Here is a 57671-nt window from a genome sequence, read left to right on the forward strand (position 1 = left end):
CGCCAGATTCGCAAAGTTCCTCCTCTGCCGGTGGATTCTGAACTGCCTAAGCCCCTTTCCCCGAAGCTGATGCACTCGCTTTTAGGGGAAAGCACGGATATCATTTTCCGGGAATTCAGCTTGCGCGGGCAAGAGGAGATCCCGTGCACTTTAGTTGCTGTAGACGGCCTGATTGATAAATTGATCTTGGACAGTTTTATCTTAAGGGTGTTAATGGTTGATTTCGCCGGGGAAAAAGAGCTTGAGCAAATGACTGTTGACAATGCCTTAAAAACGGTTTACAAGTTTCTCGCGCCTGCAATTGAACTTAAAATTATCAATAAAACCGGAGATGCTGTCGATGCCGTCCTATCCGGAGATGCGCTTCTTTTTCTAGGAGATACGGGCGAAGCCTTGATTATAGGCTCCCGGGGCTGGGCCAACCGCGGAGTCGCGGAGCCGGAAACCGAATCCGTGGTCCGCGGGCCCAGGGAAGGTTTTTCTGAGACCCTGCGTACGAGCACCTCCCTTTTGCGCCGGAAAATCAAACACCCTTCCCTAAGGATGAAGTCACTCAAAATCGGAGAATTGACTAAAACGGATATCGTGGTGACTTATATCGAAGGCTTAGCCAAGCCGGACATTGTGCAGGAGGTCATGCGGCGTCTGGGGCGCATTAAAATCGACGGCATTCTTGAGTCCGCCTATATCGAAGAAATGATCGAGGATGTACCCTATACCCCTTTTCCACAGGTGCGGCACACAGAGCGCCCGGATGTCCTGGCAGCGGCACTTTTGGAAGGAAAGGTGGGAATCATGGTAGACGGTACCCCGATCGCGCTCATTGTCCCTGCGGTTCTGGCCCAGTTTCTCCAGGTGTCTGAGGATTATTATGAGAAGGCGGTTATTGTCATCCTGGTGCGCTTTATCCGTTATGTGGGGGCGGCGGCGGCCCTGTTGGCACCAAGCATTTATATTGCAGTTGCAACCTACCATCAGGAGATCATTCCTACAACCCTGGCCCTGAGCATTGCGGCCGGGCGCTCCGGTGTGCCGGTGACTGCCTTATTGGAAGCAATACTAATGACCCTCGCGCTCGAGATTGTGCAAGAGGCGGGACTGAGGCTGCCGAAGCCGATCGGGCAGACAATTGGAATCGTAGGCGCGATTGTAATCGGGGATGCGGCGGTTAAAGCCAGCCTGGTCAGTCCTCAAATGGTCATTATTGTGGCGCTTACCGCAATTGCCACCTATTCCATAGCTTACTATGATTTGGCGATTGCCTTGCGGCTCATTCGCTTTCCGTTAATGCTTCTGGCCGGAACCCTGGGCTTCTTCGGGATTGGTCTTGGCTTATACGGGCTCCTCATTCATCTGTTAAGCTTGCGTTCCTTCGGACATCCGTATTTGAGCCCGGTTGCACCTTTGAGAATCCGCACCTTGCTTCAGGATACTTTTGTGCGCGCCCCCTGGTGGGCCTTAAAGAGACGGCCCCAAATTGCTGATGTTGATGAGCCGCGGGGAGGGGGACAGTAATGGAGAGGATTTCCGCCCACCAGTTCGTGATGCTGGGGGCCGCGGTCTTAATGGGTACCACCTTTTTTCCCGTTGCTCAAGTTGCATTGGGGGTGGGAGGCAGGGACGGCTGGATGGCCGTACTTCCGGCCTATGGATTGGCGCTGCCCCTGGGACTGATGATCCTGGCCCTGGCCCGGGAATACCCGGGTCAAAATCTGATCAAGATCTCAGAAACTGTTTTGGGGAAATGGACGGCTAAAGGAATCGGCCTGGTTTATCTTATAGTTAGCATTTATTTCGGTGCGTTGCTGCTAGCTCAGGTGGAGGATACTTTCAAACGTTCCGTATTACAGCTCACGCCCCACGTTGTGTTTATCGGCGCGATGCTGTTTTTGGTGGGGGCGCTCGCGTGGACTGGGATTGAGGTCTTCGGGCGTTTTGCGGAAGTGGTGTTTCCCTTAATTATTCTAGGACTTATAGCTAATATGGTTCTGACTTTGCCCCGCTTTGAATGGGAGGAGTTTTTCCCTGTATTCGGGGAGGGAATTAAGCCCATCTTATTTGCGGTGTTAAAATTGGCTCCCTATGCCTGTGAATATGCGTTGTTTGTGGCGGGGGTTATCGCTTATCTCCCGCAAGGGGGGCAAGATCAAACTCAGCTTAGAACAGGAGTGTGGCGTGCGGTGATCATCGTAGGGACGGTTAATGCCCTCCTTACTTTGACTGAGCTCTTAGTTTTCGGCCCGGCTGAAGCCAAGCGTTTGAATTACGGTTTGCTCTCCCTTGGAAAGCTGGTCGAGATTGAAAAAACCATTTCCGGAGTGGAATCTCTGTTTTTGCTCATCTGGATGGGAGGCATGATTATTAAGGTGGGCGCCTTCTATTTTATGGGCATGTGGGGATTGCAGGCCGTATTTGGAGTGCAGGATCATGTAAAATGGTACTTGCTGCTGGCGGGAGTGTTTTTCGTCATTGGTCTCTTTTTTCAAAACGGTGTGGAATTAGTGCAAGAGTTAAGCGTTACGGATGATTATTTGATTTTACCCTTGGCGATTCTCTGGATTCCTCTGGTATGGGGAATTGTTCGTTGGCGTCGGAGGGGCAAAGCAGGATGAGCAAAAAACTAATCGTATTGATGGCATCAAGTCTTTTACTCTTGTCCATTTCGGGCTGTTGGGATAAGCGGGAAATTGAAGAGCTGGCCTTTGTCGTGGCGATTGGACTTGATTATGACGCCCAGACCGAGAGCTACCAAGTGACCTTTCAAATGGCGGAGCCCAGCAAGGGAGGGGAAGGCGGCCCGAAGGTTGATACCAGGAACATAACGATTGAAGGTAAAAACATGATCGAGGCTACGAGCAAGAGTTTTGAATTTATCAATAAGCAAAACATTCCGGGAGCTGTTAAACTCATCATTGTCGGGAAAGACTTGGCCGAAAGAGGAATGAACGAAAGCCTTGATTTCTATCAACGCCTTTATCTTCTGCGGCGGACTGTGTTTTTGCTTCTGGCTGAGGATAAAGCTCAGGATGTGCTTAATGTCAAATTGCGCACCAAGGATGTGCCGGCGCTGACTCTAGTTGATATCATAAATAACAGTTCGGATTGGTCTATTTCTCCTTTAGTCCGTTTGGGGCATTATCTTACAATCTTGGGCCGGAAGAGCGAGGATCCGGTGATTCCGGTCGTGCGTCCGGTGAAGCCGGGGGAAAACGGAATGATTTACAAAGCCGACAAAGAAGGGGAAGCGGAAGAACTGCAGCTTAGCGGCGCCGGTATTTTCAAAAGAGACCGCTTAGCAGGATATTTGACGGAAGATGAAACCAAGGGGTATCTGTGGCTGCAAGATGAAATCAAGTTACGTCTATTGGATACCTCCAATGAGGCCCCTCCGGTCTATGGGGGCCGGGTGGTCACGACTAAAACCAAGGTGAAGCTTGAGACGGCGAAAGGGGTGAAAGGAGTGCGCTTTCTCATTTCGGCTAAGGCTACTATTGATGAATTTCAGTCCCGGGAACAAGCCGACAATCCTGCTGAGATGGCTCCCTTTACCTATGATGCGGAAGAGAAAATGGCCCGGGAGATTACCCGCGAGTGTGAAGCCGCGCTGGCCAAAAGCAAAGAGATGCAATTGGATTTTTTGGGCATTGGCAGGCAAGTTGAAATTAATGATGTAAATTATTGGAAGGAAATTGAAGCAAGCTGGCCGGAGATGCTTGCGGAAATACCAGTAAGCGTCGAGGCCAAGGTTCAGGTGATTAACACCGGAGCGACCTTCCAAGGCCCGGTTAATTCCGAATCAGAAGGGGAAGAATAAGAGCAGGATGCTGCTCTTTGGGGTTATAGTCAGGAGTCAGTATTCAGTATTCAGTATTCAGTATTCAGGAGTTAAGTGACGCTGAGAAACTAGATTAAACTGTATTTGGATAAAACTGGCCGAGAAAGGGCGAATGTTTTGAGTGAGTGCCAAGATCTTACCGGTGTGTCACGCATGTGGCTGTGTTCCGCGGTATGGCCTGTATGACGGGTTTAGACTGAAGGGAGCGTTTTTCTGCTCAGATTGTGAAGATAAGATGTTTACTGTGGAAATAGGCAGTGCCGAGTACGAGAAACTTGTTTGCGATGTGCGTACCCTGCTTTTTGGTGCAAGTTCTCCTAGAATATGATAAAATTAATTCAAAATTCCTGGGGGAATGGGTTTGTCAGATTTGAGGGACGGGCTTAGGAGTTATTTGGAAAAGGGATACTGTTCCTTTCATACTCCTGGGCATAAAGGCAGGCAGGAGTTTTTTTGCGGAGTGGATTTTCCTGGGTCTGACCTGACCGAACTTCCCGGGCTGGATATGCTCCATGCCCCAGCCGGTATTATTGCCGAGGCCCAAGCCAAGGCCGCCGGAATCTTCGGGGCGGAAGAGAGTTTTTTTCTGGTGAACGGAGCCACGGTGGGAAACCAAGCCTTACTGCTGGCGCTTCCGGATACCGGACCTGTGCTTGTGAGCAGAGCGGCCCACCGGTCCGTATTTTCGGGTTTAATTCTGTCCGGACATCGGGTGACATACGCCCGGCCGGTCATTCATCCTGAATTTAACCTGCCCTTGGGTCTTGAAACAGATGAGATTATAGGCGCTTGGGCCGGTGCGGCCGCCTGTTATGTGACGTATCCTACCTATTACGGCAGCTGCTGTGATCTTGAAGCCCTGCTAAAAGCAAGGGACGAGGATTTTCCCCGGCTTCCGGTATTGGTGGACCAGGCGCACGGCGCGCATTATCTGGGTGCGCTTTTTCCGCCCGGTGCCTTGGCTCTGGGAGCGGATGCAGCGGTACATAGCACCCATAAAACCTTAAGTGCTTTAACGCAAGGGGCGATGCTCCATGTCCAAGGGCAGAGATTGGATCGCGCCCGCCTGCGGCAAGGATTGGAACTATTACAAACGTCAAGTCCCAGTTATTTGCTTTTAGCGTCTTTGGAGCAGGGAGCAGATTCGGCCTTGGTTCAAGGACATTGGGAGGAGCTGCGCCTCGAAGTAGAGCAGATTCACCGGGGTCTGGAAGGAAGGCTGCGCCTGCTGGATGCAAAGGATGAGCAAACCCTCGGCATTGCCCAGGTGGACTGGTCGAAAATCCTGGTCAATACGCGGCCATTGGGAATTTCGGCTCCCGTGTGTGTTGAGTTTTTGCGCCGGCGCTTTGGCATTGAGCCAGAGCTGTGGGATCACGAAAATATTCTGTTTCTCCTTGGGATCGGAAGCACTCCTGCAGATGTCAGGCTCCTGCGCCGGGGTTTGGAAAGCCTGCTCGAGCCGGAGTTTAGACATGAAGCCGGAGTCCGGAGCGGGGTTGGGTTTGGGAAATCCAACCGCTTAAAGCCGGTCCTTCCCGCAATGCTGCTTCCACCGCTACCCCCTCAGCGCCTGACACCGCGCCAGGCTTTTTTTAGCAAGAAGCGCCTTGTGCCTTTAAGTGAAAGCTTGGGCCATACCTCGGGAGAAACGATCTCTCCTTATCCGCCCGGAATCCCGGTGGTGGTCATGGGAGAAATATTGACTGAAGAGGTGCTGGAGCTGCTAAGGTCCGAAGAAGAAAGGCTCTGGCAAGGATGGGAGCGTGCGGGAGAAAAACGGATTTGGATTGTGGAGGATGACTAGCGTGAAAATGGTCGTAGCCATTGTGCAGGACAAAGATGTGAGCAAGCTTCTGGAGAGGATTACCCAAGCGGGGTTTGGGGCCACCAAACTGGCAAGCTCGGGAGGATTTTTGCGCTCGGGCAATACAACCTTGCTCATCGGTGTGGAAGAGGAAAAGCTGGAAGCTTTGCTGGAGTTAATCCGGGATACATGCAAGCAGAGGACGGAGATGCTCACCCAAGTGCAGCCGATTATCGGGCCGATTGATGCCCATGTTCCGGTGCCCATCGAAGTTACGGTCGGCGGAGCGACGGTGTTTGTGCTGGATGTGGTGCAATTTTTGAAAGTGTGATTGAATGAACAAAGAAGTATTGGAAAGAGCAGCTCATTCCGGCCGGATGGGGCACTTTTATATTTTCCATGGAGGCAGTCCCCGGGACAGACGGGACTTCGCCTTACGCCTGGCTATGATTCTCAATTGCCAAGGGCTGGAGAAGCCGTGCCACGTCTGTCCTTCCTGCCGCAAGATCCAAAGCGGGAATCATCCGGATGTTTCCATTCTGGAACCGCTAAAGGCCAGCCTGGGCATCGAACAGGTTCTCAACTGGCAGGAAACGGTGTACCGCAAACACTATGAGGGAGAGTATAAGGTTTTTCTGGTGGAACAGGCAGATGCTTTGACGGCTGCGGCCGCAAACGCACTTCTGAAAATAGTGGAAGAACCGCCGGGGGAGACTGTGATTATTCTCAGCGCCCAAAATGCGGAGAAGCTTCTGGCGACCGTACGCAGCCGGGCCCAGCTTCTGTATTTCGCAGAGGGCGGGGAGGCCGGAGAAGAAGGGGAAGGAAGGCCTGAATGGACCGGTGCTTTACGGTTGAGCGGAGGCAGTTATGCCTTAGCTGAGCAGATGATGCACCATGGGCCGGAAACGATAGCGGATTGGGTCGGGCGCTTTAGGCGGGCAGTTGGAGCGCGGGATTTTGTCGGGCTATTTTCCTTGTTTCCGGTAGAAAGTGAGGAAGCTTCACTTTATTTACAGGCGTTGGCCGTTCAGTTTGAACAAGAGATGATTCAGGGAAAAAGCGCGGTTTCGGCATTATTGGCAGTGCGAGATGCTTTGAGTGCTTTGCAGCAGGCTAATTCCAGATTGGTGATTGAGGTCTTGGCCTTGCGACTATTCGAGCAGGGGGGATATGGCGCGTGATTGAAGTTGTAGGAGTGCGCTTCAGGTCTGCCGGGAAAATATATTATTTTGCTCCGGGGGATTTGCAGCTTGAAGCAGGGGACAAAGTGATTGTTGAGACGGCCAGAGGGGTTGAATTCGGGGAGATTGTGATTGCTCCCCGGTCAGTGAGTGAGGAAGAAATCGTGCTCCCCTTAAAGCAGGTATTGCGCAAAGCGGGGGCGGAGGATGAGCGGATGGTGGAACAAAATAAAGCCCGGGAAAAAGAAGCGTTCCAAATCTGCTTAAAGAAAATAAGTGATCATAAGCTGCCAATGAAATTAATCGATGTCGAATATACTTTCGATGGGAACAAGATCATTTTTTCCTTCACGGCGGAAGGAAGAGTGGATTTCCGGGAACTGGTGAAAGACCTGGCGGCGGTTTTCCGCACGCGCATTGAACTGAGGCAGATCGGAGTACGGGATGAGGCCAAGATGCTGGGAGGAATCGGTTCATGCGGCCGGGTGTTGTGCTGTTCCTCATTTCTGGGGGATTTCGAACCGGTCTCGATCCGGATGGCTAAAGATCAGAAGCTCTCCCTTAATCCGACGAAGATTTCCGGGATTTGCGGGCGTTTGATGTGCTGCTTAAAGTATGAGAACGGCTGTTATGGCTGTGATGATAAAGAAGAGGAATATATAGAGGATCTGTTAGAGCTGGTAGAAGAAGTGGTGCCGGATAGAGAGGCGGTGCCGGCTGCTGCCGCGTCCAGACAGCCGCGTCATCGGAAAGGGGATAAGCAGAAAGGAAAGAGTGAGAAGGCATGAGTCAGTTGACCCAGGCACTGGTGGAGATTGAGGAATTGTTGGCTTCTGTCCTGCGCGAGATTCAGAGTCTGCGGTCGTATATACAAGTGCTGGAAGAGGAAAATATACGGCTTAAACGGGATGCGGCCCTCCCCGCTCAGGAAACGGAGCGGGTGATTGCCAACGCGGAGCGGATTCAGAACGTAGCTCAGGAAAACTTGCTCCGCCTTTATAATGACGGCTTCCATGTCTGCCATTTGCACTTTGGCCAGCCGCTGGAAGGGGATTGTTTGTTTTGTATGGGGTTTTTGAGGAAGGATTAGATGAGCGTGTCTCAGCCCGCCCATGGAAATAGGGGTAATAAAGGAATGCTGGAAAAAGGTACGCTGTATGTGTGTGCGACTCCGATCGGGAATTTGAAAGATATTACGCTCAGAGTGCTTGAGACGTTGCGGGAAGCGGATGTGATTGCGGCCGAAGATACGCGGCATTCCGGGATGCTCTTAAAGCATTATGGGATTGATACTCCTCTGACCAGCTACCATGAGCATAATGAGAAGGGAAAAGCCAGGGAATTAGTGGACCGGCTTAAAGAAGGCCAGTCGGTGGCTTTGATCTCAGATGCGGGAATGCCCGGAATCTCCGACCCCGGCTATGAAGTCATCCGGCTTTGCCGTGAGCAAGGGGTTAAGGTCGATGTCCTGCCCGGGCCTAATGCTGCCCTGACGGCCTTGGTTCTGTCCGGGATGCCTGCATCCAATTTCCTGTTTTACGGATTTCTCCCGGCCCAGGCAGGGCCGCGGCGGCGAGCTCTGGAAGACCTGGCCGAGCTGTCCTTTACCTTGATTTTCTATGAAGCACCTCACCGTCTCCTGGCTGCCCTCACTGAGATGGAGAAGATTATGGGGACGAGAGAAGCCCGAGTGGTGCGCGAACTGACGAAATTGCACCAGAGCGTCCACGCAGGCACTCTTCCCGAACTAATCGCGGAGTTTGAACAGAATCCTCCCCGGGGGGAGTGTTGTATTATTCTTGCTCCTTATGTGGCGGCCGCTCCAACCGGAGGGCCGGAAATCTGGCGCCGTGAAGTGGAAGAGGCGGTAGCGGCCGGGTTTACCCGCCAGGAGGGCATGAAATCGGTGGCCAAGCGTTATGGGGTGAGCAAGCGGGAGGTTTACCGCAGCCTGATCGAGAAGCTCGAGTGAGCGGGCAAGGCAGCTCGCTGGTTTTTAAAGTAAAAAGGCCCGCTGCCCCCTTAGGGGCTTCAGACCTTTTCGGCGAGATGGATGCAAGCTCTGAATATCTATGTAACTTTCAGTATCTTGCTTTTGTTGGTAAAACCTTAGCTGCTGAATTGTCGATATAACTCAATTAAACAGCTTTGGTGTCGGCAGAGATTTCCGCGACGGCTTCGCCCATTGCAGCGGCGCACTCACGGCATACATTCTTGCCTCTGAAGATTTGAACATCGCTCGCATTGCCACAAAAAACACAAGCAGGCTCGTACTTTTTGAGGATGATTTTTTCCTGATCGACATAAATCTCTAAAGCGTCTTTCTCGTCGATTCCCAGGGTGCGGCGGAGTTCAATAGGCAATACGACTCGACCGAGTTCGTCTACCTTTCTCACGATTCCAGTTGACTTCATCACAAATGACCACTCCTTTTACAACATCTTTCGACAGGAAGCATCACCCTTATGATACCAACGGTTCCATTAAAAGTCAACCATTTTCTTTAATTTTTCATTTGCGCCTAAAAGTGATATTATTAAATGAAAATGGCGTCTCAGTCAGAAATACCAAATTTATAAGGGAGAGACTGACAGGTGAAATATTACATAACGACACCGATTTTTTACCCGAACTCATCACCCCATATCGGAACGGCCTATACGACCATTGCGGCCGATGCCTTGGCCCGCTTTCAGCGGTTGAAAGGCAATGATGTCTATTTCCTAACCGGTACGGACGAAAATGCCCAGAAGATTGTACGTACGGCAGAGAGCAAGGGCATAAACCCTAAGGAATATGTGGATGGGGTCGTGGAGCGCTTTCAGGAGCTGTGGAAGCTATTAAACATTTCTTATGATGATTTTATCCGCACGACGGAGGAACGCCACCATAAGGTGGTACAGGGGATTTTTACCCGCTTGTATGAACAAGGGGATATCTATAAATCAGAATATGAAGGTTGGTACTGCACTCCGTGTGAGACCTTTTGGACGGAGAATAAGCTGGTGGACGGGAAGTGCCCCAACCCGGACTGCGGCCGGGAAGTCGAACTGCTGAAAGAAGAAAGCTATTTCTTCCGGATGTCCAAGTACCAGGACCGCCTGCTTGATCATATCCGCAAGCATCCGGAGTTTATTCAACCGGTTTCCCGCCGCAACGAAATGATCCGTTTTGTCGAAAGCGGCCTGGAAGACCTGTGTGTCTCCCGCACCACGTTCCAGTGGGGGATTCAGGTACCTTTCGATCCGAAGCATGTGGTGTATGTTTGGCTTGATGCCCTCATCAATTATATCGCTGCCCTGGGATATCCGGAAGGGGAAAAATATGGACATTATTGGCCGGCGGAAGTGCACCTGATGGGTAAAGACATTGTGCGTTTCCACGCGGTCATCTGGCCGATTATCCTTCTGGCATTGGATGTGCCTTTGCCGAAAGTGGTGTATGGGCACGGCTGGTTTTTAAGCAAAGAAGGCGGGAAAATTTCCAAGTCACGCGGGAATGTGCAAGACTCTTTTGAATTAATCCGGCGCTATGGCTCAGATGCCATCCGCTATTTCCTCTTGCGCGAAATGCAGGTGGGTACGGACGGAACGTACTCGGAAGATGCCTTGGTGGAGCGCTTGAACAGTGATTTGGCCAATGACCTCGGGAATTTTGTGTCCCGCAGCTTGGCCATGCTGGTCAAATACCGCGGGGGAATTGTACCTGAACCCGGGCCGGACACCCCGCTGGAACAGGAACTGAGGGCGCTAAGCCTCGAGGTCAAAAACGAAGTGGAGGCCCGCATGGAAGCGTTCGACCCGGCAGGAGCTCTCGAACAAATCTGGCGCTTCGTGGCGCGCTGCAATAAGTATGTGGATGAAACCGCACCCTGGTCCTTGGCCAAGCAAGTGGGTCAGGAACAGAGATTAAATACCGTGCTCTATTATTTTGTGGAAGAGATCCGGATTCTCAATATTTTATGTGCGCCCTTTATGCCGGGCTTGTCGCCGAAAATCAGCCGGCTGATTGGGCGGAATACCGGGGCTTGGGAGGAAGCAGGCCGGTGGGGTCTGACCGCTCCCGGCACTAAAGTGGAGAAGGGGGAACCACTGTTCCCGCGGGTGGATATTTTACAGTTGATTGACGGAGAGGACAAGGCAATGGAGTTTGAGCCGATTAAAGAAGAAGTGAGTATTGAGGATTTTGCCAAGCTTGACTTTCGGGTGGCGAAAGTGGTAAAGGCTGAGAAAGTTGAGAAAACAGACAAGCTCTTGAAGCTCGAAATGGAAATTGCCGGGGAAGTGCGGACCGTGGTGTCCGGAATTGCCCAGCATTACGCTCCGGAGGATTTAATCGGGCGCAAAGTGGTGGTAGTTGCCAATCTTAAGCCTGCGAAATTAAGAGGGATTATGTCCCAGGGGATGATCCTGGCCGCTTCCCACGGAGATACTCTGGAGGTGTTGATGCTGGATAAGAATCTTCCGGGAGGCGCAAGGGTTAAATGATCTGGGATACACATGCGCATGTGGACGATACCCGCTACACGGACGATTTCCCGGAAATGCTCGGACGGGCGCAAGCAGCAGGGATTACCCGCATCCTGAATGTAGGATATGATCTGCCTTCCTCGGAACGGTCGCTGAAGCTGGCGCGGGAATGTGATTTCATTTATGCGGCAGTGGGAATTCACCCGCATGATGCCAAGGATGTCACGGATACGACCTGGGATGCGCTCCGGGAATTGGCCGCAGATCCTAAAGCGGTGGCCTGGGGAGAAATCGGACTTGACTATTATCGCGATCTCTCTCCCCGAGCTTTGCAGCAAGAGGTATTCATCCGGCAGATTGAACTGGCTGACGAGGCGGGCTTGCCCATCATCATTCATAACCGGGATGCACACGAGGATGTGTATCGAATCGTGAAAGAGCACACGCCCAAGCATGGCGGAGTATTTCACACCTATTCCGGTTCCTGGGAAATGGCCAAACAACTTTTGAATTTAGGTTTTTACCTTTCCTTTGCTGGGCCTTTAACGTACAAGAATGCCCGTCAGGTGTTGGAAGTTGCAGAGAAGGTGCCAAGCGACCGCTATTTGCTGGAGACGGATTCTCCCTATCTGACCCCGGAACCGTATCGCGGGAAACGCAATGAGCCGGCCTATGTCAGGGAGGTGGCTGTCCGCCTGGCTCAAGCGCGCAGCCTGCCGCTGGAGGAAGTGGCAGTCCAAGCCTGGCAGAATGCGGAAAGGCTGTTTAAAATATAGTCATTTTCCCCTCATTGTCTTCATAGATTTGAAGCAAGGGGGGATTTCATGTATTCGTTACCTATTATGCCTTTTGCCGATTATTGGCGTCAGACCCGGCTCTTAAGTTCATATCTGGGGGGAGCGGCTCTGCTGGTGGCAGGAACAAGTGTGTTGGCTAATTCATCATTAAGTGAGGCTCCTTTAAACATTCCGGCGAGTATTTCTAAGGTGCTGACACAGACGGAGTTCTTACCGAAGAGCGAGGCTGTGGCAGAACCTTATTTCATGTCTCCGCTCGAGCAGGAGAATGTCCAAACGGCACCGGTTCAGAATATTACAACAGATATCCATTTAGAGGATGTACCGGTCGATGCGCCGACGGAATTTAGAGAGTCGAACGAGGTTCCGCCGGGGATGAGCCGGATTCTGGAGGAAGGACAGAAGGGTATTGAACGCCGGGTTATTAAAACGACCTTCATCAATGGAGAAGTAAGCGAAGAAACCGTGATCAACCAATTTATGCTCAATGCTCCGAAGAAAAGAGTGGTCATCAGAAACACTAAGCCCGTGAGCGGGGAATCACTCGATCTCAGCAAGCTTGAAATCAGCCGTTCGTTTGTTATGGAAGCTACGGCTTATACATATACCGGGAATCGCACCGCAACCGGGGTTCCTCCGCGGGAAGGCTTAATCGCTGTCGATCCGAAAGTGATCCCTTTAGGCAGCAAGGTTTATGTTGAGGGCTATGGATATGCCGTTGCTGCCGATACCGGAGGAGCGATTAAAGGGCAAAAAGTCGACGTTTTTTTCTCTTCGCTGAATCGGGCCTTGCAATGGGGCAGACGCCCGGTTCAGGTCTATCTCCTCAAAAATAGTTAGTTGTTTCGACAAATGTTAACCTGATTGAATCAAAGCTAAGCTTTGACAAGAAACCACTTATCCGCTAAAATGAAGTTGCAGGATATAATTGGTAATAATTAGGATAACGAAATTGAGGGGCAACAAAAGAGAAAACAGTTTGAGGAGTGAAGAGATTAGATGTTGGGACAGACCCGGATTAGGGTGATGACCCTGGTCCGCCGCTTCGGCAAAGTCAAGCTTGCCCTCGCCGGTCTGGCGTTCTTGGCATTGCTCATTACCCCGTTTTTACTCCAATTAAAAAGTATTGAGGTAGAAATTGATGGTCAGGTCAAGTCAGTAAGAACAATCTTTAGTACGGTCGGGGGGGCTTTGGAACACACCCGCCTGGGAATCTACCCGGAAGATGCGGTGGTGCCGTCCCGGGAAACACGCCTTAGCCAGGGAATGGTGATTCATGTTACCCGCAGTGTTCCGGTTAAGCTCTCAGTGGATGGGAAGACTTATGAAGGACGCACTGTGGCAGCGACGGTCGGGGAAGCTCTAAAGGATTTATCCGAACGCTATCAATTAGACTTGAAAGAAGTGGACGAAGTCAATTACCCCCGCACGGACACGCTTCCGGCAGGGACTGAACTTGCGGTTCGCCGCTCAATTCCGGTTAAGGTGCAGGCTGACGGCAAGGAATATGATACATACATGGCGCCGCGTCCGGTGGCCGAAGCCTTAGCTAAACTGAATCTGACTCTGGGTGCGCTGGACAAGGTTTCCCTTCCGCTGGACCATATACTTGAGCCCAATGACCGGGTGCAGGTGGTCAGGGTAGTTGAGAAAATCGAACAAATTAAAACGGAAATACCTTACCAGACGGTAGCTCAGCCCGCTAATTTTCCGGTGGGACTTCCGGATAAGGTGGTTAAACGGGGGGCTAACGGGGTTCAGGAGCAGACGATTAAACTGGTCCTGGAAGACGGTAAGGAAGTGGACCGGCAAGTTTTAGCTCAACGGGTAGCTTTGGCTCCGGTAAACCAAGTGGTGTCAAGAGGAACCCAGACCTCCATCTCCCGGGGCGGTACGGTGGTTAATTTTAAGCGGGCTTACCAGATGAGAGCCACTGCTTATTGTGAACCGGGAGGACGCACGGCCACGGGTACACCGGTACGCTGGGGCATTGTGGCGGTTGACCCGCGGGTAATTCCGCTTGGGAGCAAGGTCTATGTTGAGGGATATGGCCAGGCAGAAGCCCTGGATGTCGGGGGGGCCATCAAAGGAAATAAAATCGATGTGTATATGGACTCGGAGGAAGCTGCCAGATCATGGGGAGTCCGTAGTGTGATTGTGTATGTACAATAGCATATCCTGATCATGAGCGTGAGGCTGTAGAGTTGAGCAAGCCTCACGTTGTTTTCTTATGAGAAGGTTTAAGTCAGGAGTAAATTTCCCCAGGGATTCCCGGTTTGCACCTTGGTATTATGGACTAAAACCCCACATATTTTTACTAAGGGAATAGTCTCAAGGCCAAGGGGGGATCAAGCATGCGCAGGCTGGTCGTCATACCGGGAGGCAGGCTTAAGTCAGCGGCTATCTTTTTTATCCTGGGGGTGATGGGTGCTCTCGTTCTCTCTGTATTCTGGCAGGGTTCGGCAGTTGTGCTCAGTTATGCCAAAGACCGGCATGTGGTGATGCTGGACCCCGGGCATGGCGGCTATGACCCAGGAGCCATTACCAAGCAAGGAGTGTATGAAAAGGACATTAACCTTAAGATGGCCAACAAAATCAGGGAATTTTTGAACCCCAGCGGAATTGAAGTCGTACAAAGCCGCGACGAGGATGAGGATTTTGCCCCCGACCGGGGTACCGGCAAAACAACGAAGAAACAAATAGACCTTAACCACCGGATAGCGCTCGCTGAACAGGCTAAGGCCGATATATTCGTAAGTATTCATGTCAATGCTGCGACCACAACCCAAAAGTCCGGTGCGGAAACGTTCTATCACTTTAACTCAGAATCCGGCAAGAGACTGGCTGAAAATATTCAAAGCGAGCTCATAAAAATACCTGGAATGAACCGCCGGGTGGCTAAACCGGCAGACTTTTACATCATTCGCAATACGGCTATGCCGGCCGTGGTCATAGAATTAGGCTATCTTTCAAATGCTAATGAACGCAGCAAACTCCAGCAGTCCTGGTATCAAGACCAGTTAGCCAAGGCCATTGCTAAGGGAATAGCGACGTATTTTGGCCTGCCATAGAGGGCAGTAGTCAGAATTCAGAATTCAGTAATCAGAATATATACCGCAAATATTGTGTCTCCGAATACTGACTCCTGCCCTGTAACATGCCGGCAAGCTACCTTGCCCGCTCACCACGCGCCGGAGCTGCTCGCTTGTCGACTCGCTACCGCGCCAAACCTTTGGGTAATACCTGGAGTGAACCGTGGCGCGGCTTCACGCTTCGTCGACTGCGCTCACGACGCTCCTCTGCTCTACGGTTCGCTCCGCAAGGTAGCTTGCCTGTTACATTCATCAGTGGTGCTGCGTAGCAGCATGGAAGTCTGACTACTGGCTCCTGAATTCTCACAAAAAGCGTTCTAAAAAAAATTGGTCAAAATACATAAGGAAAATTCAAGAGGGGAAAATAGAGTCAGTCAACCGAATCTCGACAAAAGGAGTTGAGCAAATTTATGAAGCGGTTTCTGACTTTTTTATTAATAAGTACCCTCTTGGTCGCTTTGGCCTTAACGGGTTGTACCAATGTCCCAGCTCCTACGCCGCCACAACCGCCTCAACAAACGTCTGAGGCCGGCCAGCCGCCGCAGGCTGAAGCGGAAACCCGCGAGGATGTGCTTGGCCCGGAAAAAAGAATCGTCATGGGATTTTACACAGACCCAGAGGGACCGATTCCCGGATCTAAAGAATCTTTGGTTAAGAATATTAAGCTGTTGGATGAAGTGGCGTTTTTCTGGTACACATTTGACAATTCCGGTAAGGTTATTCCAACCGGGAAACGTGATTTAAGCGTAAAAGATTTTGCTCAAAAAAACGGGGCTAAGGCCTATGCCTTGGTGCATAATATGCGCGGAGGTACCTTTGACGCCAACTTAGCTCATAAGGTTCTGGCAGATTCCGGGACGAGAGCAACGTTTGTCAATAACCTGGTCAATTTAACCATGAATGAGAAGTGGGACGGGATTTCAGTCGATATCGAGAAGGCTCCTCCCGGAGACCGCAATAACTTCTCCGCCTTCGTGGCTGAGCTGCAGAAAGCGTTAAAGGCCAAAGATAAAGTATTAAACATTTCGATACCGGCCAAGTATACCGATTATCCTTCCGACCTTTGGTCCGGTGCCTATGATTATGCCGCTATCGGCAAAGCCGCCGACCAAATCATCCTGATGACTTATGATGAACACGGGATGGGCACCACTCAAGGACCGATTGCTTCTCATGCTTGGGTGAACCGGGTAATCAATTTTGCCATCGGCAAGATTCCCCGGGAGAAGATCGTGATGGGCTTGCCGGTTTACGCGTTCGACTGGGGCTCCAATAAACCCGAACTTCCGGCTTATCTTTCCTATCCTCAAAGTGTGGCCCAGGCTAAGAAGCAGGGAGTGGAAGTCCTGTTTGATGAGGAGAACAAAGTTCCGCACTATTCCTACACAGCGAGCGGTGTTCGCCATGAGGTTTACCTTGAAAATGCTAAGAGCTTGCAGCCGAAAATGGAGTATGCCCGTCAGCATAAACTCCACGGGGTAGCCATCTGGCGTCTCGGCATGGAAGATCCCGATATTTGGGATAGCCTGATTAAGACCTACGGCACCAATCGCAACAAACAATAGCTAGAGTACTCAGGAGTCGGAATTCAGAAGTCAGTAGATTTCAGAAACAAATCCTGGGAATTGATTGGCAGGCTTGCAAGGCTTCCTTTGCGGGCCTGTCTCTTTTTCACCGTGAAAGATTAATTTATGTTTTGTATATTGCTCGGGTTTTGGTTAAGATAGAAAAGAACAAAACACAGAACAAAGAATATTTAAGTGTGCAAAGAATATTTTAGTGAGCTTAGGTGTGAATTGAGATGTTCAAAGAATTGATTGTGGTTGAGGGGAAAAACGATGCTCAGGCGGTGAGACGGGCTCTGGGCGATGTGGATGTGATCTGGACGGAGGGCTTTGGCCTGACGGCAGATAAACTCTCTTATATTGCTGCGATGGCCCAGCGCCAGGGAGTGATTGTTTTTACTGATCCGGACACAGTGGGTGAACAAATACGGGAAAAAATCAGACGCATGGTTCCTTCCGCTAAACATGTCTATCTGACCAAAGCAAAGGCCAGCAGGAACGGGGATATTGGGGTGGAAAATGCGGAGCCGGAAGAAATCAGGCGGGTGTTTGCCAATGTCCGGAATGAAAGGGATGAACGACAGAATCAGTGCCCGGTTGATCTAAAGGGGAATGAAGAGTTGTTTCGTTATGAGGATTTATATTCAGCGGGTCTGGCAGGGCAGTCCGATTCGCAAGCGAAAAGATCGGCCTTAGGGCGGATTTTAGGAATTGGGGAAGGGAATGCCAAACAGTTTCTCCACCGTTTGAACCGTTTTGGTATAAGCCGGGAAGAATTTTGGGATAAGCTTCAACTCCTAAAATAAAGGGAAGCAAAGGGACGGTTCCTCTGCTTCCTCAGGCATGAAATGCCTTTTACGAAACGGGAATAAGAAGTGAGAGCCGGTGTGGAAGCGGGATAGAGCGGAGGAATGGTTTCATGGAAAACGCAGCAGGGTATACTAAGCGGCTGCTCAATCAAGGAGTCCGGGCCCGCAAGAGCCTGGGACAGAACTTTTTAATTGATGACGGGGTTATACATAATATCATCCGCTTTAGCGGGCTTAAACCGGGTGAGCCTGTGGTTGAGATCGGGGCGGGACTCGGCGTACTGACCCGGGTGTTGGCCCCGCACGTGAAGCGTTTATGGGCGGTGGAGCTGGAAGAGGAAAAGGTTGAGCTTCTTAAACGCGAGTTAAGAGAGCTCCCTGTAACCATCGTTCAAGGAGACGCACTGGAGCTTGACTTGCACTCCCTTTGGAAGGGGGAGCGCGGGGTTCTTATCGGCAATTTGCCTTATTACATCACAAGTCCTTTATTGATGCATTTTCTCGGCCAAAGTGAAAGCCTCAGGCAAATGGTTGTGATGGTTCAGAAAGAGGTGGCAGACCGCCTTGGAGCGGCCCCGGGGAGTAAAGAGTACGGGGTTTTATCGGTGGCGGTTCAATTGGCAGCGGAGGTGGAAACGCTCTTTAATGTGCCTCCGCAAGCCTTCCGGCCTCAGCCCAAGGTAACTTCCGCGGTTGTCCGTTTGAGGCTCAGGCCTTATCCGGGTTTGACGGTTGACCAAGGTCAATTGATGCGCATCGTCAAGGCGGCTTTCAGCCAACGGCGCAAAACAGTGGGAAATTCTTTGAGCGCGGGCTTGGGTTTGGACAGAAACAAAGGACGGGAATTGTTGGAATTAGCCGGCATTAATGAACAAAGGCGGGCTGAGACTCTGAGTATTGGGGAATTTCAAGAGCTAACGAAGGCTTGGCAAACAAAGAACTAACTAAACAAATAAGAACTAACTAAATGCAACTAATTCATATTGACTAAATGAAAAAACAGGCTTAAAATGACATTAGCTTGTGCACAAGTGTGGAGGTAAAGATGAGCTCAAATCCTTCCCTCACGGTTGAAGAAGCAGCCGAGTTGTTAAAAATTTCTAAATACACACTTTATGAGTTAATCAAGAAAGGGGAAATCCCTGCTCAGCGGGTGGGCCGCCAGCTCCGGCTTGACCGGGAAGTGCTTGAACATTATCTGAGGGGCTCAAGGAGTAATTATCAAGCCTTAAGTATTGCCTCAGGTCAGAGAGACGTGCGCAGCAGCGGAGCAGCGCCAGGGGTTCGCTTTACCGGGAGTCATGACCCGGTGGTCGAACTTCTGCTGGAATTCGGTTCGCATGCAGCCTTAGACCTGTCTACTTCCTTTGTCGGCAGCATGGAAGGATTGATTGAACTTTATAAAGGACAGGCGGACATCGCAGGGGTTCACCTGTGGGATGACAATACGGAAACGTACAATCTTCCGTTTGTGAAGTATCTCTTGCCTGGGGAAGAGGTGACGGTTGTTAACCTGGTGCAGCGGGTACAAGGCTGGATTGTGCCTTCCGGGAATCCCCTGGGGCTTAAATCCTGGGAAGATCTCGGGCGTAAAGGAGTCCGCCTTGTCAACCGGCAAAGGGGTTCAGGCACCCGCCTGAGGCTGGATTCCTATGTGCACAAGGCCAAACTGAATCCGTCGGCAATCCTCGGCTACGGTCTGGAGGAGAGTACCCACTACGGAGTGGCCTACCGGGTGGCTGCGGGTGAAGCCGACGCCGGAATTGGAGTGCAGGCAGCAGCTGACAGATTGGGGCTTGAGTTTATACCCCTATTTAATGAACGGTATGACTTGGTGAGCTGCTCCCCGTTTACAGGCACTGAGGAATGGCGGCATATACTGGATATCTTAAACTCCGCTGTTTTTCAGAAAGCCGTCCAAAGGCTGGTCGGATATGATACTTCCCTTACGGGGAAAATTATGAATTTATAGAAGAGGGGATAAAGATGCGGAAAACTTTCCGTAAACATGGAATGTGGACCATTCTTATCATACTTATGACTGCGCTTGTGCTCAGTGGGTGCGGCACTGCCGGGAACCAGGGCGGGAGCCAGACAGGCAGCCAGAGTGAGCCTAGCGCCCAACCTCCGAAGCCGGCAAACCCGGACTTGATTCTCGCGACCACTACCAGTACCGTGGACAGCGGTCTCTTGGATGTGCTGGTTCCGGAATTTGAGAAAAAGACCGGGTATAAAGTAAAGACGATTCCGAACGGCACCGGGGCTGCACTGAAAATGGGTGAGGATGGTAATGCCGATGTACTCTTGGTGCATGCTCCGGCTTCAGAGAAGAAACTGGTGGATAATCAAACCGCAATTAATTATCAGCTTGTGATGCACAATGACTTTATTATTGTTGGTCCGGCGAATGACCCCGCCGGAGTAAAAGCTACGAAAACGTCAGCTGACGCGTTCAAAGCGATTGCAGCCAAACAAGCGATTTTCGTTTCCCGCGGGGATGATTCCGGAACGGACAAGAAAGAAAAAGACCTGTGGAAAGCTGCTAAAATAACTCCTTCCGGGGCTTGGTACCAGGAGAGCGGAAGCGGCATGGGTCAGACTTTGAATATAGCTTCCGAAAAGAACGGATACACTTTAACAGACCGGGCCACCTTTTTAGCGAATAAGAAAAACCTGAAACTTGAGATCGTGCTTGAAGGGGAAGCATCCCTGCTCAATATCTACCATGTGATGCAGGTAAATCCCGAAAAATTCCCGAAAGTAAACAAGGACGGGGCCAAAGCCTTTGTTGATTTTATGGTTAGTCCTGAGACCCAGAAACTAATCGGGGAATTCGGCAAGGATAAGTTCGGGCAGTCTTTGTTCTTCCCGGATGCCGGTAAGAAAGATTCTGATATAGGAAAAGCAGCCTAAATCGAAGTTCTAATGACGAGGGGAGTCGTTCGGGTTTGGATCTTATCTGGCAGGGAATTCTCGAAGCCGTTCGGCTCATTGTCACCGGCGACCGGGAAATTCTCGATGTAACCTTGCGCACCCTGCAGATTTCAGGAAGTGCTACACTGATCAGCCTAATTATAGGGGTTCCGCTTGGGACCCTTTTGGCTTTATCCGAGTTTCGGGGACGCCGGTTTATCTTAAGTATCTTGAATACGGCCATGGGTCTGCCTCCGGTGGTGGTAGGGCTGTGGGTCTCGATTTTCCTGTGGCGTTCCGGACCGTTTGGTTTTCTGAACTTAATCTATACTCCGGTGGCTTTAGTGATTGCGCAGGCTATCATTGCCAGCCCGGTGGTAATCGGCTTGACCAGCGCCGCCATCCAGCAGACGGATCCCAAATTGAGGCTGCTGATCAAGGCTTTGGGGACTACTAGGATACAATTCTTGTGGCTGCTCTTGAAAGAGGTGCGTTTTTCCCTCTTGGCTGCGGTCATCGCCGGGTTCGGGGCTGTGGTGTCCGAAGTCGGGGCTTCGATGATGGTGGGCGGAAATATTAAGGGGTCGACCCGGGTGCTTACGACTGCTACCGTGCTCGAAGTTTCTAAAGGAAACTTTGAAATTGCCATTGCGCTAACGATTATACTGTCTTTGCTTGCGTATGCCGTGACCCTTTGGCTCACTCTCTTGCAACAGCGACAGCATGAAGGGAAATAGCAGTCTCTGACTTGGGATTATTGTAAGCGGTTGATTTTAGCACTATGGAAATAATGGGATGACGAAATATTCGGAGGGCAAATAAGTTGTTGAGAGCGGAAAACATAACCTGGGAACAAGGCGGGAAAACCATCCTGAAGGGCATCTCGCTTCACTTGAAACAGGGGGAGTGGGCGGGACTGGCCGGGCCGAACGGGGCCGGAAAAAGCAGTTTGCTTAAAATCCTGGCTTTTTTGGAGCAGCCGACCGGCGGACGCCTCTTTTTTCAAGGGGAACTGATTGAAGGGAGGATGCCATTAGCTTTACGCCGCCACCTGGCAGTGGTCTTCCAGGATTCCCTCCTGCTCAATACCAGTGTTTATGAGAATGTGGCTGTTGGCTTGAAGATCCGCTCTTTACCCAAGGCGGTGATCAAGGAACGGGTGGAAACCTGGCTTGAGCGTTTTGGAGTGCTCCAGCTTCTGAAACAGCCGGCCCGGTCTCTTTCCGGTGGGGAGGCTCAGCGGGTGAACCTGGCCCGGGCTTTTGCGCTTGAGCCGGATGTACTCTTTCTGGATGAGCCGTTTTCCGCTCTGGATGCGCCCACCAAGGCCCACCTGTTGCAGGACCTGGCCGACGCTTCTAAGGAGAGCGGGGTTTCGGCCCTCATGGTCAGTCATGATTTCCGGGAGCTTGCCCGTTTAACCCAACGCACCTTAATTATTAAAGACGGAACGACTATTGCAGAGCTTCCCTCGGCTAAACTCCTTTCGGATTATTCCAGGGCTGCTGCCGCAGACAAGAATACTGTGAGACACAACGTCTTCGACATAGAAGGTTTCCAGAATTTACACGAAGTTTTCTCGCCGATATGGGAGGAATTTTAAACGAAACGTCGAAATAATCAAACTCAGGGTGCTTATGGCATACACTATGGGGTAGAGGTATCGTAGGCCGGTAGGAAGAAGCACTCTCAAATAACAGGAAAAGTAGAATGGGAGGACGGAAGCATGCGATTTGTATTACTGGGGATTTTTATTGCTGTTTTGGTCGTGAGCGGTCTCTTGACCATGCGGAAAAACAACACCGTTCAGAGTTTTTTCCTAGGAGACCGGGGCATCGGTCCATGGTTTTCCGCTTTCGCTTACGGAACCACGTATTTTTCAGCAGTCATCTTCATCGGTTACGCGGGTAAAGTCGGCTGGGGTTTCGGACTCTCTGCCTTGTGGATTGTCGCAGGCAATACCTTGGTGGGAAGTCTCCTGGCCTGGAAGATTTTAGCCCGGCGTACGAGAGAGATGACTGTTCGTTTAAATGCAATGACCATGCCGGAATTTTTAGGAGCACGCTATCAGGATCAGGGACTAAAAATATTCAGTGCCTTGGTTATCTTTATTTTCCTGGTTCCGTATTCCGCCTCGGTCTATATGGGCCTCAGCTACCTGTTTGAGCAAGTGTTCCAGATTCCTTATACGTATGCCCTAGTCTTCATGGCCTTACTGACAGCGGTTTATCTGGTTCTCGGGGGTTACCGGGCCGTAGCGCTCACGGATTTTATCCAGGGCATGGTCATGGTGGCCGGTGTCGGAATTCTTCTTTACTATATTATCGGCAATCCTCACGTTGGAGGGCTAACCAATGCTGTGAGCAAACTGACAGCGATTAATCCCGGCTTTGTAGCCCCGGTAGGCCCTCCGGGATGGCTTCCGCTCTTTTCCTTGGTAGCCTTAACCAGTATCGGACCCTGGGGCTTGCCGCAAATGGTGCAGAAGTACTATGCCTTGAAAGATGAACGGTCGATTCGCCCGGCGATGATTATTTCTACCTTATTTGCTTTGATTGTCACCTTCGGCGCCTATTTTACCGGCTCTCTATCCCGGCTTTTCTTTGACAAGCTGCCGGTTGATCCGGCCACCGGAGTAGGTACGCCTGACCTGTTAATGCCGCAGATCCTGTCCACGGCTTTGCCGGAATTGGGTGTGACCATGATTTTCCTGCTGGTGCTGTCGGCTTCCATGTCAACTCTGGCTTCCCTCGTCCTCGTTTCAAGCTCGACCCTGGCGGTTGACATGATTCAGGGCTGGCTCAAGCCGGATATGAGCGAACGCTCAGGGGTTAGGCTGATGCGCCTCTTGGTGGTTTTGTTTATCGCTTTATCCTTGGTAGTAGCCATGGTAAAACCGGCCTTTATTCTCACTTTAATGGCTTTGTCCTGGGGCACGGTTGCCGGCTTCTTTCTGGCCCCGTATCTTTACGGCCTCTTTTGGCAGGGTACGACCAAAGCCGGAGCCTGGGCCGGAGGGTTGTCAGGGCTTATCGTTTCCCTCGGTTTATCCGTTTATTATAAGATGGATGCAGGGCTCATTCCTCTGATTGGAGTTTTAGCCATGCTTATTCCATTAGCGGTTGTTCCTTTGGTCAGTTTGATGACCAGGCCTTTGCCTTCAGCTCACCTTGAGCCATTGTTTAATAAGAACTTCAGTACGGAACTCAGCTCAAAGGCATGGTCGTCGTCACAGGATCAGAAAGCATATGATGTGTGAGATAAAAGGCGGGCATGCCCGCCTTTTATGCTTAGTGTGCGCCACGAGTAGAAATCCTTGAGTAGAGAGTATCCCCATGGTATAATCTGGTTACTAAGAGCGAATCGGAGGTGCCAGCTGTGGGAGAACCGGCTCAAGAAAAAGATGATCAATACACCTATGGCGATTACTTGCAGTGGGATGACGGGAAACGCTGGGAACTGATTGACGGCAAAGCGGTGGCCATGACTCCCGCCCCGTCCCGGTTGCACCAGGAAATTGTTATGGAATTAGGGAGACAGTTTGCCAATTATCTCTTAGGCAGAACGTGCAAAGTGTATACATCCCCGTTCGATGTGCGCTTGCCTTTGGAGGGAGAAAGCGCAGAAGAAACGAAAAATGTCGTGCAGCCTGATCTGGTGCTTGTGTGTGATCCTAGGAAATTAGATGAGAAGGGTTGTCAGGGTGCCCCTGATTTAGTGATAGAAATTTTGTCCCCAGAGACTGCCAAATATGATTTAAGTGTTAAACTTAGACTATACGAGCAGGCTGGAATTGGGGAATATTGGATTATTCATCCGATGGAAGGAACCCTGCTGGCATTTCACTTAAAACAGGGGGAATATGGAAAGCCAAAAGTGTATGCTTACCCGGATAGGGTTCCCGTTAAGGCGCTGCCGGAGTTTACCCTGGATTTGAGCACAGTTTTCCTGGGAAACAAGTAGAGCGGTCAAAGACGGTGAACCCATTATTGCATAAAAACAAATTTGTATAAAAGAAGCCCTTGGCTTGCCGGTTTGTTTGGTAAGCCAAGGGCTTCTTCGACGTTAGTCTTTCTTTTTCTCCACTTTCGGGATGCCAAGGAGAGGAGCGGAGTGGTCGCGGCCGGTGTAGAAGTTGTACCAGGATGAAGTCTGGTACAGATCCCAGTTAGCCGGCGGGAGCCGGTAAGAGTCGAGTTGGGACTCTTCCCCGTATTTCTTCAGGCGGGCATAAGCTCTAACCCAAACACACTGCTTCTCGTTGGGGTAGACTTCACACCAGCCGTTATAACTGCCGCCGCAAGCTCCATTGCGCTGGTTTTTCGGGCACTGGGACATGGGGCAGAGATACCCTAGATCAAGCAGGGCGCAGTCACCACAGTCTTTACAGTCATAGAGCGCAACTTTCATGAGATGTTCAAAACCATGGTGTCGTGGATTAGATTTGCCGGAATAAATATTACGCATCATCGGGAAGAGATTTTTTCCCGGGGTAAAAATCATTGAATGCATAAAGCGGCTGAACGCTATGCCCGCACCTGCAGGAGCATCGAGCGGACGGCCTTTGCGGTTGGCCGGACGGTCACTGTTGAGGCCGGTTTTCTCGTCTTTCTCGAAATAGTAGAAGCCGTTCGGCTGCGGGTAGTCGAATTCAGGCACCAAATCCATCCAGTTCTTGCTCAGTTCTTCCCCTTTTTCGATGATATACTCCACTTGCTCGTACTTAATGTTGTGGCCGCCGATGTGGACGCCGGCAAAGCCCATGCCTTTCATGAAGGCATACATCTTGGCGGCGCGTAGCAGACGGGCCTCTACTCCTTTATCCGGAGCATTCTTCTCCTGCTCGAGTTCGGCCAGGAGTTTGTCCGTCACCACGCAGCCGGGAAGCAGATTTTGGTTCATGATCTTGGCTGCGCCGTACGGCAGGATATAAATGTTGCCTACGATCGGGACATTAATATTATTGGCTTTGGCAAACTGCAATACTTCATGGAACTTGCGGGCGTCATATCCCAGCTGGGTTACGATAAACTGGGCGCCGGCCTGCACTTTCTTCTTCATCTTAAAATATTGAACCATGAGTTCCGCTTCCGTGGCTTTGAACGGAGAAACGGCAGCTCCGGCGAAGAAGTCGCTCGGCTGATGGAAGGTGGAACCTTTCGGTCCCGGAATCTCCAGGCCTTTATTCATGTTCCCAATGAGTTCCAGTGCATGCGTGGGGTCAAGGTCGAATACCGGCTTGGGGCGTCCCTTGAAGCCGGATACGGTATAGTCACCGGTCATGACCAAGAGGTTGCGCACTCCTGCCCGGTCCAAAGCATAGAGCTGGCTTTCCATTTGGTTGCGGTTTTTGTCTTTGCAAGTGAAGTGGACCAATGGCTCGATGCCGAGCTTGAGAATTTCCATGCCCAGGTAATCTGCCAGCATCGCCGGGTTGCCTCCTGGGTTATCTGTAATTGTCAGCGCATGGACTTTCCCGCCCTTAGCAGCTTGTTCGGCAGCGGCCAGTGCGCTTTCCTGAGCTTTTTCCCGGGCTCCTCTGCCCGGAACCAGTTCCCAGGTTACGGATAAGGTATTCTTATCCAGTAGGGATTCTTTAAATCGGTTTTCCATACCCTTCTCCACCTGTCCTCTCTAGATAATAAATAGATTAATTAAGAATAAATGGAAAATAATATAAAAATTAAGGCCCAACTTGTCCATTCAAACTTCATTTTATCACATTTTTCTCTGAATTTGTTAAAGTGTTGAAATTTTTTCTTGAATAATATACTTAGCGTCATCAAAAAGCCATTCCTTGCATGAAAGAAGGAAATGGCTTTTTGAATTCGTTACTTTTTTAAAGGTGTGCTGGGAATAATCAGATGCTGCTCATAGAACCGGTTTTCCGCGGCTACGGCTTCTTCCCATTGTTCCAGAAGGTCAAAGCGCCGTTCCGGGTGGTAGCCCAGGAGTTCGTGCCTGCCGAGAGAACGGGTGACAGGTTTGTTCTGAGCCAGGGCCAGACCCATTACACAGTCCCCGATAATGGTCTCCGTGATCAGGCGGGCATGGCGGCGGTGCTTGCGCGGAGAGCGCAGCTCCTCATGGCGGATGGAGGTGCCTACTTTGATTTTTAAGTTGCTTTGTTTGGCTGAGACCAAACTCATGGGAGGGATGGCGAGCGCAATCGCGGGAATGGTGTGGAGGGCCTTGCCGGATAGGGCATGGGGGCCATGGGTTGGCATTGCCAAGCCTAGGGTTTTTAGGAGATCAAGTTCCCGGTTGAGGCGCAAGCGGAATTTAAGCACAAGATTGGTTAGTTTGGCGCGGTTGGTGATATAGGGGTAGCAGTTGGTTAAGGCCATATCCGCTCCGTCCTGGAGGGCCTGAAGCAGGTGTTCTAAATTGGTGTAAATATTACCGGACATATCCCCGTCAACGAAGACAACCCCTTCTGCCCCAAGATGACGGGCATAGACCGCACCGATTGCCCGCGGGATGTCGATACCCAGGGACTGGGCGAAGTAAATGATATGGATGCGGGGATCCGGAATGGAGCGGATCAGCTCCAAGGTTCGGTCACTGCATCCATTAAGAACGGGGATAATGCAACCTACCGGCAGGCGCAGGACATTGGCAAGGACGGCCAAGATGCTCTTTTCTTCATTCTGCGCAGGAATAACCGCGGTGAACATCAGTTGACCTCCTTGTTCAGATATTTAGTTAGGATTGAACACCGATTCAATAATAATATATGCCAATTCCGCTCAGACGACATAGATTAGAGCAAAGGGGGGAAATGGTATGTTTCAAGAAGGAGATATTGTGGCCCGCCGCTCCCACCGCCAGGATATATACTTCCGGATTATCCGGGTGGAGACGAGTCTGAACGGGGAGCGCTATGCGGTGCTGAAGGGGATTAACCTGCGTCTGCTGGCGGACGCGCCTTTAACCGACCTGGTAAGCAAAAGCATGCTTGATGTAGCCCATTACCAGCGCCGGGATTCACGCGAGATTTACCAGAAATTGAACCTGGTGGTACACCAACGCAAAGTAAACCAGCAAGAGCAGGGGGAGTATTTTGAGGTTCCGGGGCGGGTGGTGCATTTGGACGGAGATGAAGAATACTTAAGCCAGTGCTTAAAAACGTATAAACAGTTGGGACTTGAGGCCAAGGGAATATGTAAATCGGAAACGGAACAGCCTAACGTGATTTATCAGATTTTAAAGGAAAATCCCACGGATATTTTGGTGCTGACGGGACACGACGGGCTTTTAAGCGGAAAAAAGGATTTTAAGAGTCTCGACAGTTATCGCAGTTCCCGGAATTTTGTGGAATCAGTACAGGAGGCTCGTCGCTTTCAGCCTAATAAAGATGCCCTGGTTATCTTTGCCGGGGCTTGCCAGTCTAACTATGAGGCAATCCTGGAGGCCGGGGCCAACTTTGCTTCATCTCCCAAGCGGATGCTGATTCATGCCTTTGATCCGGTGTTTATTGTGGAGCGGATTGCGTTTACTCCGATTGACCGGATGGTGTCGCTCAAAGAAATTATTAACCACACCATCACGGGCACGGATGGTGTTGGCGGAATCGAGACCCGGGGACAGCTGCGGCGCGGGTACCCGCGAAGTCCGTACTGACCGGGAGTCAGGTGTCAGAAGGGGGGAGAGGAGTTAGGAGCGGGTAAATATTAGAAAAACTCGGCTGGCGCCTAGTCTTGACGAAGGCGGCTGCCCTAGTTTTTCTTATGCACCTTCGAAGTTAGCTTTCTGATATGAGAAAAAACCCGGGGGTGGGCTTTGGGCTCGGGGAAGGGCCGTTGCGTTCCACCTTCCGGGTTTTTATTTGAAAGAGTTCCGTTAGGGTTCAATGATGACCGGGGTGCCGACTTCGACATTGCGGAAGAGTTCTTCAACATGGTAGTTGTACATGCGGATGCACCCTTTGGAGATTGCTTTGCCGATGCTTGAGGGGTCGCTGGTGCCGTGGATGCCGTAGCCAGGCTTGGACAGGCCCAGCCAGCGGCTGCCGAATACTCCACCCGGATCCAGCCTTTTTTCAGCGATGGAAAAGCGTCCAACCGGGGTTGGAGTGCTTGCTTTGCCGACGGCAATCGGAAAGCGGCGTAAGAGTACATTTCCTTCGTAGAGCTCGAGCTGGCGGCGGTCTTTATGAATTCGAATCAGGCGGGAAGACATCTAAACCCCCTCCCCTGTATTTCATTTTCTATCTATGATATGACACGGAAATGAAATATGTAGGTTGTTTGCATAATCTCAGCCCTTTTGCGCTGAAACTAATGGCATTGGAGGGATCGATTTTGAGTGAACATATTGAAGGCAAGCTGATGATTATCGGGGGAGCTGAGGATAAAGAGGGAGAGTGCCGCATTCTCAGGCATTTTGTGGCGGAGGCCGGAGGGCGGGAGAGCCGGATCACAGTGCTGACTGCAGCAACGGAATACCCGCGACAGGTCGGGGCGCAATATGAACAGCTTTTTTCGCGCCTGGGAGCGAAAGAGGTTGATGTACTTGATGTCTGCGACCGCAGCCAGGCTAACTCCGAGGGGTTAGTGCAGCAGTTAAACAAGGCTACAGGCGTATTCTTTACCGGAGGAGACCAGTTAAGGATTACCGGTTTGCTCGGAGGCACCTTGGCCGGGAGAGCCCTGCACCGCCTCTATGAACGGGGAGTTATCATCGCCGGCACCAGTGCGGGTGCATCCGTGATGTCGGATACGATGATCGTGGGCGGGGAGGCCGGAACCCCGAAAAAAGACACCATTACCATGGCCCCGGGGCTAGGCCTGATCAGGGCTGTCGTGATTGACCAGCATTTCGCGCAGAGGGGGCGAATCGGCAGGCTTTTGGCTTCCGTGGCCCAGAATCCCTACGTGCTCGGAGTAGGGATTGATGAAGATACCGCAATCCTAGTGACTGAAAATGGGGAATTTACAGTTGTCGGGAGCCAGACGGTGACAGTCGTGGATGCTTCCCCTTCAGCATCAACCAATGTTTCCGAATCTTCTCCCGGGCAGCCGTTAGTGCTAAGTCCGGTATTTATGCATGTTTTGTCAGAAGGATACCGTTTTGATCTCAAACGCCGGGTGTCCTTGCTGAATACATAAAGCGAAAAAGGTTAAAATAATAGAGGTGTGGTTGAAAGGAGGACTTAAACTTCGATGGAGATAAAACAAGTCCAGGCGATCGAGGGGGCTAATGTCTATAGTTATCGTCCGGTCATACGGGCGGTGATAGACCTCCAGGAATGGACGGAGGTCATGACCAATACCCTCGGAGATTTTAATCAACGCCTGGTGAGTTGTTTACCGACCCTGGCAGAGCATTACTGTGCACGCGGACGAGTGGGCGGTTTTTTGGAGCGCCTTCAGGAAGGGACGTTACTGGGCCACACGCTCGAACATATGACGATTGAGTTGTTGACTCTGGCAGGACAGCATATTCGATATGGCAAGACAATGGCCTTGCCGGAGCAGCCAGGCCTCTATGAGATAATTTTTAACTATGAGTCACGGGAAGGAGCCATCGCGGCTTTTGAACAGGCCTTTAAGCTATTGCAGGAACTGCTTAAGGGCAAAAACATAGAACCGGAAGCAGTCGCGGAGATTGTAAGAGGGTTGAAGGAGATTATTGCTGATTATAGTTTAGGGGTTACGACCAAGTCTATTTTAGAAGCTTGTGAGGAGCGGGGGATACCGGTTCAGCGCCTTACAGGCGGAAGTTTACTGCAGCTTGGATATGGACGCTACCAACGGCGCCTGCAAGCGGCCATGACGGATCAGACCAGCTGCATCGGGGTCGATATCGCCTGCGATAAGGTTTTAACCAAGAAATTGCTAAGTGAAAGCGGTGTACCTGTCCCCTATGGAAGTGTCGTTTCCACTGAAGATGAAGCGGTTGAGGCGTTTCGCCTAATCGGAGATAAAGTTGTGGTAAAACCTTATGACGGCAACCAGGGCAAAGGGGTAAGCCTTCGATTGGAGAGTGAGTCCGAGGTCCGGGCCGCCTTTAAGCTGGCCCAAAATTTCGGACAAGATGTGATTGTGGAAAAATATATCCCCGGGCGTAATTACCGTTTGTTGGTGATCGGAGGAAAATTCATGGCGGCGGCAGAGCGTATCCCGGCCAGTGTTACCGGAGACGGTCACTCGACCATTGAAGAATTAGTCGAAAAAGCGAATCAGGATCCGGCGCGCGGGGATGACCATGAAAAGGCATTGACTAAAATCAAGCTGGACGCAGTCGTACACTTGACTTTGGCTCAGAAGAAGCTGACGCTGGCATCGATTCCGCGTAAGGGTGAGGCCGTAAGCTTACGGGACAGTGCCAATCTTAGCACAGGAGGCATTGCGGAGGATGTTACCTCAATGGTTCATCCGGATAATGCGGATTTGGCCGAATACGCGGCCAAGGTCATTGGGCTTGATATAGCCGGAGTAGACTTAGTGATTGAGGATATTGGGAAATCATACCGGGAACAATGCTGTAAAATCATCGAAGTCAATGCGGCTCCCGGAATCCGGATGCACCAGTTTCCCGCTTTGGGACAGCCGCGGAATATCGGAAAAAGGATTGTTGAGCAGGTTATGCCCACGGGTAATGGCCGGATTCCTATTGTCGCAATTACAGGGACCAATGGTAAAACGACTACCACCCGCCTTATTGGAAAGATGCTCTTAGATCAGGATATCGCCGTAGGGATGACTACTACGGATGGGATATATGTGAAAGGCAAGCTCCTAGTAGAAGGGGATACAACCGGACCGGAAAGTACTCGCATTATTTTAAGGCATCCGGAGGTTCAAGCGGCGGTCTTAGAAACGGCCCGCGGCGGTATCCTGCGTTCCGGCCTCGGGTATGACTATGCGGATGTGGCGGTCATTACGAACGTCTCTGCGGATCACTTAGGTCAGTATGGGGTGGAGACCATAGAAGATGTCGCCCATGTTAAAAGTTTAGTGGCAGAGGTTGTGAAACCGCACAGTTATGTGGTGCTCAATGCCGATGATCCGTATGTTGTCCAAATGGCACACCGCACCCGGGGGAAAGTGATTTATTTTAGCGTGGAGAAGGATAACCTCCATGTGCGCAAGCACCTGGCCCGGGGCGGGGTCGCTGTGTTTGTGCGGCGGGGGCATATCTTAATGTGTCAAGGTTCAGCAGAATATAAGATTTGTTCGGTCAGGCAAATTCCGATTACTTGGGAGGGGAGAGCCAGACACAATGTGGAGAATGCTTTGGCAGCTGTAGCCGCGGGCTGGGCCTTGGGTCTAAGCACGGACGCTTTGCGCGAATCTCTGATGGGCTTTTACTCTGACGAAAAACACAACCGGGGACGCTTAAATTTTTACCGTTTAGGCGGAGTTAAAGTCGTCATAGACTACGGCCACAACCCGAAAGGAATCGAGGAGGTAGCTCTAACCCTCAAGAAATTTAAAGGGCGTTCCTTGGTAGGATGTATTACCGTACCTGGAGACCGGCCTGAACAAACAGTGAGGGAGGTGGCCAGAGTGGCGGCCAAAGGCTTTAAGCGCCTGATTATCCGGGAAGATGAGGATTTGAGGGGCCGCCAGCCGGGGGAAATTGCTGGGATCCTCTTTGAGGAAGCAGTGGCCGCAGGGATGCCTCCTCAAAAAATCTCGGTCGTACTTAATGAGAGAGAGGCTTTTTGCTACGGTTTGGATAGTTGCCGTCCCGGGGATATCTTTGTGATGTTTTACGAACATCTTGACCCGATAGAAGAAGAGATTAGGCTGAGACAGGAGCGCGAGCAATCTGAATTCCTAACTCTGGACGAGGTGGTTGCCTCAGTGACCTAAGATTACGGCTTAGGTAAGCTAAACAGTACAAAACGGTATAGGGTAAGGGAAAAGGGGGAGAATCGGTAAACGATGAAATCGGGTCTTCCCCTTCGTCTTGTTAATGGGTATAATAGGAGGAAATATAAGCTTAATGTTCGGAAAGGGCCGGGTTTATGTCTGAGCTTTTTAAAGAAACGTTCGCGTATGCCAAGATTAATCTGGCCTTAGCGATAAACGGTTTGCGTGCGGACGGTTACCATGACGTCCAAAGTGTGATGCAATCCATCTCGCTTTATGATGTGGTAAGGGTTGGGCGTACGGGAAATGAACTTATTTGCCGCTGCGGTGCTTTGAGTGGGTCTCAGAATTTAGCTTACCGGGCGGCGGAGAAGTTTCAGCAGAGGATTGGAGAGCGAGATGGCATCAAGATTGAAATAGAGAAGAACATTCCGGTTGAAGCCGGTCTGGCCGGGGGAAGCAGTGATGCGGCCGCAGTTCTGCGCCTGCTAAATGAACTTTATAGGTTCCCTTTGGCTGATCAAGAATTGAGAGAGCTTGCAGGAAGCATCGGGGCAGATGTGGCATTCTGTCTGGATGGGGGGACGATGTGGGCGACAGGAAGAGGGAATATCTTAGAGGAACTTCCCCCTGCTCCCTTAATGGAGTTAGTCGTGGCCAAACCCTCAACCGGAGTGAATACCAAAGAAGCCTATCACTGTTTTGACCGGGAAGGTACGCCAAGCAGTCTTGAGCGGGAGGTTTGGGCAAAGGCTTTAAGCGGTAGCAATCCGGTGCAAATCGCCTCCCTCCTCACCAATGATCTTGAAGAGATCTCCATCCGGATGGTTCCGGAAATTGGAGAGATAAAAAGGATTATGCTTCATAACGGCTGTTATGGTGCTTTGATGTCCGGGAGCGGGTCGGCGGTTTTCGGCTTAGCGCACGGGAAGGAGTCTGCCCTGGCCATAGCCCGGGAATTAAAAGCCCAAGGATACAGCCAAGTTTGGACAGCCTCTACAGGGAGTATGAAATGATAATGTATTTTTCAACTATGATATGGAAGGGAGCCTTAAATGATGGAACGAAGATTGGTTCCGGTTACTCTTGACAGCTATAAACCCTTAAGGGAGATTGTATTCGAAGCCATGCGGGAGGCGATCATCAGCGGAGTTTTAAAACCGGGCGAAAGGCTGATGGAGATTCAATTAGCGGAAGAAATGGGAGTCAGCCGCACACCGGTGCGGGAAGCCATCCGCAAGCTTGAGCTGGAAGGCTTTGTGGTGATGATCCCGCGTAAAGGAGCCTACGTGGCCGGGGTCTCTCACAAAGATGTAGCAGATGTATTTGAGATCCGGGCAGCGCTTGAGGGTTTGGCCGCAGGCCTGGCGGCTGAACGGGTTACAGAAGATGAGATCGAGCAAATGGAGCGGGTGCTCTTTTATAAAGAAGGAGAAGAGCGGGATTTAGAGATGATTGTGAAATCTGATACGGATTTTCATGCCCTGGTGTATAAAGCCAGCCGCAATCAGAGACTGGTCCAGATCCTGGAGAATTTAAGAGAACAGATTCAGCGTTTCCGGGCCACCTCTCTGGCCGTTCCGGGCCGGGTCAGGGATGCGTTGGAAGAACACCGGGCCATAGTGGAGGCTTTAGCGAATCATGATGTGGAGAAGGCCCAGGAATTAGCGAACTCGCATATTGTCACAGCTGAGAATGTAATGTTTGAAGCCTTGCGTACCCAAGCCCTGGAAGGGAAAGAATAAGGGTATGACTGCGGAGAAAGTCAAACGGGCGGAGCGCATGGTTGCGATTACCCAGGTGTTGATGGCAAAACCAAATGTAATCGTCCCACTGAATACTCTGGCGGAACGCTTTGGGACGGCGAAGTCCACGATTAGTGAGGATTTGCTTTCGGTAAGGGAAAGTCTGCGCCTGTCCCAGCAAGGCCGGTTAGAGACGCTGCCTGGAGCAGCCGGGGGAGTACGGTATGTTCCGGAGATATCAAAGAATGAGGCAGAGCGTGTTCTGCAAGAGCTGGCTGAAGAACTTAGCCGGCCGGAACGAATCGTGGCCGGGGTCTTTTTATATATGACAGATTTACTCTTTAACCCGGCAGTACTTCGGCCCTTGGGGCTTATCTTTGCCGGGGCGTTCCGCAAGGATAAGCCGGATGTGGTTGTAACGGTGGAAACAAAAGGAATACCCTTGGCTTTAGTTACGTCCGAAGCTTTGGGGGTGCCGATGGTGGTAGCCCGTCACGGGAATAAAGTAACGGAAGGGTCTTCTGTCAGCATCAATTATCTGTCCGGTTCCTCAGGTAGAATACAGACCATGTCCCTTTCGCGCCGGGCGCTGGAACCTGGGACCAGAGCTCTTCTCATTGATGACTTCATGAAGGCGGGGAGTACTGCCCGCGGACTGATTAATCTGATGGCAGAGTTTGAAGCGACCGTGGTTGGAACCGGAGTTTTAATGGAGACGGCCTTTAGGCATGAACCTAAATTAGTCGAAAATTATTTAGCGTTGTTAAGATTGGAAGAATTTGATCCTTTAAGTGTGCGGCCCGCTTTTATTTGAATAAAGCCAATTTGATTAAATAAAGTCAATTTGAACGGTTTTAACAGAGCAAATATCTAAGAATTTCCGGCGCAATCCTGAAATCTTGCATGTTTGCTTTAATTTATTAAAAATTTTTCCGAAAGAGGCAGGATTTTTTTACCAAGCGGAGAATATAGTATCAATACCGTACACAAGACCGGCGTTAAAGCTCTGAGGCAAGGGGAAGGGTGGTGAGCATATGATGAATATTACCGATGTACGGGTCAGGAAAGTCAATGTGGAAGGCAAGATGAAAGCTGTGGTGTCGGTGACTTTTGACAATGCGTTTGTCGTGCATGATGTTAAGGTTGTCGAGGGTACCAATGGCCTCTTTGTTGCCATGCCCAGCCGCAAAACACCGGAAGGCGAATTTCGTGACATAGCCCACCCCATTTCCGCTGCTGCCCGTGAAGTCATCCAAACGGCAGTACTCAAAGCTTATCAGGAAGCAATTTAATGCTGGAAGACAAAGACTGAAAGGAGGCCCTGGTGGGTCTCCTTTTTCGGCTATGTAAAAAGAGGAAATTTGATATAAATTGACGAATAAATAAATTTCGGGTATAAAAATATCATTGAGGTTAAACTAAAATGGAGGGAAAGAAGATTATGCCTGTTTGGGCGTCGGTCGTCATGGCTGCAGGAAAAGGGTCCCGGATGAAATCCAAGCTTCCTAAAGTCCTGCATAAACTAGCGGGGAAACCTCTGATTGAGCATGTCTTAGATGCAATCACCGGCCTGGGTATTGAAAGGCCCTTAGTCATTCTAGGCCATGGCCGGGAATTAGTCGAAGAGAAGATTGGTTCCCGGGTGCAGGTTGTGATGCAAGCTGAGCAACTCGGAACCGGACATGCCTTAATGCAGGCCTTACCATATCTCAAAGGCGTGGACAATGTCCTGGTGTTAAGCGGGGATCAGCCCCTGCTGCAGGCAGAAACTCTGCAGGCTCTCTGGCGTCTGCATGAGGCGGAGGACTCAAGTGCCACGGTTTTGACCGCGATGCTTCACGATCCTTGTGGTTATGGCCGTGTTATTAAAGATAAGAACCAATTGCTTAAAATCGTTGAAGAAAAAGATGCGACCGTTGAGGAACGGCGCATTCAAGAAATTAACACAGGAACTTATTGCTTTAAAGTCAATGCTTTGAAAGAAGCTTTAGCTCAGATAAAACCACAGAATGCCCAAGGAGAATACTATTTAACTGATGTTTTCTCACATTTCTTAGAGAAGGGCAAAAAAGTTTTAACTTTTCGTACGGACGATCCGATTGAAGCCATTGGAATAAACTCCCGCAGGCAGCTGGCTGAGGCAGAAGCCATTTTGAAAGACCGTATTTTACGTTATTGGATGGATGAAGGGGTCACGATTACTGATCCGGCCTCTACTTTTATTGAAGCAGGGGTGAAGTTGACACAAGATGTAACCCTGCTTCCGTTTACCATGCTGCGAGGAGCTACCCGGATTGAGGAAGATGCGGTGATTGGGCCGCATGTACTTCTGGATTCATGCACATGTCACCAAGGATGTCAAATCAGCCACACCGTTGCCCGGGATGCGGTTATTGGCCCGGCTTCTAATGTAGGTCCGTTTGCTTATTTGCGTCCGGGAACCCATTTGGAAGAAAAGGTAAAGGTCGGAGATTTTGTCGAGATTAAAAATAGTTTTATCGGCAAGGGGTCTAAAATCCCTCATTTGAGTTATATAGGGGATGCCAGTGTGGGTAACTCTGTCAATATCGGGGCGGGAACCATAACCTGTAATTACGACGGGGTTTCCAAACATTCGACCCGGATTGGGGATCAGGCCTTTATTGGGAGCAATACCAATTTAGTGGCTCCACTGGAAATTGGCGCAGGGGCAATGACCGGAGCCGGTTCAACGGTTACAAGAAACGTTCCGGACCATGCCCTGGTAGTGGAGCGCAGCCAGCAGGTTGTAAAGGAGAACTGGCAGAACCGAAGGAAAAAGTAGGGGGAAAAACGACAAATGGCAGCAAAAGAATTAAAGATCTTCTGTGGGAATGCCAACCGCGAGTTAACGGAGGAAATTGGGGAGTATCTCGGGATTCCCCTCGGAGAAGCCAAGGTCGGTCACTTCCGGGACGGGGAAATCGCCATTCAGATTAATGAGAGTGTGCGTGGAGCGGACGTCTTTGTGATTCAGCCCACATGCAACCCGGCCAATGACAACATCATGGAATTATTAATCCTGATAGACGGTCTAAGACGGGCGTCCGCCCGCCGCATTACTGCGGTCATGCCCTATTACGGGTATGCCCGTCAAGAACGCAAAGCAAGGGCGCGCGATCCGATCACGGCCAAGTTAATGGCGAACCTGATCACCACCGCAGGTGCTGACCGGGTTGTGACCATGGATCTTCATGCCCCGGCAATTCAAGGTTTCTTCGACATTCCGGTCGATCATCTTTTGGGAGTACCGATTTTGGCGGAGTATTTCCGGCAAAAAGAACTTTCGGATGTATGTGTCGTATCCCCTGACCTAGGGGGAGTCACCCGGGCGCGTAACTTTGCCGAGCGCATCGGAGCGTCCATCGCCATTATTGATAAGAGACGCCCGGAACCCAATGTCTCCGAAATCATGCATGTCATCGGAGATTTAGAGGGAAAAACCGTGGTGATGATTGACGATATTATTGATACTGCCGGCACAATTACCCAAGGGGCGCAGGCTCTTCTTGACCGCGGGGCCAAAGAGGTGTATGCCTGCTGTACCCACCCGGTTTTGTCCGGCCCGGCGATCGAGCGCCTGGAGAATTCTGTGCTCAAAGAAGTGGTTGTAACCAATACAATTCCCCTGACTCCCGAAAAGAGAATTGAGCGCATCAAGGTGCTGTCCGTGGCCCCCCTGCTCGGGGAAGCCATGGTCAGGATTCACGAGGATTTGTCGGTGAGCAAGCTCTTCAGTTAGACTTCTTTGATGTCTTTTTCTGGGGCATCCGTTGCTGGCTCTGGATCAGGGGCAGCATCGTTTGCGGAGTTTTCAGCACTTATCTGTTCTGGGTCTATATTCCCGGCAAGCATGACTTCATCGCTGAACTCAGTGTCGGCGGCGGTCATTTCGCCGGGATCAACGCTGGCTACTTCTTTTTTGTCCTTCTTGAAGTACTGGCTGACGTTTTGCGTGGTTTCGGAGGCAAAATGGGAAGTGGAGTGAATGATGTTTTTGAAGGTATCGCTCAGCCCCTTGTCTGAGACGATCAGGCCGCTTTCGCTTCCTTTTTGGGCTACGATGACATCATGACCGATCGTCACAAGCTGGTCGGCTTGCAGGCGGGCTTTGCCGTTAAGCAAGCCTTCAAGTTTTCCGCCGGATATTTCAATTTCTTTAACCTTTCCTGTTTCCGGTTCGATGTAATATTCATCTGCGATGCCCAAAACTTTACCGCTTTCCGTAACGATTTTTGTGCCGATAATGCTTAGCTTTTCTTTAATGAGAGTGAGGATTTCCGGGAGATTAGCCGGTTTTTCCACCTGACTGCTCTTATCGATCGTGATCGCATCATCTCCGACACTAACTACTTTGCTGTAGGGAATGATGCGCTGGTCCTTGAAAAAGCCTTTAGGATCGATCACCAGGGCTGCCAGTGATTTGGACTTGGGATCAAGGATTAGGCTTTTCACATATCCGATGTGTTGCCCCTCGTGCAGAGTAATGATGGGCAGGGAAAGGAATTTGCGGCTAGGCTTCAAGATTTACGCCCCCTTTAGACTTGATTGGTATCTTATAAACATGTATACTCTGTCCTTTGAAACTTATGCTCACATCGGGAGGTTGAGATGAAGGTTATTGCGGGCCTGGGGAATCCGGGCGCTGAATATGCGGCGACGCGTCATAATGTGGGCTTTATGCTGGCGGATTTGCTGGCAGGGGAAGGGAATTTGAGTTTCCGGCCGAAGTTTCAGGCGTTTGCGGCTGAGGGGAGTATTGAAGGGGAGCGGGTGCTGGTGCTCAAACCCCAGACTTTTATGAACTTAAGCGGACGGGCAATAAGGGAAGCGACAGGGTTTTATAAGGTCCCTTCCCAGGATGTCCTGATTGTGCATGACGATATGGATCTGGCTCTGGGCAGGCTGCGGCTGCGGGCTCAGGGGAGTGCGGGCGGACACAATGGTATACGCTCGGTGATTGCGGAATTGGGAACGGAGGAATTCTGGCGCCTGAAGCTGGGAGTAGACCGCCCGCCGGCAGAATGGGACCCCGCCCGCTATGTGCTTTCTCCTTTTAGCAAAGAAGAAATGCCTGTACTGAAAGAGATGCTGGAACGTGCGCATCAGGCCGCGCTTCTCTGGCTTAAAGGGGACGGGGTTAAAGCCATGAATTTGTATAACCGTTGAATCAGCTGAATTGTTAAGTCTGGGTATAGCCTCTACAACCTGGGGTAAACCTAAGGTTATGGAGGTGTTTTCATTTGTTGATGCTAAAAGTATGCCATGCCTGCGACAGTATTTTAGGAGAGATCGAACTCGATGACTTGACCGGGGAAGTGCCGGATTCTATAATGGATATCGTTGGGAATGTGGCCTATGCCCTGTGTCCAGACTGTATGCGCCAACTGGACGTAGAACCCGACAGGGTTCTGCATTAAATTCTGAGTAGTCAGGAGACAGGAGACAGGAGACAGGAGACAGAAGACAGAAGACGAATAAAGCAGCTTTATTATTCTGAGTACTGACTTCTGAATTCTGAGTACTGATCAAGTACTGACTTCTGAATTCTGAGTACTGATCAAGTACTGACTCCTGAATTCTGAGTACTGATCAAGTACTGACTCCTGAATTCTGAATACTTCTATAGTATCCAATATCGAACCATGACCAGGGGGTCCTTGCGGACGTTCGCTTTTTTGGCTTTTCAGGAAGTATCACTTTGAGGGCGCATAAGTGCAACTAAACAAGTGCGTTAGTCCTTCACGGACTAACGGGCTTTCGCCTGCGCCCTAAGGCTTGGCGTAAGCCAAGTTTTCTTTATGTTGCATTGGAGGATGAATTTTTTTGAAGACGATTTATAACCACTTACGCCAAGGGCTGGAGGTCGGAGACGATGACTTGCGGGAACTTCTCCCCGAGTGGCCGCAAATGGTATACAATCTCACCGGAAGCCAGAAAGCTGCGTACGTGGCCCAGCTCCTGAGAGGACGCAAGCCCGGGCTTATTCTGACGTTTTCGGACGAGCAGGCCCAGAAATGGGTGAATGATCTTAGAACATGGCTTCCGCATGAGGATGTGCTTTTATTTCCGGCGACGGAGTGGCTCCCGTTTGAGCTGCTGGGACGAAGCCGGGAAACGACGGCGATGCGGATTGCGGTGCTCAAGCAGCTGGCCTATGACAACCATTGCACGGTGGTCAGTCCGATCCTGGCGGTGGAAAGGCGCTTATTTCCCCGGGAGCGCTGGCAGAAGTCGATCCTGGAATTTAAGAGCGGGGAGAGCTATCAGCTTTCGGAAGTTTTAAACAACTTAATTGCCGCAGGGTATGAACGCCTGGATGTGGTGGAAGGGAAAGGGCAGTTTGCTTTGCGCGGCGGGATTTTGGATATTGCTCCCCTGGACGGGGAACCGGTGCGTATAGAATTCTTTGATGATGAGATCGACTCGATCCGGACGTTTGATCTGGAAAGTCAGAAGTCTGTTGCAACCGTTACCCAGGCTGTGATTCCGCCGGTGCTCGAATATATTCTTACTGCGGAGGAACTTCGAAATTTAAGCTGGGAGGTCGCCGGGCAGGCGCGCAAAGCCCTGGGGCGGCTTGAGCGGGCCGACCGCAAGGAAGCGGCGGCAAATTTGAGCGAAAAGGTTGAACATGTCAGAGAACGTTTGGAACAAGGGATTCTGGATGAAAATGTCTACCCGTATCTGAGTTTGGTGCCGGAAGTGTTGGTCGATTTCTTTTCCTACTTGTCGGAGGACCGCCTGCTTATTCTCGATGAACCGTCCCGGCTTAAAGAACAGCTTGATTTTCAAACACGGGAAAGGCTCGAGGAATTCACGCAGCAGCTGGAGCAGGGGGAGGCTTTTGTCAGCCCCGAACCGCTGTTTATTTCCTATGAAGATGTTCTGACTTATGGGAAAAAGGCCAGCCTGCTTGGCATATCTACACTGCCGCGGGAAGTGCCTGGGTTTGTACCCCGGCGAATTGTGAATCCCAATTCCCGCTCTCTAACCGGGTTTATGGGAAAAACCGGGGTCCTGGCTGAGGAAATCGAACGCTGGCAAAAAAACGGGAATGTAGTTGCCCTTTTTGCCGGAGATAAGGAACATGCCGACCGCTTGATTCAGGGGCTTAAAGACCGGGGAATAACTTCCAGGCGGCGCACGATGGAAGACCCGGTCGAAGAAGGGGGAGTTTATGTCTATCCTTACTCCCTGGATCAGGGTTTTGAGCTCCCTCTGAGTAAACTGGTCGTTCTGTCAGAGGCGGAAATCTACCGCCGCGAGCGCAAAGCTCCTGTCAAACATCCGCCGGCACGGGAGAAAACCGGAGAACGGCTGCAGTTTTCTGATCTCAAGCCCGGTGATTTTGTGGTTCACGTTCAGCATGGGATTGGGCAGTTTGTGGGGATTGAACGGCTGCAAGTGGGGGGCGTGGAAAAAGATTATTTTGCCCTGCGGTATGCGGGGCAGGACCGGCTTTATGTCCCCCTGGACCAGCTGTATCTTTTGCAAAAATACCTGGGAGCGGATGCGGATGATGTCCCTAAACTCTATAAACTGGGCGGGAATGAGTGGCATAAGGTTAAGAGCAAGGCTCGCAGCGCGGTCAAAGAGATGGCGATCGACCTGGTAAAGCTTTATGCCCAAAGAGAGGCGAGCCGGGGATATGCTTTCTCTCCGGACAATGTCTGGCAAAAGGAGTTTGAAGAGAAGTTCCCGTACGAGGAGACTCCGGATCAACTCCAGTGTATCCAGGAAGTAAAAGAAGACATGATGCGTACCCGCCCCATGGACAGGCTTTTGTGCGGGGATGTCGGGTACGGCAAAACAGAAGTGGCCTTAAGGGCTGCTTTCAAAGCGGTAACTGACAGCAAGCAGGTGGCAATCTTAGTCCCCACTACGATTTTGGCCCAGCAGCATTTTAACACTTTCCGCGAGCGGTTTGCGGGCTATCCGGTGGTGATCGAGATGCTCAGCCGTTTCCGCTCTCCTAAGGAACAGAAAAGAATTTTGGCGGGGTTGAAGGACGGAAGCATTGATTTAGTTGTAGGAACTCACCGCCTGCTGGCGGAGGCGGTGAAGTTCAAAGACTTAGGTCTGCTCATTATTGATGAGGAACAGCGTTTTGGAGTGGCTCACAAAGAAAAATTAAAAACATTAAAGGCGAATGTAGACGTGCTTACCCTGACGGCGACTCCGATTCCCCGTACCCTGCATATGGCCATGGTCGGGGTAAGGGATATGAGTGTGATCGAGACTCCTCCGGAGGACCGCTACCCTGTACAGACCTATGTGGCGGAATACCGCCCCGACCTGGTGCGCGATGCCATCCGCAGGGAAATCCATCGGGGCGGTCAAGTGTTCTATGTGCACAACCGGGTGGAGGATATGGAGCAGGTCGCGCATTTTCTCAGCCAGTTGGTCCCGGAGGCACGGTATGGAATTGCCCATGGCCAGATGAGTGAGACGGAACTGGAACGGGAGATGCTGGCTTTCCTGGAGCAAGAACGGGATGTCCTGGTTTGCACCACGATCATTGAGACCGGGCTCGATATGCCTAATGTCAATACCTTGATTATTGATGAGGCAGACCGCCTGGGGCTGGCCCAGCTTTATCAGCTGCGGGGGCGGGTGGGACGCTCGAACCGCAAAGCGTTTGCTTATCTTCTATATAAACCGCAGAAAATTTTAACGGAGGTAGCGGAGAAACGCCTGAGCGCCATCCGGGAGTTTACGGAATTCGGTTCCGGCTTTAAAATTGCCATGCGGGATCTGGAAATCCGGGGGGCCGGAAACCTAATCGGAGCCCAGCAGCACGGGCACTTGGCGGCAGTAGGCTTTGACCTGTACGTGCAGATGCTTAAACAGGCCGTGCAGGAACTGCGGGGAGAACAGGTGGAAGAGGAAGTAGAACCTTCAATTGAACTGCAAGTGGATGCCTATTTGCCGGATGATTATATTTCGGATCGTCAGGTTAAAGCATCACTTTACCAGCGGATGGCTGTGCTTAAAAGCGAAGAGGGTCTAAGTGAGATGGTGGATGAACTGGTGGACCGCTTTGGAGCACCACCAAGGGTGGTTGACAACCTGCTTCAGATTATCCGGATTAAATGGCTGGCGGCGGAGCTTAAAATCGAACAGATTCAGCAGCTCAAACAATACGTGCATTTTCGTTTTGCCCGTGATCCCGGATTGAGCGGGGAAAAACTGATGGAAATCGCTGCAGGCAGCCCGTATCCGCTCTCGTTCGGAACCAGTGCCAACGGCAACCTGGAATGTAAGATCAGACTGCGTACGGTGGGCCAGGAGGAAATCCTGAAAGCGGTTCGCAGGGCTATTTCGACCTTTTCCGACATTGCTTCGCGGACAAGTCCCTGATATAATACGTACATTGAGTAGGAAAGGTCGTGAAGAGATGAAGAAACCCCTCGTGGGTATCCTGACAGGACTCTTGGCGTTTAGTTTTATATTAACCGGTTGTTCTTCACTGGTCGGAGGGAAATGGGTGGCAAAAGTAAACGGAGAACAGATTTCCCAGACCGACTATGATGCACGCGTCGCTTTGATGCAGAAAACGGTTGAGGATAACTCGGGATCCAAGCTGACTGCCGATCAGCAGAAACAGCTTAAGGATGCCGTACTTCAATCCATGATTGGAAGCAAAATCATTGAGCAGGAAATCAAGAAACTCAATGTAGATGTCAATAGTTCCAAGGTGACAGAACAGGTAGAAAAAGACAAGCAAGATGCAGGCGGGGAAGATAAACTGAAACAGCTTCTAGCCTTTCAGTATCTGGCAACGTTAGATGACTACCGGAATCAGATTGCCCTGGCGCAAAAACTCACGGACGATGTTCAGGTCAGTGATGCGGAAGTCAAGGCTTATTTTGAGGCCAATCCCCAAAATTACGGCGGACAGGCGGAGCAGGTTAAGGCTAAGAATATTGTTGTTGCCACCGAGGATGAAGCCAAACAGATTATTTCCCAGTTGAAAGCGGTAATGAACTCCGGCCAGTTAGCTACAACTTTTGAGCAGCTGGCCAAGGAAAAGTCCACGGATCCGACTGCCAAGGATAACGGGGGAGAGTTAGGCTACTTCAGCAAGGGGGATATGGTACCGGAGTTCTCGAATGCAGCCTTTGCCCAAAAGGTTGGGACTGTTTCTGAGGCGCCGGTGAAAAGCACATATGGGTATCATGTAATTTTGGTCGAAGATCATAAAAATGCGGTGCCGGGAGATTTTAACAAGTATAAAGACCAGATTAAGCAGGATGCCCTGACGGATGCGAAAGGGAAAAAGCTCCAAAGTTATTACGATCAAATTCACGGCAACGCCAAGATCGAGTATAGTTCTGCTTTTAAGCCGCAGGGATAAGAATTTTTCATTTGGTTAAATTAAACAAGAGAGGGCAGCTTTTGCATGAGTTGCCTTCTTTTTTGTTCTTTGGAAAATAATGAATAATCCGGGTTGCCGGGATATATACTATCATTGAATTGATGTACGTGAACACGATGATGCAGAACGAACATAAAGGAGGGATGAGCGTCCAATGAAAGCAACAGGAATTGTAAGAAGAATTGATGATCTTGGCCGTGTTGTTATTCCCAAAGAAATTCGTCGGACACTTCGTATACGTGAGGGAGATCCGTTAGAGATTTTTGTCGACCGGGAGGGGGAAGTTATCCTTAAAAAATACTCTCCGATTGGAGAGTTGGGTGATTTCGCCAAGGAGTATGCTGATTCATTGTATGAAGCGACCGGGCATATCGCATACATTGCAGACCGGGATACGATTATCGCGGTTTCAGGTGCTTCCAAGAAAGAGTATCTGAACAAACCGATTGGGCCTGCGGCCGAGCAGGCGATGTCTGAACGTAAAACCCTGCAAATTTCTAAACCGGGGGAACATGCCGCTTGTAAGACTTGTCCTGAAAATGAGGAAGACGATTGTAATCTTACGAATGAAGTAGTGGCTCCGATCATTTCTGAAGGAGACCCAATTGGAGTTGTGGTCTTAAGCTCTAAAGACCCTAATGTGAAAATGGGGGATCTCGAAGTCAAGTTGGTTGAAACGGCAGCCGGGTTCCTGGCTAAACAAATGGAACAATAAAATGGGGCGAACAGCCCCTTTTTGCATCCGGTGCGCACCTCTGGTACAATAGCCCTGGAGGTGGCGGTTTTGGGGAAAAAACTGCATATTCTCGGGTTGGGACCGGCGGGTCTGGAGCAGCTGACTTTAGGAAGCTACCGCCTGCTTCAGAAGGCTGACAAGGTGTTTATGCGCACTGCGCGCCATCCGTGCGCTGAAGAATTGCGGGAAGAGGGCATCCGGTTTGAATCGTTTGATGAGATGTATGAGAGCGGCAAGTCGTTTGAAGAGGTGTACGAAGGAATCATTTCCCGCTTGCGTCATGAATTAGTGCAAAATGAAGAAATCATCTACGCTGTTCCGGGGCATCCGAATGTCGCGGAGAGGACGGTTCGCTTACTTGTGGACAAGCTTTCCCCGGAATGCGAGCTTATCATACACCCGGGACTGAGTTTTTTAGATGAGATTTTTCGAGCCGTCTCTTTTGATCCGATTGAAGGGGTCAGCGTCCTTAGCCAGGAGGGCTTAAAAACTGCCGGGATTGACAGCCGTCAATGGCTGATCATTCCGCAGGTGTATGATAAACTGGTAGCTTCAGAGATAAAACTTGACTTGATGCGCGCTTACCCGGATGAGGCAGAGGTTATGGTGGTGAAAGCCCTGGGGTCAAAGGAACCCAATGTCTTAAAATGCCCTTTGTACGAGCTGGACCATCAAGAATTTGATCACTTGACAACTGTCGTCGTATCTCCTAATTCTGAAAGCTATACCTACGGACGCTTGGTTGAAATAATGGAAATTCTACGTTCCCCTGACGGTTGTCCTTGGGACCGGGAGCAGACCCATGTTTCCCTAAAACCATATGTGATTGAGGAAGCTTATGAGGTCATAGAAGCCATAGAAAACCAAGATGTGTATAATTTGTGTGAAGAATTGGGAGACTTACTATTACAAGTTATTTTTCATGCCCAAGTTGCGGCTGAAGCCGGGGAATTTGATATGACAGACGTCCTGCACGGGATTATTACCAAACTCGTGCGCCGTCATCCCCATGTATTCGGAGAAGGGAAGGCTGCAACGGCCCGTGAGGTGATCCGTACCTGGGAGCAAATAAAAGCTGAAGAAAAGGCACAAAATGATGACAAGACCCGTTTTTTCGAGGGCTCCAAGGGTTTGCCCGCCCTGATGTGGGCCCAGCGGACCCAGCGCCAGGCGGCCAAGGTAGGCTTTGACTGGCCGGATTGGAACGGAGCGTGGGTCAAAGTGCAAGAAGAGTGTCGGGAGCTGGAACAGGCTCTTCGGGAAGACCATGGAATAAGAGAAGAAATGGGTGATCTCCTCTTTGCAGTGGTCAATCTGGCGCGTTTAATGAATTTTGATGCTGAGGAGGTTTTACGGGAGACTGTCCGCAAATTCCAACATCGGTTCGACAAAATGATGGAATTTGCCTCCCAAGACGGGAATAATCTGGGAGAACTTTCCTTGGAACAGCTAGATGTTCTGTGGAAACGGGCAAAATTAGAAGAAAAAAATGCTAAACTTGCTTGAGTTTGAAGCTTTTTATGCAGGAGTTTGGTATTTTATCGCGAACTATAAAGATGTCAATCTACATATTTAGGAGGGAGCACTTTGAATAAAGCTGAGTTAGTTGCTGCTGTTGCCGAGAAAGCCGATATGTCGAAAAAGGATTCCGAAAAAGCGGTCAATGCTGTGTTATCCGCTATCGAGGATGCCCTGGCCGGAAATGACAAGGTGCAATTAGTTGGTTTTGGCACCTTTGAAGTCAAAGAGCGGGCTGAGAGGACCGGGAGAAATCCTCAAACCAAAGAGAAAATCACCATCCCAGCCTCCAGAGTTCCTGGATTTAAGGCGGGCAAAGCCCTGAAAGACGCAGTTCAAAAATAACATCAGCCTTAAAAAATCAGGTTCGTTTGCGAACCTGATATTTTTTTCACCGAGTGTTTTACCTAATATAAATTACGATCTTAATCTTAGGAGATATCGGGGGAATTGTCCGGTGCGCATTGATAAGTACCTGAAAGTATCGCGCTTAATCAAGAGAAGGACGGTAGCCAAAGAGATCTGTGAGGGGGAAAAGATCAATTTAAATGGCAAAACCGCCAAACCTTCGGCGGAAGTAAAAGCCGGAGATGTATTAACGCTTAACCTTGGGAAGCGGATCATGGAAGTCAAGGTGGTGGCCACTCCGAATTTAGCGCGCGCGGATGAGGCCCATCTTTTATATGAAGTATTGCGTGATGAAAAAAGATCAGAGTAAAACTTGGGCAAGGAAAGCTGTTACCCGCGTTAGGTGGCAGCTTTCTCTGTTTTCTTTACATTTCATGTCTAAAGGTTCGTTTAAGGGAATATCGTTTAAGAAGAAAAGCTATAGGGGGATGGGCGCAATGGAGAAAGTTAGCGGCAAAGGCCATCACTTGCACCTGGAAGACAGGCAAAAACTATCGGTTAACGGAGTGAAGAAAGTTCAGTCTTTCGATCCCAAGGATATTTTGCTTGAAACGGAGCAGGGAATCTTAGGCATTAAAGGGGAAGGGCTGGGGATTAAGCAGTTAGATCTTCAGGATGGGCTGGTAGAGGTCGAGGGGCATATTGATATGCTTCAGTATCCGCGCCGGTCTGGCCAAGGGGAAAGACACAGCCTATGGGGCCGGATTTTCCGTTAAGGTGAAAGGAGTGACGTTCAATCTCTGAGTTCGAAACATTTTTTTGGTTAGTGACGGCTGGCTTTGCCATAGGTCTTGGATTTGATATTTACCGTTCCGTGCGCCGTTGGATGAAATGGGGTCCGATTCTCACCTTCGGGGGGGATATCCTCTTTTCCTTCGGGGCTTTAGTGATATTTCTGTTTTTTTTAGAAAAGGCAAATAGCTTGGCTTTTCGCTTTTATATTTTTTGGGTAAGCCTTTTGGGGCTGCTCCTTTACCTAAGACTGTTCAGCAGACTTGTCACACATTTTCTTCTCAGCACGTTTGACCTGGTGAAAAAGACCTTGCTTGGGCTGATAAGCTTGTTTAGGTATCCGCTGCGGGCCTTGGTTTTGCTCATGAGGCCACTGTATGCCTTCTTGCGTTGGCTAAGCTTGCTCTTTTACCGGGCCGGTGAAGCGCTGCTCATGCCTCGGGCGGTACAAATTAAACGCGAAGCCGGTGAATGGTGGGACCAGCACTTTCCTCCTAGGACCAATGGGTAATTTTTCCTGAAGATGGATTGATTCTTCTCCTTAAGCCTTGTATAATAAGAATGTCGACGTATTGTCCACAATATGTAATGGATTTGTACACATTTTATTCACAGGCTGTGCATAATTAAGGATAGTAAGGATGAGGGAAGGTGCACCTCGAAATCCGGGGATTGGAGAAATTAAGTTTTCGTGAGCGTCAGGCCGTAATGCTCAAGGAATCCGGGCAATCTCTGGAACAGATCGGGAAAAGGCTGCGCCTGAGTCCCAGCTCCGTGGCCACTTTACTGGCAAGAGCCAAGAACAAAGGGTATGAAATTGTGTGCATTATCCCAGGAGGAGAGCTTGGGCTGGAAGGGGAGGACACGTTTGACGAAGAGACAGACTAAGAAGCAGAAAACCTCCGGCAAGCGGATTCGTCCCGGGTATGTGCTGGCCTGGACGTTTTTCCTGGTCTTAACCGCAAGTTCGGCCTGGAATGTATGGAACCTTTATGTGAATACGGAAGAGAAGATGGCCAAGCTTAACTCGGAGAAGGCTCAGCTGATTCAGGAGCAGAAGAAGTTGGAGGAAGAAATTGCTCTTTTGAATACGCCATCATATATTGAACAATTGGCGAGGGAACAGTTGGGATTAGTCAAGAAAGGAGAAATATTAATTGCCCCGCGCAGCCCGTAGATTTCGAGGCTTCCCAGGTAATATTCCCCGTTTTGCTTTTCTTGACAGCGCTTGTGTACTAGGAATATAATGACATTAATTATATTTATTTTTAATAACAAGGAGGAGTTTTCTTCGTATGGCCATCGCGGTTGGCAGCATAGTTGAAGGAGTGGTAACCGGGATCACGAACTTCGGCGCTTTTGTAGAATTACCGGATAAGGTTACCGGACTTGTCCACATTTCGGAAGTGGCAGATGCCTACGTCAAAGATGTCAGAGATTATCTTAAGGAACAGGACCGCGTCAAAGTAAAAGTGATTCATGTAGATGACAAGGGTAAAATCGGTTTATCAATTAAGCAGGCCAACCCTAACGCCCGTGCCGGTCGTGAAAGACGTCAGCCAACCGTATCTTTTGAGGATAAATTGGCCAAGTTTATTAAAGACAGTGACGAGCGTCAGCTTGAGTACCGCCGGGCAACCGAATCCAAGCGTGGTGGCAGAGGCTCCAGCCGTTATTAAATATTGAGAAATTGATTTTGGAAAGTAGAACCGTCTGAGGGCGGTTCTATTTTTGTTTATTGAAGAGAATTACAGTGTTTTTAAGTTCGTGAGCAAGGATTGGGTCGAAACTTGTTTGCCCGAAGCGACGTCTATAGACAAGCTTTGCCAAGCCCTTTGCGTTATAATGTTTCCATAAAGTGGTAAGAGGTGACGTTATGGCTGAATGGGCAACTCTTAAAGCCGGACACTCGCTGCGGCAAGAGAGGAATTTTTTTAACAATGCTTTAGTTCCATTAATTCTGGGAGTTATTTTAGCCCGTGGAAACGTACTTATGGTCCACCCATTCGGGATTGCCTTTGGTGCGGCCCTTATTCTAAGGGGGCGAAAGGGTTATCAGTTAGGTCTGTTGGGCGTAGCCGCCGGGCAGCTTACTCTGGGAGATCCGGTGGCTGCGTTTGAAGCAGTCCTGATTCTGGGGGCACTGGCAGTGATTTTTCCTAGAATCAGAGGGAGTAAACGCGAAGGACTTTATTTAGCCGCGCTCACGGCTCTTGCTGCAGCCGTCGTGGCCGGTGCGGCTTTAAGCTTCTCCGATCCTGACCCTTTGGCCTTGCTCATGGTGGGGCTTTTCAGCATTCTGTCCGGAGGGATCGCGGTTGTCTTTTGGTTTGCACTCACTCATCAGGAGGCTGTGTGGCGGGGAGAGTTCAAAGGGGAACAGGGTGTAGCCTGGCTTTTGATACTGATTGGTGTATTAAGTGGCCTGCATGGCTTGCAAGTGGCGGAGTTCGATTTCCCGGTGGTGGTTTTGAGCTTTTTTATCCTGTTTGTGGCTGAACGTTACGGGGCCGGGACGGCTGCAGGGGTGGGAGCCGTGCTCGGGTTCCTGCCTTCTCTGAGCCTAGAGGGACAAAACTTTATTAATGCTGGGATTTACGGACTGACCGGGTTTTTAAGCGGAGCCTTTCGCCGTTTTGGCAAGCTGGGTTTAGGCGCGGCCTTTTTGGCAGTGACGCTTATGTTCAGTTACTTTATGCATCCGGAAGAACTGTACTCCCAGCTCGTGTCCTCGGCCTTGGGTTTGGTGCTCTTCTTACTCTGGCCGTCTCCCGGAGTTAAGACGGACTTCCTGAAGGAAAAGCCGATGCCGGAGGTTGAAGCGACGGTTTCAAAGGTGAAAGCTTTGGCTGACATTATGGATCAAATTGCCTTAAGCTATCAGGCGGCAGAGGCGGAAGCGACCGAGGGCCGCCCGGAGATTCCGGATCTGATGAATGTTCTGGTGGAGAGGGTGTGCCACTCCTGTCCGACCATAAATGTCTGTTGGGAGCGCGAGTTTTATAAGACCTACCGCTACCTGTTTGGTTTGTTCGAGGAAGTTGAACGGCGCAAGAATCTGAAGGCTGCCGATCTCCCGGTGGAGTGGCGGCGTCATTGCGGTCGCACCAAGGAGATGCTGATAGGGGTTCAGTTTATCATTGAGAAAGAGCAGAATCATGAGGCCTGGCGCAAGCGCCTGGCCCTTAACCAGGAGGCTTTATCCAAACAGTTTAAAAATGTGTCCCAAGTCATCGGGCAGTTTGCCAAAGAACTTCATGTCCGCCATAATTGGGAGGAAGACAAGTCTTCCGGGTTAGCGCGCAGGCGCCGCAATTTCCTGGATGTCGGGGTTGCCAGCTTCTCAAAAAAAGGCAACGGTATCAGCGGAGATAATTATGCTTCATTGGCTTATGCTCCTAACGCCCACGCTTTTATTCTCTGTGATGGCATGGGTGTGGGTGAAGGGGCCGCCAAATTAAGTGCCACAGCCTTAACGCATCTGGAGCAGCTTCTTAGTACCGGGTTCGAACCGGAAGGCGCGATTCAGGCCTTGAACTCCATCTTGGTTCTGCGTTCTCCGGAAGAGAGTTTTGTGACGGTAGACATGGCGGTTCTGGATCTGGAATCCGACCTGGTAAAGCTGATTAAAGCAGGGGCGTCTCCAAGCTACTTAAAACAGGATGATCATATTGAGACCTTGAGTTCTTCCGGACTTCCGGTAGGAATCTTAAACCAAATTGAGCTGCGGGTGCTTGAGGTGAACATGGGGGTCGGGGATGTCCTGATTATGGTGACTGATGGGATTGATGATGCGCTTAAGGATGGGACGGAATGGCTGAAATACTTCCTGGAGGAGCTGACATTCAAGGAGTCGCAGGAGCTGGCCGATGAAATTGCCAAAGAGGCACGCCGCTTGAGCAATGACCAGATGTACGACGACGGAGTGGTACTGGTAATTAAAAAGAATCACTGGGATGAATAAGGGGCCAAAACGGCCCCTTTCAAGTGCCGTAGAAGTCTAGCTTATATCATGAATTGGATATGATATAATTGAGAGAAGCCAGAACTCAGAATTCAGAATTCAGAAGTGAAGATAAGTTGGGATGAAATAAAAAGGTTTGGGAGAACGGCTTGATGTATGAGAAACTGCGCGCACGGGTGCTGCCGAGACTGATCCCGCCTAAGGCTAAAGTCTTAGTGGCTGTCTCCGGCGGGCCGGATTCAGTGGCCTTGGCGCATGTCCTGTGGCGGTATGCCATGGATGAAAAAAAGAGGGAATTGGAGCTTGTGCTCAGCCATGTCAATCACGGAGTGCGCCCGGAGTCTGCAGAGGAAGAGGTGCTGGTGCGGCGATTGGCCGAAGATTGGGGTCTTCCCTGCGTGATTCACCGCTTTGACGCTAAAAAGTATGCACGCTCGAGCAGACAGTCCTTTCAGGAAGGGGCGCGTGCCTGGCGTTATGAACGCTGGGAACAGGACATGAAAGAATATGGGTGCACGCATTTGGCTACCGCTCATCATCTCGGGGATCAGGCGGAAACGGTGCTATACCGCCTGCTGCGCGGAAGCGGGACGGCTGGGCTGGCGGGAATCTTACCCAGTCATAACGGGGTCCTGCGGCCCTTGTTAACGGTAACGAAAGAAGAGATTCTGGTCTATTGCGCCATGGCAGGATTGCCATATGCGCTCGACCGTTCAAATGAGGAGCCCGTGTACGTGCGCAATAAGATCCGCCTCCAGCTGCTCCCGCAGTTGGCCCGGGAATATAATCCCCAGATCGTGCAGGCTCTCGGGCGCACAGCGGACTTAATGCGCTGGGATGAGGAGTATTTGCAGGGAAAAGCGGACGAACTTTGGCGGGATTATCTGATTCAGGATACGGCTGCGGAAATTCGCTTAAAGATTGGGGTTATCGAACAGCCTTTTGCACTAGTGAGCCGGGTTTTGCGGCGGGCTGCTACTAAGATCAGCGGCGAGCCGCGGGGATTGGGTTACGACTATATTGTCAGAATGATGGAGCAAGGGCTGGCTGCCCGTTCCCAAGAAAATTTTCACTGGAGGCAGGACTTACCTAGGTTTCAAGTCGAAATAAATCCAGAGAGTATTTGCTTTAAAACCAAAAAGTATGTTTATAGGCCAAAGAAAAAAGAAAAGGAATTAAAGCCTCAGATAGAAGTGCGGCTTCAAGAAGGAACTTGGGTGGATATCCCCGAATTAGGTATTAAAGTGGGGATTTTTACAGACGATAGACAGGAAACAGCCTTAGGCGGAGAGAATGTTGCGGTCTTTGATTTGCATAAGTTTTTTGGCTTAAGCAAACCTCCGGTTTGCCGTACGCGCCGGCCGGGGGACAAGATGTGGCTTAAGGGAGTGGGGCATAAAGACCTGAAAAAGGTATTTCAAGAAGAAAGAATTAAAGCACAGCGGCGCTCACGGCTGCCTTTAATTGCCGCAGGGAGCGAGGTTCTATGGATTCCCGGAGTCAAGAGAAGCGATCTGGCCTTGCCTGAGCAGGATTCTCCCCGAGCTTATTGTGTACTAAAAGTATCAGACGAAATTAGTTTATAGCTATAGCATACGAAATTAGTCATAATGATAAAAATAAAAACAGGAAAGATTTATTAGTTTTAGGATATATTAGATCGGACGAATGAATTATATACCTGGCAAGTCTAAGATGAGCGGAAGCCTCGTTGTAAAAGGCCTCCCTGCGTGGTATAATATGTAATATTGCGCCGGAGCTAGGCGGTTTTCCATCAGAGAGGAGGACCAATCGTTGAAGTTTTTTAAGAATGCGGCTGTTTATCTACTCATTATCCTTTTGGCGATAATGTTGATCAGATGGACAAATACCCCGGTCGCCAAGGACCAGGGGTTGGATTATAATGCGTTTAGCAGAGCCGTAGTCGAAAACAGGGTTGACAAAGTCAAGATTGTCCAGGATGAGAACGGGAAATTATATTCGGTGACGATGAAGGACGGGAAGCAGTTTGATGTTCTCGGACCGACAGATGACCCTCAGATGGTGTCTGATTTAAAGAACCATGTCAGTGTGGTAGATTATACGCCGCCGGCTAAAGCGCCGTGGTGGACCGGGCTATTGACTACCCTCCTGCTGCCTTTGATCATCGTCGGGATTTTCTTCTTTATGATGCAGCAGACGCAAGGCGGGGGCAACCGGGTCATGCAGTTCGGAAAAAGCCGGGCCCGTCTGGTCAGTGATGAGAAGAAAAAGGTAACTTTTAGTGACGTTGCCGGTTTGGATGAGGTCAAGGAAGAACTGCAGGAGGTTGTGGAATTCCTTAGATATCCGAAAAAATTCAACGAACTGGGTGCTAAAATTCCGAAGGGAGTCCTTCTCTTCGGCCCGCCCGGAACCGGAAAAACCCTGCTCGCGCGTGCGGTTGCCGGAGAGGCGGGAGTGCCCTTTTTCAGCATCAGCGGCTCGGATTTCGTGGAAATGTTTGTCGGTGTCGGAGCCTCCAGGGTCCGGGATTTGTTCGAACAGGCCAAGAAGAATGCTCCCTGTATCGTCTTTATCGATGAGATTGACGCAGTGGGACGACAGCGGGGAGCCGGTCTCGGCGGCGGCCATGATGAAAGGGAGCAAACCTTGAATCAGCTGCTGGTAGAGATGGATGGCTTCAATGGCAACGAAGGCATTATCATCATTGCCGCTACCAACCGTCCGGATATTTTAGACCCGGCGCTTTTGCGGCCCGGGCGCTTCGACCGTCAGGTGACGGTGGATGTGCCGGATGTCAAGGGACGGGAAGAAATCTTGCAGGTGCATGTGCACAATAAGCCTTTAAGCAAAGATGTGGACTTAAAGGTACTGGCCCGCAGGACTCCGGGCTTCACCGGAGCCGACCTGGCGAATCTGGTGAACGAGGCGGCGCTTCTTTCAGCCAGACGCAGTGAGAAAGAGATTAAGATGAACGCACTCGAGGATTCCATCGAGCGCGTGATCGCCGGTCCGGAGAAAAAGAGCCGGGTGATCAGTCCGTTTGAGAAGAAGCTGGTTTCCTATCATGAAGCCGGACACGCCTTGGTGGGCGAACTGTTAACCCATACCGACCCCTTGCACAAGGTGTCGATTATCCCGCGCGGCCGCGCCGGCGGGTATACCTTGCTCTTGCCTAAAGAAGACCGCAATTATATGACCAAATCCCAACTACTGGATCAAGTGACAATGCTCTTGGGGGGCAGGGTTGCGGAAGCGCTGGTCCTGCATGAAATCAGCACCGGAGCTTCTAACGACCTGGAGCGGGCCACCGGTTTGGTGCGCAAAATGATTACGGAATTAGGAATGTCCGAGGAATTAGGTCCTTTGACCTTCGGTCATAAAGAGGAACAAGTATTCTTAGGCAGGGATATTGCCCGCGACCGCAATTATAGTGAAGCGGTCGCCTATGCCATTGACAAAGAAGCCCGGCGGATTATCGATGAGTGCTATCAAAAGGCTCAGAATCTGATTAAGCAGAACATGCCCAAGCTGCATGCGATTGCTGAGGCTTTAATGGAAAAAGAAACTCTGGAGGCGAAGGAATTTGCCGCCTTAATGGCGAAGTTTGATAATCCGGAGCATAGGCCCGAACAAGATCTTCCGCTAGCAGAAGGAGAATCGGCGGAGGGCAGTCCAGATGAAGGGCACAACACAGATGAAGGGCTGGGTCAGGATCTGGAAGTGGAAAAGGCTAAAATTGAATAGGAGTGAAGAAGTTTATGGAAAGAACGTTTTTAATGCTTAAGCCTGACGCCGTTCAGCGCGGATTAGTGGGACAAGTCATTGCCCGCTTTGAAAGCAAAGGATTCAAACTCGTAGGAATGAAGTTGATGCAGGTTGACCGGGCTTTGGCCGAAGAGCACTATGCCGAGCACCGGGGAAAGGCTTTTTTTGAGCCAACTGTCAATTATATTATGTCCTCTCCGGTAGTGGCTATGGTATGGGAAGGCAAGAATGTGGTTGCTCTAGCCCGGGAAATGATGGGCGCCACGAATCCGGCCAATGCCAATCCCGGCTCAATCCGGGGGGCCTTTGGAATGGATATCAGCCGTAATGTCATCCACGGATCCGACTCCGTGACGAGTGCAGACAGAGAAATCTCACTCTACTTCAAGCCAAATGAATTGGTAGAATACCAAAAGGTTGGCCAAGAGTGGTTGAGTGAGTAAGTGAAGGGCACCCTAACGGGTGTCTTTCTGTTTGGCTAATGAGAAAGTAAAGTCTGAGGGGGTAATCCCGTCATGCCTAAACGTCCGGATATCAAACACCTGGTTACCGTGGCCTCGATCCTGATTGGGTTTTTATTTGTTTTGCTTTTGAAAACCCAGGGTGTACTCGGCGACCAAGGACCAAAACCTGAGGCGGCCATTTCCAGCTTGGTCCAGACTGAGCAGGAAAACCAGCAGTTAGCCAATGAAAATGATAAGCTGCGCCAGGAACTGGTTAAATATACGGAAGGGCTGAATGCTTCCTCCTTGGCGGAGCAGCAGCTGACAGAAGCCCGGATGAACGCGGGGCTTGTGCCTGTCAGCGGTCCGGGTATTCGCATAACCCTTGATGATTCAAGCCTGATTGAACCGAATGTTGAGGACCTGCGCAACTATTTCATTCACGAGGAATATATCCGTAATTTAGTGAATTATTTATGGAATGGCGGTGCTGAAGCGATTGCGGTCAATGGACAGCGCCTTACCAGTACCACGGAAATCTTTTGCAGCGGTTCTTATATTCAAATTAACGGTACGCGTCAGATGCCACCCTATACGATAGAAGCAATTGGGGACAGCCGCAAACTGCAATCGGCCTTAGATTTCTACATGTGGGAAATGTTGGGTAACTTCCAAACCCAGTATGGGATTACACGCCGCTTAGAGGTAGTCGATAACCTGAGACTTCCGGCAGGAAGTCTAAAACAGTTTCGCTTTGCCGAACCGGTCAAGGAGGGAACGTAAATGTGGAAGAGAAGCCTGGCTTTACCGGTGACCTTGGTCGCCATAGCTTTGGGATTTCTATTTTCCCTCCAAATTGAAACTCATAAGAGTGTATCTGATGCGGAGCTCATCAATCAGCAGAGAATGGCTTCTATGAAAAATATTCTGGCCAATGCCCAAAAAGAGAATACCCGCCTGAAAGAAGATAATAAGACCTTAGCCGCTCAACTGGATAAAGCCCGTAAAGAAGGAGGAATTAATCCCAAGGTCCTGGCCGAACTGGATCAGCTTAAAATGATGGACGGCACCATGGCAGTGCAAGGTCCGGGCGTCCAGATATCCATTGATGACCGGCAGCAAGACCATAAAGAAGTCGTGCCCCTTTCAACGGAGGATTTGGCCCGCATTGTCAATACGTTGAAGTTTGCAGGGGCTGAGGCGATCAGTATTAACAACCAGAGAATTGTGGCCACGACTGATATTGTCTTAAGCGGAACCTCGACGATCTTAATCAACCGGGTTCCGGTGAGCAAAGCTTCTGGGTTGCCCTACGAGATCAATGCCATCGGGGATCAGGCAACCTTGGTTGATTATTTTTCGAACTTAGAAGGAGAGATTCTTAAGCTTAAAGGGGTGACTGTCAGTATTACCCGTAAAGTGGTAGGGGTCCCGTCATATAAAGGTTCTTATAGTTTCAAGCAGGCAAAGCCTTGAATTTTCACAGAAAATCTTGGGTAAGCTAGCAGGGAAATTAGGATAAGTGGCGAATCACTTTATTTAGTCTGGTCAAAATTACAAGTTAGAGGAGTGAATCTATTTGAAAACGGACATCGAAATCGCCCAAGAAGCGCAGATGAAGCCGATTACTGAGGTTGCGAAACTGGTCGGGCTCTCTGAGGACGACATCGAGCTTTACGGAAA

Annotated in this window: 57 protein-coding genes (2 of these 57 cut by a window edge); 52 read left to right on the forward strand and 5 right to left on the reverse strand. The window is 50.4% G+C overall.

Annotation, left to right across the window (positions count from 1 at the left end; all coding sequences use genetic code 11):
- The 9 genes from J0X21_RS06385 to rsmI form a co-directional block, all read left to right on the forward strand.
- A protein-coding gene (locus J0X21_RS06385) for a spore germination protein (RefSeq protein WP_206811343.1) crosses the window boundary here: on the forward strand, positions 1-1515 show its 3' portion. The gene continues 51 nt to the left of window position 1, outside the view; the window shows 1515 of its 1566 coding nt (coding positions 52-1566); its start codon lies beyond the left edge, outside the window; its stop codon occupies positions 1513-1515.
- Positions 1515-2612 (forward strand): GerAB/ArcD/ProY family transporter, encoded by a 1098-nt coding sequence (locus J0X21_RS06390; protein ID WP_206811344.1) that lies wholly within the window; start codon positions 1515-1517, stop codon positions 2610-2612. The genes J0X21_RS06385 and J0X21_RS06390 overlap by 1 nt, the downstream gene beginning before the upstream one ends.
- Positions 2609-3814 carry a Ger(x)C family spore germination protein gene (locus tag J0X21_RS06395; RefSeq protein ID WP_206811345.1) on the forward strand — a complete coding sequence of 402 codons (1206 nt, stop codon included), beginning with the start codon at positions 2609-2611 and terminating at the stop codon, positions 3812-3814. Before J0X21_RS06390 ends, J0X21_RS06395 begins: the two co-directional genes overlap by 4 nt.
- A 376-nt stretch (positions 3815-4190) precedes the next feature.
- Positions 4191-5642: an aminotransferase class I/II-fold pyridoxal phosphate-dependent enzyme gene (locus J0X21_RS06405; protein ID WP_328812401.1), complete on the forward strand. Its 1452-nt coding sequence runs from the start codon at positions 4191-4193 to the stop codon at positions 5640-5642.
- Between the two features lies 1 nt (position 5643).
- The gene (locus J0X21_RS06410) at positions 5644-5973 is read left to right on the forward strand and encodes a cyclic-di-AMP receptor (RefSeq protein ID WP_206811348.1); all 330 of its coding nucleotides are present in this window, start codon (positions 5644-5646) and stop codon (positions 5971-5973) included.
- Between the two features lie 4 nt (positions 5974-5977).
- Positions 5978-6826, forward strand: a complete 849-nt coding sequence (locus J0X21_RS06415; RefSeq protein ID WP_206811349.1) for a DNA polymerase III subunit delta' — start codon at positions 5978-5980, stop codon at positions 6824-6826.
- Complete coding sequence (locus J0X21_RS06420; RefSeq protein ID WP_206811350.1) at positions 6823-7614, forward strand: PSP1 domain-containing protein; 792 nt, start codon at positions 6823-6825, stop codon at positions 7612-7614. The genes J0X21_RS06415 and J0X21_RS06420 overlap by 4 nt, the downstream gene beginning before the upstream one ends.
- Positions 7611-7916, forward strand: a complete 306-nt coding sequence (locus tag J0X21_RS06425) for an initiation-control protein YabA (protein ID WP_206811351.1) — start codon at positions 7611-7613, stop codon at positions 7914-7916. Before J0X21_RS06420 ends, J0X21_RS06425 begins: the two co-directional genes overlap by 4 nt.
- Positions 7917-7961: 45 nt before the next feature.
- Positions 7962-8798, forward strand: coding sequence for a 16S rRNA (cytidine(1402)-2'-O)-methyltransferase (rsmI, locus tag J0X21_RS06430; protein ID WP_206811352.1), 837 nt, complete (start codon positions 7962-7964; stop codon positions 8796-8798).
- Positions 8799-8964: 166 nt separating this feature from the next.
- On the opposite strand, the gene J0X21_RS06435 is transcribed toward rsmI, so the two are convergent.
- On the reverse strand, positions 8965-9240 hold the full coding sequence (locus J0X21_RS06435; protein ID WP_206811423.1) for an AbrB/MazE/SpoVT family DNA-binding domain-containing protein: 276 nt from the start codon (positions 9238-9240) through the stop codon (positions 8965-8967).
- Positions 9241-9420: 180 nt separating this feature from the next.
- On the opposite strand from J0X21_RS06435, the gene metG reads away from it, so the two are divergent.
- The 14 genes from metG (at position 9421) to J0X21_RS06505 (ending at position 24434) form a co-directional block, all read left to right on the forward strand.
- Positions 9421-11313, forward strand: coding sequence for a methionine--tRNA ligase (metG, locus tag J0X21_RS06440; RefSeq protein WP_206811353.1), 1893 nt, complete (start codon positions 9421-9423; stop codon positions 11311-11313).
- Positions 11310-12071 (forward strand): TatD family hydrolase, encoded by a 762-nt coding sequence (locus J0X21_RS06445; protein WP_206811354.1) that lies wholly within the window; start codon positions 11310-11312, stop codon positions 12069-12071. Before metG ends, J0X21_RS06445 begins: the two co-directional genes overlap by 4 nt.
- 48 nt (positions 12072-12119) lie before the next feature.
- Positions 12120-12932, forward strand: coding sequence for a G5 and 3D domain-containing protein (locus J0X21_RS06450; RefSeq protein WP_206811355.1), 813 nt, complete (start codon positions 12120-12122; stop codon positions 12930-12932).
- Between the two features lie 159 nt (positions 12933-13091).
- A complete protein-coding gene (locus tag J0X21_RS06455) occupies positions 13092-14264 on the forward strand; it encodes a 3D domain-containing protein (protein WP_206811356.1) in 1173 nt (390 codons plus the stop codon).
- A gap of 182 nt (positions 14265-14446) precedes the next feature.
- Positions 14447-15163 carry an N-acetylmuramoyl-L-alanine amidase family protein gene (locus tag J0X21_RS06460; protein WP_206811357.1) on the forward strand — a complete coding sequence of 239 codons (717 nt, stop codon included), beginning with the start codon at positions 14447-14449 and terminating at the stop codon, positions 15161-15163.
- Positions 15164-15594: 431 nt separating this feature from the next.
- Positions 15595-16749: a glycosyl hydrolase family 18 protein gene (locus J0X21_RS06465; RefSeq protein ID WP_206811358.1), complete on the forward strand. Its 1155-nt coding sequence runs from the start codon at positions 15595-15597 to the stop codon at positions 16747-16749.
- Positions 16750-16985: 236 nt separating this feature from the next.
- Positions 16986-17555, forward strand: coding sequence for a ribonuclease M5 (rnmV, locus tag J0X21_RS06470; protein ID WP_206811359.1), 570 nt, complete (start codon positions 16986-16988; stop codon positions 17553-17555).
- Positions 17556-17668: 113 nt separating this feature from the next.
- Entirely contained in the window at positions 17669-18502 is an 834-nt protein-coding gene (rsmA, locus tag J0X21_RS06475; protein WP_206811360.1) for a 16S rRNA (adenine(1518)-N(6)/adenine(1519)-N(6))-dimethyltransferase RsmA, read from the forward strand.
- A 101-nt stretch (positions 18503-18603) separates the two neighbouring features.
- The gene (locus tag J0X21_RS06480; RefSeq protein ID WP_206811361.1) at positions 18604-19530 is read left to right on the forward strand and encodes a substrate-binding domain-containing protein; all 927 of its coding nucleotides are present in this window, start codon (positions 18604-18606) and stop codon (positions 19528-19530) included.
- A gap of 14 nt (positions 19531-19544) precedes the next feature.
- Positions 19545-20471, forward strand: a complete 927-nt coding sequence (locus J0X21_RS06485; RefSeq protein WP_236006095.1) for a substrate-binding domain-containing protein — start codon at positions 19545-19547, stop codon at positions 20469-20471.
- A gap of 35 nt (positions 20472-20506) precedes the next feature.
- On the forward strand, positions 20507-21208 hold the full coding sequence (locus J0X21_RS06490) for an ABC transporter permease (protein WP_206811362.1): 702 nt from the start codon (positions 20507-20509) through the stop codon (positions 21206-21208).
- Positions 21209-21294: 86 nt separating this feature from the next.
- Positions 21295-22074: an energy-coupling factor ABC transporter ATP-binding protein gene (locus J0X21_RS06495; protein WP_206811363.1), complete on the forward strand. Its 780-nt coding sequence runs from the start codon at positions 21295-21297 to the stop codon at positions 22072-22074.
- A 123-nt stretch (positions 22075-22197) separates the two neighbouring features.
- A complete protein-coding gene (locus J0X21_RS06500) occupies positions 22198-23730 on the forward strand; it encodes a sodium:solute symporter family protein (RefSeq protein WP_206811364.1) in 1533 nt (510 codons plus the stop codon).
- 119 nt (positions 23731-23849) lie between these two features.
- The gene (locus tag J0X21_RS06505; protein WP_206811365.1) at positions 23850-24434 is read left to right on the forward strand and encodes a Uma2 family endonuclease; all 585 of its coding nucleotides are present in this window, start codon (positions 23850-23852) and stop codon (positions 24432-24434) included.
- 102 nt (positions 24435-24536) lie between these two features.
- On the opposite strand, the gene J0X21_RS06510 is transcribed toward J0X21_RS06505, so the two are convergent.
- Both J0X21_RS06510 and J0X21_RS06515 read right to left on the reverse strand, forming a co-directional pair.
- Positions 24537-26084: a methylenetetrahydrofolate reductase C-terminal domain-containing protein gene (locus J0X21_RS06510; protein ID WP_206811366.1), complete on the reverse strand. Its 1548-nt coding sequence runs from the start codon at positions 26082-26084 to the stop codon at positions 24537-24539.
- A 218-nt stretch (positions 26085-26302) separates the two neighbouring features.
- The gene (locus tag J0X21_RS06515) at positions 26303-27148 is read right to left on the reverse strand and encodes a glycosyltransferase family 2 protein (protein WP_206811367.1); all 846 of its coding nucleotides are present in this window, start codon (positions 27146-27148) and stop codon (positions 26303-26305) included.
- A gap of 109 nt (positions 27149-27257) precedes the next feature.
- Between J0X21_RS06515 and yabG the strand changes: the two genes are divergently transcribed.
- Positions 27258-28094: a sporulation peptidase YabG gene (yabG, locus tag J0X21_RS06520; protein ID WP_206811368.1), complete on the forward strand. Its 837-nt coding sequence runs from the start codon at positions 27258-27260 to the stop codon at positions 28092-28094.
- A 219-nt stretch (positions 28095-28313) separates the two neighbouring features.
- Here yabG and J0X21_RS06525 read toward each other — a convergent pair whose 3' ends face one another.
- The gene (locus tag J0X21_RS06525; protein WP_206811369.1) at positions 28314-28652 is read right to left on the reverse strand and encodes a L,D-transpeptidase; all 339 of its coding nucleotides are present in this window, start codon (positions 28650-28652) and stop codon (positions 28314-28316) included.
- A gap of 101 nt (positions 28653-28753) precedes the next feature.
- On the opposite strand from J0X21_RS06525, the gene J0X21_RS06530 reads away from it, so the two are divergent.
- The 8 genes from J0X21_RS06530 to J0X21_RS06565 all read left to right on the forward strand — a co-directional run bounded on the left by J0X21_RS06530 (position 28754) and on the right by J0X21_RS06565 (position 37798).
- Positions 28754-29581, forward strand: a complete 828-nt coding sequence (locus J0X21_RS06530; RefSeq protein WP_407947631.1) for a cyanophycinase — start codon at positions 28754-28756, stop codon at positions 29579-29581.
- A 54-nt stretch (positions 29582-29635) separates the two neighbouring features.
- On the forward strand, positions 29636-32293 hold the full coding sequence (gene cphA, locus J0X21_RS06535) for a cyanophycin synthetase (protein ID WP_206811371.1): 2658 nt from the start codon (positions 29636-29638) through the stop codon (positions 32291-32293).
- Positions 32294-32448: 155 nt separating this feature from the next.
- Positions 32449-33309 (forward strand): 4-(cytidine 5'-diphospho)-2-C-methyl-D-erythritol kinase, encoded by an 861-nt coding sequence (ispE, locus tag J0X21_RS06540; protein ID WP_206811372.1) that lies wholly within the window; start codon positions 32449-32451, stop codon positions 33307-33309.
- 42 nt (positions 33310-33351) lie between these two features.
- Complete coding sequence (locus J0X21_RS06545) at positions 33352-34038, forward strand: GntR family transcriptional regulator (protein ID WP_206811373.1); 687 nt, start codon at positions 33352-33354, stop codon at positions 34036-34038.
- Between the two features lie 4 nt (positions 34039-34042).
- On the forward strand, positions 34043-34852 hold the full coding sequence (purR, locus tag J0X21_RS06550) for a pur operon repressor (protein ID WP_206811374.1): 810 nt from the start codon (positions 34043-34045) through the stop codon (positions 34850-34852).
- A 223-nt stretch (positions 34853-35075) separates the two neighbouring features.
- Positions 35076-35330, forward strand: coding sequence for a septation regulator SpoVG (spoVG, locus tag J0X21_RS06555; protein ID WP_206811425.1), 255 nt, complete (start codon positions 35076-35078; stop codon positions 35328-35330).
- Between the two features lie 149 nt (positions 35331-35479).
- On the forward strand, positions 35480-36841 hold the full coding sequence (gene glmU / locus J0X21_RS06560; RefSeq protein WP_206811375.1) for a bifunctional UDP-N-acetylglucosamine diphosphorylase/glucosamine-1-phosphate N-acetyltransferase GlmU: 1362 nt from the start codon (positions 35480-35482) through the stop codon (positions 36839-36841).
- A 15-nt stretch (positions 36842-36856) separates the two neighbouring features.
- The gene (locus J0X21_RS06565; protein ID WP_206811376.1) at positions 36857-37798 is read left to right on the forward strand and encodes a ribose-phosphate diphosphokinase; all 942 of its coding nucleotides are present in this window, start codon (positions 36857-36859) and stop codon (positions 37796-37798) included.
- On the opposite strand, the gene J0X21_RS06570 is transcribed toward J0X21_RS06565, so the two are convergent.
- Positions 37795-38580, reverse strand: coding sequence for a PRC-barrel domain-containing protein (locus J0X21_RS06570; RefSeq protein ID WP_206811377.1), 786 nt, complete (start codon positions 38578-38580; stop codon positions 37795-37797). The two genes, J0X21_RS06565 and J0X21_RS06570, sit on opposite strands and share 4 nt — an antisense overlap.
- An 87-nt stretch (positions 38581-38667) precedes the next feature.
- Here J0X21_RS06570 and pth point away from each other — a divergent pair, with 87 nt between their 5' ends.
- From pth to J0X21_RS06670, 20 genes are all read left to right on the forward strand, one after another.
- Positions 38668-39225: an aminoacyl-tRNA hydrolase gene (gene pth / locus J0X21_RS06575; protein WP_206811378.1), complete on the forward strand. Its 558-nt coding sequence runs from the start codon at positions 38668-38670 to the stop codon at positions 39223-39225.
- A 74-nt stretch (positions 39226-39299) separates the two neighbouring features.
- Positions 39300-39476 carry a hypothetical protein gene (locus J0X21_RS06580; protein WP_206811379.1) on the forward strand — a complete coding sequence of 59 codons (177 nt, stop codon included), beginning with the start codon at positions 39300-39302 and terminating at the stop codon, positions 39474-39476.
- A gap of 406 nt (positions 39477-39882) precedes the next feature.
- Positions 39883-43419: a transcription-repair coupling factor gene (mfd, locus tag J0X21_RS06585; RefSeq protein ID WP_236006096.1), complete on the forward strand. Its 3537-nt coding sequence runs from the start codon at positions 39883-39885 to the stop codon at positions 43417-43419.
- A gap of 37 nt (positions 43420-43456) precedes the next feature.
- Positions 43457-44416, forward strand: a complete 960-nt coding sequence (locus tag J0X21_RS06590) for a peptidylprolyl isomerase (protein ID WP_206811380.1) — start codon at positions 43457-43459, stop codon at positions 44414-44416.
- Between the two features lie 175 nt (positions 44417-44591).
- Entirely contained in the window at positions 44592-45152 is a 561-nt protein-coding gene (gene spoVT, locus J0X21_RS06595; protein WP_206811381.1) for a stage V sporulation protein T, read from the forward strand.
- Between the two features lie 69 nt (positions 45153-45221).
- Entirely contained in the window at positions 45222-46679 is a 1458-nt protein-coding gene (gene yabN / locus J0X21_RS06600; RefSeq protein WP_206811382.1) for a bifunctional methyltransferase/pyrophosphohydrolase YabN, read from the forward strand.
- A gap of 81 nt (positions 46680-46760) precedes the next feature.
- Entirely contained in the window at positions 46761-47036 is a 276-nt protein-coding gene (locus J0X21_RS06605; RefSeq protein WP_206811383.1) for an HU family DNA-binding protein, read from the forward strand.
- 112 nt (positions 47037-47148) lie between these two features.
- Positions 47149-47409, forward strand: coding sequence for an RNA-binding S4 domain-containing protein (locus J0X21_RS06610; RefSeq protein WP_206811384.1), 261 nt, complete (start codon positions 47149-47151; stop codon positions 47407-47409).
- Positions 47410-47536: 127 nt separating this feature from the next.
- Positions 47537-47815, forward strand: a complete 279-nt coding sequence (gene yabP / locus J0X21_RS06615) for a sporulation protein YabP (RefSeq protein WP_206811385.1) — start codon at positions 47537-47539, stop codon at positions 47813-47815.
- Positions 47816-47835: 20 nt separating this feature from the next.
- Positions 47836-48342 carry a spore cortex biosynthesis protein YabQ gene (gene yabQ / locus J0X21_RS06620; protein WP_206811427.1) on the forward strand — a complete coding sequence of 169 codons (507 nt, stop codon included), beginning with the start codon at positions 47836-47838 and terminating at the stop codon, positions 48340-48342.
- A 140-nt stretch (positions 48343-48482) separates the two neighbouring features.
- Positions 48483-48719: a sigma factor-like helix-turn-helix DNA-binding protein gene (locus J0X21_RS06625; protein ID WP_206811386.1), complete on the forward strand. Its 237-nt coding sequence runs from the start codon at positions 48483-48485 to the stop codon at positions 48717-48719.
- Positions 48700-49008 (forward strand): FtsB family cell division protein, encoded by a 309-nt coding sequence (locus J0X21_RS06630; protein ID WP_236006097.1) that lies wholly within the window; start codon positions 48700-48702, stop codon positions 49006-49008. Before J0X21_RS06625 ends, J0X21_RS06630 begins: the two co-directional genes overlap by 20 nt.
- 118 nt (positions 49009-49126) lie before the next feature.
- A complete protein-coding gene (locus tag J0X21_RS06635) occupies positions 49127-49510 on the forward strand; it encodes a S1 RNA-binding domain-containing protein (protein WP_206811388.1) in 384 nt (127 codons plus the stop codon).
- 197 nt (positions 49511-49707) lie between these two features.
- On the forward strand, positions 49708-51795 hold the full coding sequence (locus J0X21_RS06640) for a SpoIIE family protein phosphatase (protein ID WP_206811389.1): 2088 nt from the start codon (positions 49708-49710) through the stop codon (positions 51793-51795).
- A 152-nt stretch (positions 51796-51947) separates the two neighbouring features.
- Positions 51948-53381, forward strand: coding sequence for a tRNA lysidine(34) synthetase TilS (tilS, locus tag J0X21_RS06645; RefSeq protein ID WP_206811390.1), 1434 nt, complete (start codon positions 51948-51950; stop codon positions 53379-53381).
- A 208-nt stretch (positions 53382-53589) separates the two neighbouring features.
- Positions 53590-55524 carry an ATP-dependent zinc metalloprotease FtsH gene (ftsH, locus tag J0X21_RS06650; RefSeq protein ID WP_206811391.1) on the forward strand — a complete coding sequence of 645 codons (1935 nt, stop codon included), beginning with the start codon at positions 53590-53592 and terminating at the stop codon, positions 55522-55524.
- Positions 55525-55538: 14 nt separating this feature from the next.
- Complete coding sequence (gene ndk / locus J0X21_RS06655; RefSeq protein WP_206811392.1) at positions 55539-55988, forward strand: nucleoside-diphosphate kinase; 450 nt, start codon at positions 55539-55541, stop codon at positions 55986-55988.
- A 72-nt stretch (positions 55989-56060) separates the two neighbouring features.
- Positions 56061-56771: a DUF881 domain-containing protein gene (locus tag J0X21_RS06660; RefSeq protein ID WP_206811393.1), complete on the forward strand. Its 711-nt coding sequence runs from the start codon at positions 56061-56063 to the stop codon at positions 56769-56771.
- On the forward strand, positions 56772-57464 hold the full coding sequence (locus J0X21_RS06665) for a DUF881 domain-containing protein (protein ID WP_206811394.1): 693 nt from the start codon (positions 56772-56774) through the stop codon (positions 57462-57464). It abuts the gene before it with no gap.
- 103 nt (positions 57465-57567) lie between these two features.
- Positions 57568-57671 carry the 5' end (the start) of a formate--tetrahydrofolate ligase gene (locus J0X21_RS06670; RefSeq protein WP_206811395.1) on the forward strand. 1567 nt of this gene lie beyond the right edge of the window, so only the first 104 of its 1671 coding nucleotides appear in the window; the start codon lies at positions 57568-57570; its stop codon lies off the right edge, out of view.

It is taken from the genome of Paradesulfitobacterium ferrireducens (assembly GCF_017310645.1).
GTDB classification, from domain to species: domain Bacteria; phylum Bacillota; class Desulfitobacteriia; order Desulfitobacteriales; family Desulfitobacteriaceae; genus Paradesulfitobacterium; species Paradesulfitobacterium ferrireducens.

Bases quoted from the DNA above. Each gene is read 5' to 3' on its own strand.
- J0X21_RS06405 (WP_328812401.1), top strand. From the start codon at position 4,191: ATGGGTTTGTCAGATTTGAGGGACGGGCTTAGGAGTTATTTGGAAAAG.
- J0X21_RS06485 (WP_236006095.1), top strand. From the start codon at position 19,545: ATGCGGAAAACTTTCCGTAAACATGGAATGTGGACCATTCTTATCATA.
- J0X21_RS06640 (WP_206811389.1), top strand. From the start codon at position 49,708: ATGGCTGAATGGGCAACTCTTAAAGCCGGACACTCGCTGCGGCAAGAG.
- pth (WP_206811378.1), top strand. From the start codon at position 38,668: ATGAAGGTTATTGCGGGCCTGGGGAATCCGGGCGCTGAATATGCGGCG.
- J0X21_RS06510 (WP_206811366.1), bottom strand. From the start codon at position 26,084: ATGGAAAACCGATTTAAAGAATCCCTACTGGATAAGAATACCTTATCC.
- ndk (WP_206811392.1), top strand. From the start codon at position 55,539: ATGGAAAGAACGTTTTTAATGCTTAAGCCTGACGCCGTTCAGCGCGGA.
- J0X21_RS06445 (WP_206811354.1), top strand. From the start codon at position 11,310: ATGATCTGGGATACACATGCGCATGTGGACGATACCCGCTACACGGAC.
- J0X21_RS06660 (WP_206811393.1), top strand. From the start codon at position 56,061: ATGCCTAAACGTCCGGATATCAAACACCTGGTTACCGTGGCCTCGATC.
- ispE (WP_206811372.1), top strand. From the start codon at position 32,449: ATGTCTGAGCTTTTTAAAGAAACGTTCGCGTATGCCAAGATTAATCTG.
- J0X21_RS06665 (WP_206811394.1), top strand. From the start codon at position 56,772: ATGTGGAAGAGAAGCCTGGCTTTACCGGTGACCTTGGTCGCCATAGCT.
- rsmA (WP_206811360.1), top strand. From the start codon at position 17,669: ATGGAAAACGCAGCAGGGTATACTAAGCGGCTGCTCAATCAAGGAGTC.
- tilS (WP_206811390.1), top strand. From the start codon at position 51,948: ATGTATGAGAAACTGCGCGCACGGGTGCTGCCGAGACTGATCCCGCCT.
- J0X21_RS06455 (WP_206811356.1), top strand. From the start codon at position 13,092: ATGTTGGGACAGACCCGGATTAGGGTGATGACCCTGGTCCGCCGCTTC.
- J0X21_RS06415 (WP_206811349.1), top strand. From the start codon at position 5,978: ATGAACAAAGAAGTATTGGAAAGAGCAGCTCATTCCGGCCGGATGGGG.
- cphA (WP_206811371.1), top strand. From the start codon at position 29,636: ATGGAGATAAAACAAGTCCAGGCGATCGAGGGGGCTAATGTCTATAGT.
- glmU (WP_206811375.1), top strand. From the start codon at position 35,480: ATGCCTGTTTGGGCGTCGGTCGTCATGGCTGCAGGAAAAGGGTCCCGG.
- J0X21_RS06500 (WP_206811364.1), top strand. From the start codon at position 22,198: ATGCGATTTGTATTACTGGGGATTTTTATTGCTGTTTTGGTCGTGAGC.
- J0X21_RS06635 (WP_206811388.1), top strand. From the start codon at position 49,127: ATGGCCATCGCGGTTGGCAGCATAGTTGAAGGAGTGGTAACCGGGATC.
- J0X21_RS06530 (WP_407947631.1), top strand. From the start codon at position 28,754: ATGGCATTGGAGGGATCGATTTTGAGTGAACATATTGAAGGCAAGCTG.
- J0X21_RS06565 (WP_206811376.1), top strand. From the start codon at position 36,857: ATGGCAGCAAAAGAATTAAAGATCTTCTGTGGGAATGCCAACCGCGAG.
- spoVG (WP_206811425.1), top strand. From the start codon at position 35,076: ATGAATATTACCGATGTACGGGTCAGGAAAGTCAATGTGGAAGGCAAG.
- J0X21_RS06465 (WP_206811358.1), top strand. From the start codon at position 15,595: ATGAAGCGGTTTCTGACTTTTTTATTAATAAGTACCCTCTTGGTCGCT.
- J0X21_RS06590 (WP_206811380.1), top strand. From the start codon at position 43,457: ATGAAGAAACCCCTCGTGGGTATCCTGACAGGACTCTTGGCGTTTAGT.
- J0X21_RS06425 (WP_206811351.1), top strand. From the start codon at position 7,611: ATGAGTCAGTTGACCCAGGCACTGGTGGAGATTGAGGAATTGTTGGCT.
- J0X21_RS06450 (WP_206811355.1), top strand. From the start codon at position 12,120: ATGTATTCGTTACCTATTATGCCTTTTGCCGATTATTGGCGTCAGACC.
- yabP (WP_206811385.1), top strand. From the start codon at position 47,537: ATGGAGAAAGTTAGCGGCAAAGGCCATCACTTGCACCTGGAAGACAGG.
- purR (WP_206811374.1), top strand. From the start codon at position 34,043: ATGACTGCGGAGAAAGTCAAACGGGCGGAGCGCATGGTTGCGATTACC.
- J0X21_RS06460 (WP_206811357.1), top strand. From the start codon at position 14,447: ATGCGCAGGCTGGTCGTCATACCGGGAGGCAGGCTTAAGTCAGCGGCT.
- yabG (WP_206811368.1), top strand. From the start codon at position 27,258: ATGTTTCAAGAAGGAGATATTGTGGCCCGCCGCTCCCACCGCCAGGAT.
- rsmI (WP_206811352.1), top strand. From the start codon at position 7,962: ATGCTGGAAAAAGGTACGCTGTATGTGTGTGCGACTCCGATCGGGAAT.
- J0X21_RS06525 (WP_206811369.1), bottom strand. From the start codon at position 28,652: ATGTCTTCCCGCCTGATTCGAATTCATAAAGACCGCCGCCAGCTCGAG.
- spoVT (WP_206811381.1), top strand. From the start codon at position 44,592: ATGAAAGCAACAGGAATTGTAAGAAGAATTGATGATCTTGGCCGTGTT.
- rnmV (WP_206811359.1), top strand. From the start codon at position 16,986: ATGTTCAAAGAATTGATTGTGGTTGAGGGGAAAAACGATGCTCAGGCG.
- J0X21_RS06515 (WP_206811367.1), bottom strand. From the start codon at position 27,148: ATGTTCACCGCGGTTATTCCTGCGCAGAATGAAGAAAAGAGCATCTTG.
- J0X21_RS06545 (WP_206811373.1), top strand. From the start codon at position 33,352: ATGGAACGAAGATTGGTTCCGGTTACTCTTGACAGCTATAAACCCTTA.
- J0X21_RS06435 (WP_206811423.1), bottom strand. From the start codon at position 9,240: ATGAAGTCAACTGGAATCGTGAGAAAGGTAGACGAACTCGGTCGAGTC.
- J0X21_RS06395 (WP_206811345.1), top strand. From the start codon at position 2,609: ATGAGCAAAAAACTAATCGTATTGATGGCATCAAGTCTTTTACTCTTG.
- J0X21_RS06390 (WP_206811344.1), top strand. From the start codon at position 1,515: ATGGAGAGGATTTCCGCCCACCAGTTCGTGATGCTGGGGGCCGCGGTC.
- J0X21_RS06480 (WP_206811361.1), top strand. From the start codon at position 18,604: ATGAGCTCAAATCCTTCCCTCACGGTTGAAGAAGCAGCCGAGTTGTTA.